Below are 57671 nucleotides of genomic sequence, written 5' to 3'. Positions count from 1 at the left end.
CTGGCCGGGCACCTGGCCGAGCTCGGGATCGCGCGCGGTGACCGGGTGGCGATCTACCTCGGCAACGGCGTCGAGGCCGTCGAAAGCTACTTCGCGATCACCCGCGCGAGCGCGATCGGCGTGCCGCTGAACCCGCGGTCGGCCGACGCCGAACTCGGCCACTTCCTCGCCGACAGCGGCGCCACGGTGGTGATCACCGATCCCGAGCGGCTCGGCCAGGTCCGCCGGGTGCTCGCGGACCGGCCCGCCCGGGCGCTGCTCGTGACCGGTGACGGGCCGGTGCCGGCGGGCACCCGCTCGTTCTCCCTGCTGTCCACAACGGACTCTTCACTGTCCGCACGTGACGACCTGGGCCTGGACGAGCCGGCGTGGATCCTTTACACGTCGGGGACGACGGGGTCGCCGAAGGGTGTCGTGTCGACCCAGCGGAGTTGTTTGTGGTCGGTGGCGGCGAGTTATGTGCCTGCGTTGGGGTTGGGCCCGGATGACCGGGTGTTGTGGCCGTTGCCGTTGTTCCATTCCTTGTCGCACGTGGTGTGTGTGCTGGGTGCGGTGTCGGTGGGGGCTTCGGTGTGGGTGCTGCCGGGGTTCTCGGCCGAGGACGTCGTGCGGGTGGCCGCGGAGTTCGAGCCGTCGGTGCTCGCGGGCGTGCCGACGGTGTACCAGGGCCTGGTGGCCTCCGGCGACCGCGGTGTGCTGCCCGCGGTGCGAGTCGGCTTGGTCGGTGGTGCGGTGCTTCCGGCGGGATTGCGCCGGTCCTTCGAGGGTGTGTTCGGCGTGCCGCTGGTGGATGCCTACGGGAGCACCGAATCCTGCGGGGCGATCGCGGTGAACTGGCGGGGCGCCGGGCCGGTGGGCTCGTGCGGGTTGCCGGTGCCGGGCCTGGCCGTGCGGCTGGTCGGGGACGCGGGGGCGGACGTGGCGGCCGGTGCGGAGGGCGAGGTGTGGCTCCGGGGCCCGAACGTGATGCAGGGGTACTGGAACCAGCCGGCGGCGACGGCCGAGGTGCTGGTGGACGGGTGGTTGCGGACGGGTGACCTGGCCCGGGCCGACGAGTCGGGTTTCCTGACGGTGACCGGCCGGGTGAAGGAACTGATCGTCCGGGGCGGGGAAAACGTGCACCCGGGCGAGATCGAAGAAGTCGTACGCGGCATCTCGGGAGTGGCCGACGTCGCGGCGGCGGGGCGGGCGCACGAGGTGCTGGGCGAGGTGCCGGTCGTCTACGTGGTGCCCGGGGCGGACGATTTCGATCCGGGCGAGGTCCTGCGGGCCTGCCGGGACCGGCTGGCGTTCTTCAAGGTGCCGGTGGCGGTCTACCAGATCGACGCGGTGCCGAGGACCGCCTCGGGGAAGGTCAAGCGGCACGCGTTGCCCGACCTGCCCGCCCGCCTCCGGGCGATCGGCGACGGCCACCACGAGAACCTCTACCGCACCGGCTGGGTCCCGGCCGGACCGGTGTCCCGCCCCGAGGACGAGACGTGGGCCATCGCGGGCCTCGACGCCCCCGGGCTCGAAGCGACCGGCGTCCGGGTGCGGACCTACGCCGACGCCGCGGGCTTCGACCAGGCGGTGGACCGTGGTGAACCGGCCCCGGACGTCGTGCTCGTGGCGGCCGCTCCCCGCTCCCTCGACGACCTCGCGAGCGACGCGCCGGATGACCTGATCGCCCGGCTGCGGCGGTGGCTCGCCGACGAACGGCTGACCGGGACCCGCGTGGTCGTCGTCGACCCCGGCGACCCGGCGCCCGTATTCGCGCCGCTGGCGGAAGCGATGCGCGAGCACCCCGGCCGGCTCTCCTTCTTGCTCGCGGACCCGGGGGAACGCAACGACGAATGGGCCGCGGCGGTCCGCGATGCCGTCGCCACCGGCGAACCCCGCACGGCCGTGCGCGCCGGCGCCGCGCTGGTGCCCCGGCTGGCCCGGGTGTCGACCTCCGGCGCCGAGGTGACCGGCGAGGTCGACACCACCGGCACGGTCCTCGTCACCGGCGTCACCGACCCCGCCGCCGCGGCCATCGCGCGGCACCTGGCCGCCACCCGCGACGCGCGCGATGTCCTGCTGCTGGACCCGGGTGCCCTCGAAGACGAGTCGGCGGTGCGGCTCGCGGCCGAGCTGACCGACGCCGGGGTGAACGCGACCCTGGTGGCCACCGATCCCGCCGACCGGCCGGCGCTGGAGGCTCTACTGGCCGGGCTGGAGCGGCCTGTCACGGCCGTGGTGCACGTCCAGGCCGCCGCGCCGTTCGGCCGCGCCGTGGCGGACGCGGCCCGCAACCTCCACGAGCTGACGCTCGGGACCGGGGTGTCGGCCTTCGTGCTGGTGTCCCCGGTGGCGGGGCTGCTGACCGAGGGCGCGCCTTCGGGCGTCGCCTCCTGGTTCGAGGCGGTGGCGCACCACCGCCGGGCCGGCGGGCAGCCCGCCGTGGCGTTGTCCTGGGACACCGGCGAACCGGCCCCGGAGACCGGCGGCGCGACCGCCCTCTCGGCCGACGAAGGACTCGCGGTCTTCGAGGGCGCGCTCGCGGCCGGACAGACCTCGCTCGTCGCCCTGCGCCTGAACCTCACCGCCTGGCAGGCCGAGGCGGAGCAGCGCGCGGTGCCGAGCCTCCTTCGCGACCTGCGCGGCCTGGCCGGTGCACCCGAGCCGTCCGCCGAGGTGACGGAGGAGTGGCGACGCCGGCTGGCCGCTACGCCCGCCGGCGACCAGGCCGCCCTGCTCGCGGAGCTGGTGCGCGCCGAGACCGCGCACGTGGCGGGCCTGCCCGGCGGCAGCGCGGTCGCGGCGGAGCGCGCCTTCCGCGAACTCGGCTTCACCTCGGTGAACGCGGTCGAACTGCGGAACCGGCTCGGCGCCGCGACGGGACTCGCGCTGCCGGCCACCCTGGCCTTCGACCACCCGAACCCGGACGCCGTCGCCCGGTACCTGAAACGGGAACTGCTGGGTGACACCGAAACGCCCGCGACGCCGGTGGCGGTCGCGACCGACGAGCCGATCGCGATCGTCGGGATGGCGTGCCGCTTCCCGGGCGGGGTGTCGTCACCGGAGCAGTTGTGGGACCTGGTCGCCGCGGGCGGGGACGCCATCGGCGCGTTCCCGGGTGATCGCGGCTGGGATCTGGACCGGTTGTTCGACCCGGATCCGGACCGGGCGGGCACGTCGTATGTCCGGGAAGGCGGGTTCCTCGAGGACGCGGCGGGGTTCGACGCGGGGTTCTTCGGGATTTCCCCGCGTGAGGCCCTGGCCATGGATCCGCAGCAGCGGTTGCTGCTGGAAGCGTCCTGGGAGACTTTCGAGAACGCGGGCATCGACCCGGCCACCCTGCGCGGCGGCGACGTCGGCGTGTTCGCCGGCGTGATGCACCACGACTACGCGGCCGGACCCGAGGAGGTCCCCCCGGACCTGGTGGGCTACCTCGGCACCGGGACCGCGGGTAGCGTCGCCTCGGGCCGGGTGGCGTATTCGCTGGGTTTCGTGGGTCCGGCGTTGACGGTGGACACGGCGTGTTCGTCGTCTCTGGTCGCGATTCACCTGGCGGCGCAGGCGTTGCGCCGGGGTGAGTGCTCGCTGGCGTTGGCCGGTGGGGTGACGGTGATGGCGACGCCGGTGTCCTTTGTGGAATTCAGCCGTCAGCGGGGGTTGGCCGCCGATGGCCGGTGCAAGCCGTTCGCCGGTGGTGCCGACGGAACCGGCTGGGGTGAGGGTGTCGGGCTCGTGCTTCTGGAACGGCTGTCGGTCGCTCGGGCGGCGGGCCATCACGTGCTGGGTGTGGTGGCGGGTTCGGCGGTCAACCAGGACGGTGCGTCCAACGGTTTGACGGCCCCGAACGGTCCTTCGCAGCAGCGGGTGATCCGGGCTGCGCTGGCGAGTGCGGGACTGTCCACTTCGGACGTCGACGCGGTGGAAGCCCATGGCACAGGAACGTCTCTGGGTGATCCGATCGAAGCGCAAGCCCTGCTGGCCACCTACGGGCAGGACCGCGAAGAGCCGTTGTGGCTGGGTTCGGTGAAGTCGAACATCGGCCACACCCAGGGCGCGGCCGGTGTCGCCGGCGTGATCAAGATGGTCGAGGCTATGCAACGCGGGGTGCTGCCGCAGAGCTTGCACGTCGACGAGCCGACGCCGGAGGTGGACTGGTCCGCCGGTGAGGTCCGGCTGCTCACCGAACAGAGGGAGTGGCCCGGGGTCGACCGGCCGCGCCGGGCGGGGGTGTCGTCGTTCGGGATCAGCGGGACCAACGCGCACGTCATCCTCGAACAGGCACCGGAACCGGAACCGGCGGAACCCGCGGACGAGCCGGACGGCGTGGTGCCCCTGATCGTCTCCGGCCGTGGCCCCGCCGCCCTGCGCGGCCAAGCGGCCCGCCTCGCGTCCTTTGTGGAGGGATCCGTCACGCCGCTGCCGGAGGTGGGTGCGGCCTTGGTGACGAGCCGGGCCCTGCTGCCCGACCGCGCCGTGGTGCTGGCCGACGACCACGCCGAAGCGGTGACCGGGTTGCGGGCGCTGGCCGACGGAACTGCGGCCGCCGGCGTCGTCTCGGGCCGCGCCGACGTCGAAGGCAAGCGCGTGTTCGTCTTCCCGGGCCAGGGCGCGCAGTGGGCCGGCATGGGACGCGACCTGCTGACGGCTTCGCCGGTCTTCGCCGAAGTCGTGGCGGAGTGCGAAAAGGCGTTGTCCCCGTGGGTGGACTGGTCGGTGACCGAGGTCCTCCGCGGGGCGCCGGACGCGCCGGACCTCGACCGGGTCGACGTGGTGCAGCCGGCCTCGTTCACCGTGATGGTGGCCTTGGCCGAGGTGTGGCGCTCCTGGGGCCTGATGCCGGACGCCGTCGTCGGGCACTCCCAGGGCGAGATCGCGGCCGCCTGCGTGGCGGGCGCGCTTTCCCTGGCGGACGCGGCGAAAGTCGTCGCGTTGCGCAGCCAGGCCATCGCCGCGTCCCTGGCCGGCCGGGGCGGCATGCTGTCGCTCGCGCTGCCGGTGGAGCAGGCCGCCGAGCGGCTGGAACCGTGGGCCGGGCGAGTGGAGATCGCTGCGGTCAACGGGCCGGTGTCGGTGGTCGTCGCGGGCGATCCCGACGCCCTCGCGGCGATCCGGGCCGCCTGCGAGGACGACGGGGTGCGGGCCCGGCTGATCCCGGTGGACTACGCCTCCCACACGCGGCACGTCGAAGCGCTGCACGACCGGCTGCGGGAGACCCTGGCCGACGTCCGGCCCGGCCCGGCCGAGGTCCCGATGTGGTCGACGGTCACCCAGGAGTGGCTGGCCGGTCCCGAACTCGACGCCGGGTACTGGTACCGCAACCTCCGGCACCGGGTCGGCTTCGCGGCCGCCATCGAGGCCCTGCTCGACCGGGGGCACCGCGTGTTCACCGAAGTGAGCCCCCACCCGGTGCTGACCACCAGCATCCAGGACGTCCTCGACACCCGCGACGACAGCCCGGCGGTCGTGACGGGCACCCTGCGGCGTGACGACGGCGGGCTGCGCCGGCTGCTGTCGAGCGCGGCGGAGCTGTTCGTGCGCGGCGTGCGGATCGACTGGCGGGGCCGGTTCGCCGGCCGCGACGGGCGGCGGGTACCGCTGCCGACCTACGCGTTCCAGCGGGAACCCTTCTGGCTCCACCGCGCGCCCGCTTCGGGTGACGTCTCGGGCGCCGGGCTGGTGTCCGCGGAGCACCCGATGCTGGGGGCCGCGACGAGCCTGGCCGCCGGCGAAGGCGTGCTGTTCACCGGCCGGTTGTCCACGCGGACGCACCCGTGGCTGGCCGACCACGCCGTGTCGGGCGTGACCCTCGTGCCCGGGACCGTCTTCGTCGAGCTGGCGATCCGCGGCGGCGACGAGACCGGGTGCCCGGTAGTCGACGAGCTGGTCATCGAGACGCCGCTGGTGCTGTCCGGCCAGGACGCCGTCCGGATCCAGCTCCAGCTCGACCCGCCGGCGGAGGACGGCCGCCGCCGGTTCGGCGTCTACTCCGCACCCGCCGAAGCCGGCACCGGCCTTTCGTGGGTCCGGCACGCGAGCGGCACGGTGGCGCCGGACGCCGGGACGCCGTCGCCCGATCCCGCCGCCTGGCCGCCGCCCGGCGCGGTCGCGGTCGACGTCGGCGACTTCTACCCGCGGCAGTTCGCCCGGGGCTACGAGTACGGCCCGGTGTTCCGGGGCCTGCAGCGGGTGTGGACCCGCGGCCGCGAGGTGTTCGCCGAAGTCGCGCTGCCGGACGAAGGTGCTGTCGCCGGGTTCGGGCTGCACCCGGCCCTGCTCGACGCCGCGCTCCACGCGAGCACCTTCTGCCACGACCAGCCGGCCGAGCCCGGGCGGACGCCGCTCCCGTTCGCCTGGAACGGTGTCGCCCTGCACGCCTCCGGTGCTTCGGCCCTGCGGGTGCGGGCGGTGCCGGTGGGCACCGACGGCGTGTCGCTCGAGGTGACCGACCCGGCCGGCGCGCCGGTGGCGTCGATCGCCTCCCTGGTGCTGCGGCCGGTGGCCACCGACCGGCTGGCGCACCGCGACCCGCTGCCGGACTCGCTGTTCCGCGTCGAATGGACCGCGGCCCCCGGTGCGCCGGTCGCCGGGCCGGTGCCGATGACCGTGGCCGAAGTGCCGGCCGAGGCCGGTCTCCGGGCGGCGCTCGAGCACACGCTGGCGACGGTGCAGCGGTGGCTGGCGGACGAGCGGGCCGGCGACGACCGGCTCGTGGTCCTGACGCGGCACGCGGTGGCGGCCGACGACCCGGGTGTCTTCGTCGACCCCGCGGCCGCCGCGGTGTGGGGTCTGGTGCGGTCGGCCCAGTCGGAGCACCCGGGCCGGATCGTGCTGGTGGACGCGGACGACCCCGCTTCGGCGCGGGAGCTGGTCGCCGCCGTGGTGGCCTCGGGTGAGCCGCAGGCGGCCGTCCGAGGCGGCACCGTGCTGCTGCCGCGGCTGGTCCGGGCGCCCGCCGCGGAGCCGGCCGGCTCCGCCCCGTGGCGGCTGGAGAGCAGCGGATCGGGCACCTTGGAGGGGGTGCGGCCGGTGCCGTGCCCCGAGGCGCTGCGGCCCCTGGAAGACGGCGAGGTGCGCGTCGAAGTGCGCGCGGCGGGCGTCAACTTCCGGGACGTCCTGGTTTCGCTGGGCATGGTGCCCGGCCAGGAAGGGATCGGCGGCGAGTTCGCCGGGGTCGTCACCGAGATCGGCCCCGGGGTTTCCGGGCTGCGCGAAGGCGCCCGCGTGATGGGCGTGCTCGGCGGGGCGTTCGGCGGCTTCGGTCCCCTCGTGGTCGTCGACGCGCGCTTGGTCGCCGAGGTGCCGGCCGGCTGGTCGTTCGAGGTGGCCGCTTCGGTGCCGGTGGCCTTCCTGACCGCCCTGTTCGGGCTGCACGACCTGGGTGCCGTCGGGCCCGGCGACCGCGTGCTGGTGCACGCGGCCGCGGGCGGCGTCGGGCTGGCGGCCGTGCGGCTGGCCCGCTGCTTCGGCGCGGAGGTGTTCGGGACCGCGAGCCCGGCCAAGTGGGACGCCCTGCGCGCCGAAGGCCTGGACGACGACCACCTGGCCAGTTCACGGTCGCTGGAGTTCGCTGGCCGGTTCGCCGGGGTCGACGTGGTGCTGAACTCGCTGTCGGGGGAGTTCGTCGACGCCTCGCTCGATCTGCTGGCGCCCGGTGGCCGGTTCCTGGAGCTGGGCAAGACCGACATCCGCGACGCCGAAGCCGTCGCCGGCGCCCGTCCGGGGGTGCACTACGAGGCCTACGACCTGGGCCGCACGGCGGGGCCGGACCGGATCCGGGAGATGCTGCGCGAGCTGGTGGCGCTGTTCGAAACCGGCCAGCTGGCCCCGTTGCCGGTGACGCGGTGGGACATCCGGCGGGCGCCGGAGGCGTTCCGGTTCATGAGCCAGGCCCGGCACGTCGGCAAGGTCGTGCTGCGCCTGCCGCGGCGCCTGGACCCGGAGGGCACGGTGCTGATCACCGGGGGCACCGGCACCCTGGGCGGGCTGCTGGCCCGGCACCTGGCCGCCGAGCACGGCGTGCGGCACCTGCTGCTGCTCAGCCGCGGCGGGCCCGACGCCCCGGGCGCGGCGGACCTGGTGCGTGAGCTGGGCGACGGCGTCCGGGTGGTCGCCTGCGACGTGGCCGACCGGGACGCGCTCGCCGCGGCCCTCGCCGCGATCCCGGCCGAGCACCCGCTGACCGCCGTCGTCCACACCGCCGGCGCCCTCGACGACGGCGTGCTGACCGCCCTGACCCCCGACCGGCTGGACACCGTGCTGCGCCCGAAGGCCGACGCCGCGGTGCACCTGCACGAGCTGACCCGCGACCTCGACCTGGCCGCGTTCGTGCTGTTCTCCTCCGGCGCGGGCGTGCTCGGCAACCCCGGCCAGGGCAACTACGCCGCGGCCAACGCTTTCCTCGACGCCGCCGCGCAGCGGTGGAACGCCACCGGAAGCCCCACGACGTCGCTCGCCTGGGGCTACTGGGCCCAGGTCAGCGGCCTCACCGGCCACCTGGGCCGCACGGACCTGCGGCGGCACCGGCGAAGCGGGGTCACCGGCCTGTCGTCGGCCGAAGGTCTCGCCCTGTTCGACGCCGCCCTCCGGTCGCCCGATGCGGCGCTGGTGCCGGTGAAGCTCGACCTGGCGAGCCTGCGCGGGAACGACGACCCCGCCGCGGTGTCCCCGCTGCTGCGCGGCCTGGTGCGGCCCGGACGGCGCGTCGCGGCCACCGGCGTCACCGCCGGTGACGGGTGGGCGGACCGGTTGCGGGGCCTGGCGGAGCCGGAGCAGAAGCGCGTGCTCGTCGACCTCGTGCGGGGGGAAGCCGCCGCCGTGCTCGGCCACGCGACACCGGAGGCGATCGGCACCACCCAGGCGTTCAAGGAAGCCGGCTTCGACTCGCTGACCGCGGTGGAACTGCGCAACCGCGTCAGCACGGCCACGGGCCTGCGGCTGCCGGCCACCGTCGTCTTCGACCACCCCACCCCGGACGCCCTCGCCCGCCGGGTCCGGACCGAACTGCTCGGTACCGCGGAACCGGTGGCCGCTCCGGTGACCGCCGCGGCCGGGCCGGACGACCCGATCGCCGTCGTCGGGATGGCGTGCCGGTTCCCCGGCGGGGTGACGTCCCCGGCCGGGCTGTGGGACCTGGTCGCCGCCGGGCGCGACGCGATCGGGCCGTTCCCGGAGGACCGCGGCTGGGACCTCACCGGCCTGTTCGACCCCGATCCGGACCGGGCGGGCAAGTCCTACGTCCGGGCCGGCGGGTTCCTCGACGACGCGGCGGGTTTCGACGCGGGCTTCTTCGGGATCAGCCCGCGCGAAGCGCTGGCGATGGACCCGCAGCAGCGCCTGGTCCTGGAGACGTCCTGGGAGACCCTGGAGAACGCGGGGATCGACCCGGCTTCCCTGCACGGGCAGAACATCGGCGTGTTCACCGGGGTGATCAACCACGACTACGCCGTGCGGATCCACCTGGCCCCCGGCGACCTCGAGGGCTACCGGCTGACCGGGACCTCGGCCAGTGTCGCGTCGGGCCGGGTGGCGTATTCACTCGGGTTCGAGGGCCCGGCGCTGACGGTGGACACGGCGTGTTCGTCGTCCCTGGTGGCGATCCACCTCGCGGCCCAATCGCTGCGCCGCGGCGAGTGCACGATGGCCCTCGCGGGCGGCGCGTCGATGATGGCCCTGCCCGGGCCGTTCGTGGAGTTCAGCCGCCAGCGCGGGCTGGCCGGCGACGGCCGGTGCAAGCCGTTCGCCGGTGGTGCCGACGGGACCGGCTGGGGCGAAGGCGTCGGGCTCGTGCTGCTGGAGCCGTTGTCGGTGGCCCGGGAGCGAGGGCACCGCGTGCTGGCCGTGGTGGCGGGCTCGGCGGTGAACCAGGACGGCGCTTCGAACGGGTTGACGGCGCCGAACGGTCCGTCGCAGCAGCGGGTGATCCGGGCCGCGCTGGCGAGCGCCGGACTGTCCACTTCGGACGTCGATGCGGTCGAGGCCCACGGCACCGGCACCGTGCTCGGCGACCCGATCGAAGCGCAGGCGCTGCTCGCGACCTACGGCCAGGACCGCGAAGAACCGTTGTGGCTCGGCTCGGTCAAGTCGAACATCGGGCACACCCAGGGCGCGGCCGGGATCGCCGGGGTGATCAAGATGATCGAGGCCATGCGCCGCGGTGTGCTGCCGCGCACGCTGCACGTGGACGAGCCGACGCCGGAGGTGGACTGGTCGGCCGGGGCGGTGCGGCTGCTCACCGAACAGCGGGCGTGGCCGGCGGTCGGCCGGCCGCGGCGGGCCGGGGTGTCGTCGTTCGGCATCAGCGGCACCAACGCCCACGTCATCCTGGAACAGGCACCCGAACCCACGCCGGTCGCCGCCGACGCACCGGAGCCGTTCGCCGGGGGGATCGTGCCGCTGGTGCTGTCCGCCCGCGGTCCGGCCGGCCTGCACGCACAGGCCGCGCAGCTGGCGTCCTTTGTGGACGGTGCCGACGCGCCGCTGCCGGCGGTGGGGGCGGCCTTGGTGACGAGCCGGGCGCTGCTGCCCGACCGCGCGGTGGTGCTGGCCGCCGACCGCGCCGAAGCCCTGGCGGGGCTGCACGACCTGACCGGTGCGGTTTCCGGTGTCGCGGACGTCGAGGGCAAGCGGGTGTTCGTGTTTCCCGGTCAGGGTGCGCAGTGGGTCGGGATGGGTCGTGAGTTGCTGGCGGTTTCGCCGGTGTTCGCCGGGGTGGTGGCGGAGTGCGAGGCGGCGTTGTCGCCGTGGGTGGATTGGTCGGTGACGGAGGTTTTGCGGGACGGTCTCGATCTGGATCGGGTGGATGTGGTGCAGCCCGCTTCTTTCGCGGTGATGGTGGGTTTGGCTGCGGTGTGGCGGTCGTTCGGGGTGACGCCGGATGCCGTTCTCGGCCATTCCCAAGGTGAAATTGCGGCTGCGTGTGTGGCTGGTGCGTTGTCGCTGGCTGATGCGGCGATGGTGGTGGCGTTGCGGAGTCAGGCCATTGCGGAGTCGCTGGCCGGGCGCGGCGGAATGCTGTCGCTGAGCTTGCCGGTGGACCAGGCCGGTGCCCGGGTGCGGGCGTGGGACGGCCGCGTCGAAGTGGCGGCCGTCAACGGGCCGGCCTCGGTGGTGGTGGCCGGCGATCCCGGCGCACTGGCCGAGGTGCAGGCCGCGTGCGAGCAGGACGGGGTGCGGGCCCGGATGATCCCGGTGGACTACGCCTCCCACACCCGTCACGTCGAAGCACTGCGCGAGCAGCTGCCGCGGACCCTGGCCGCGATCCGGCCGGGGCCCGCGCAGGTGTCGATGTGGTCGACGGTCACCCAGGAGTGGCTCGAAGGCCCGGAGCTGGACGCGGAGTACTGGTACCGCAACCTGCGCCACCGGGTCGGGTTCGGCCCGGCCGTCGAGGCACTGGTGGCGCAGGGGCACCGGGCGTTCGTCGAAGTGAGCCCGCATCCGGTGCTCACCACCGCGGTGCAGGAAATCCTGGACGGCCACGACTTCGCCACGGTGGTCACCGGCACCCTGCGCCGCGACGACGGTGGACTGCGGCGCCTCCTGACCAGCCTGGCCGAGGTGCACGTCCGGGGGATTCCGGTCACCTGGACCACGAGCCGGCCGGCGGACCACGTGGACCTGCCCACCTACGCCTTCCGGCACCAGCGCTACTGGCTCGACGTCCCCGACCCCGTCGGTGACGTCTCCACCGCGGGGCTGAGTTCCCCGGCCCACCCGCTCCTGGGCGCGGCCCTGCCGCTGGCCGACGGCGACGGCGTGGTGCTCAGCGGGCGGATCTCCACCCGGTCGCACCCGTGGCTGGCCGGGCACGCCGTCTCCGGCGTGGTGCTGCTCCCCGGGACGGCGTTCCTCGAACTGGCCGTCCGCGCCGGCGACGAGGTCGGCTGCCCGGTCGTCGAGGAACTCGTCGTCGAGACGCCGCTGGTCCTGCCGGCCGAAGGTGCGCTGCGGCTGCAGGTCGTGGTCGACGACGCCGATCCGGCCGGGCGCCGGGCGGTCCGCGTCCACAGCCGCGACGACGCCGACGACCGCGGCGGGTGGACGCGGCACGCCGCGGGCACGCTGACCGCCGTCGCGCCCGCCGCGGCCTTCGACCTGACGCAGTGGCCGCCGCCGGATGCCGAGCGAGCCGACCTCACCGGCTTCTACGACACCCTGGCCGGCACCGGCCTGGACTACGGCGAGGTCTTCCGGGGCCTGCGGCAGGTCTGGACGCGGGGCGACGAGGTCTTCGCCGAGGTCGCGCTGCCCGGCGGAACCGACGGCGCGGCCGGGTTCGGGCTGCACCCGGCCCTGCTCGACGCCGCCCTGCACAGCACCGGCTTCGCCGCCTCCGCCGGCCCGGCGGACGGGCCGATCCTCCTGCCGTTCTCGTGGACCGGCGTGACGCTGCACGCCGCGGGTGCCTCGGCGCTGCGGGTGCACGCCACGCGAACCGCCGCCGACCGCGTTTCGCTGCTGGTGGCCGACCGCGCCGGAACCCCGGTCGCCACGGTCTCTTCGCTGACGCTGCGCCCGGCCGGGCCGATCGAGTCCGGTGCCGCCCGGGCCGCGGGTGCCCTGTTCCGGACCGGCTGGGTCCCGGCGGCGCTCCCCGCCGTCACCGACCCGCCGTCGTGGACGGTCCTGGACGTGCCGGCCGCGACATCCGGCCTCCGCGCCGCGGTGGGCCACGTCCTGACCGAGGTGCAGAAGTGGCTCGAGGCCCCGGAAACCGGCACCCGGCTCGTGGTGGTGACCGAAGGCGCCGTCGCGGCCCGCGACGGCGAGCTCGTCCGCGACCCGGTGCCGGCCGGGGTGTGGGGGCTGGTGCGCTCGGTGCAGTCGGAGCACCCGGGCCGGCTCGTGCTGGTCGACGTGGACTCCCCGGACGCCCGGGCGGCGCTGCCGGCGGTGGTCGCGTCCGGGGAGCCGCAGGCGGCGATCCGCGGCGGCACCGTGCTCCTGCCGCGCCTGGCCCGCGTCCCCGCGGACGCGGAACCGGTGCTGCCGCCCGATCCGGCGTGGCGGCTGGAAAGCACGAGCGACGGCACGCTGGAGAGCGTGCGGCCGGTGCCCTGCCCCGACGTGCTGCGGCCCCTGGAAGACGGCGAAATCCGGGTCGAGGTGCGGGCGGCGGGCGTCAACTTCCGCGATGTGCTGGTGTCCCTGGGCATGGTGCCCGGCCAGGAGGGCCTCGGCGGCGAGTTCGCCGGGGTCGTGACGGAAACCGGCCCCGGGGTTTCCGGGCTGCGCGCGGGAACCCGCGTGATGGGCCTCCTCGACGGCGCGTCCGGGGGGTTCGGGCCCGTGGTGGTGACCGACGAGCGGCTGGTCACCGCGGTGCCGGCGGGCTGGTCGTTCGAGGTGGCCGCGTCGGTGCCGATCGCGTTCCTGACCGCCCTGTACGGCCTGCGGGACCTGGGCGGCGTCGGCGCCGGGGACCGGGTGCTGGTGCACGCCGCGACCGGTGGGGTGGGGCTGGCCGCGGTGCGGCTGGCCCGGTGCCTCGGGGCGGAGGTGTTCGGGACCGCGAGCCCGGCCAAGTGGGACGTCCTGCGCGCCGAAGGCTTGGCCGGGTCGCACATCGCCAGTTCCCGGTCGGCGGAGTTCGCCGCCCGGTTCGGCGAGGTCGACGTCGTGCTCAACTCCCTGACCGGCGACCTCGCCGACGCCTCGCTCGGCCTGCTGGCGCCCGGTGGCCGGTTCCTGGAGCTGGGCAAGACCGACATCCGCGACGCCGAGGCCGTCGCGGCGGCCCACCCCGGAATCCGGTACCAGGCCTACGACCTGGGCCGGTCGGCGGGGCCGGACCGGATCCGGGAGATGCTGCGCGAGCTGGTGGCGCTGTTCGAAACCGGGCAGCTGGCCCCGTTGCCGATCACCGTGCGGGACATCCGCCGGGCACCGGAGGCGCTGCGGTTCATGAGCCAGGCCCGGCACGTGGGCAAGGTCGTCCTGCGCCTGCCGCGGCGGTTGGATCCGGAGGGCACGGTGCTGATCACCGGGGGCACCGGCACCCTCGGCGGCCTGCTGGCCTGGCACCTGGCCACCCGGCACCGGGTGCGGCACCTCGTCCTGCTCAGCCGCGGCGGCCCCGGGACCGCGCCGGCGCGGCACCTGGTGGGACAGCTGACCGAACTGGGCGCGCAGGTGCGCGTGGTGGCGTGCGACGCGGCCGACCGGGACGCGGTGGCCGCGGTCCTCGCCGGGATCCCGGCCGAGCACCCGCTGACCGCCGTGGTCCACGCCGCCGGCGCGCTCGACGACGGCGTGGTGTCCGCGCTGACCCCGCGGCGGCTCGACACCGTGTTCCGGCCCAAGGCCGACGCGGCGCTGGTCCTGCACGAGCTGACCCGCGACCTCGACCTGGCCGCGTTCGTGCTGTTCTCCTCCGGCGCCGGGGTGCTGGGCAACCCGGGACAGGGCAACTACGCCGCGGCCAACGCCTTCCTCGACGCGGCGGCACAGCGGTGGAACGCCACCGGCGGCCCGGTGACGGCGCTCGCCTGGGGCTACTGGGCCCGGACCAGTGCCCTGACCCGGCACCTCGGCGACACCGACCGCGACCGGATCGGCCGGGCCGGCGTGCGGCCGCTGTCCACCGACGCCGGCATGGCGTTGTTCGACGCCGCCCTGGCGAGCTCCGAGGCGGCCCTGGTCCCGATGGACCTCGACCCGGCGGCGGTGCGCGCGGCGGACGAGCCGGTGCCGGCGATCCTGCGCGGGCTCGTCCGCCCGGTGCGCCCGGCCGCCGAGGCCGCCGCGGCCGCGGCGTCGGCGCCGGGGGAGTCCTGGGCCCAGCGCCTGGCCGGCGCCACCGCGACCGAACAGGAGAGCGCCCTCGCCGACCTGGTGCTCGGCGGCGTCGCCGCCGTGCTGGGGCACGCGAACGCGGCCGAGCTGGACGCGGAGTCGGCGTTCAAGGAACTCGGGTTCGACTCGCTGACCGCGGTCGAACTGCGCAACCGGCTGAGCCGGGCGACCGGGCTGCGCCTGCCCGCGACGGTGGTCTTCGACTACCCGAAGCCCGCGGTGCTGGCCCGGCACCTGCGGGACGAGCTGTTCCCCGGCGGCCGCGACGAACCAGCCGACGAACCGGCCGGCGAGCCGCGCGAGGACGAGCTCCGCCGGGTGCTGGCCGCGACCCCGCTGAGCCGGTTCCGGGACGCCGGGGTGCTGGACGCGCTGCTCCGGCTGGCCGGCCCGGACGGCTTGGACGGCTCGGACGGCGCCGAAGCGGCGGGGCCGGCGGACGACGAGCTCGACGCGATGGACGCGGACGACCTCGTGCACCAGGCGCGGCGCACCGCCGGGCTGTGAGCCGGCCGGCCCGGACCAGACGCGAGTACGGAGAAGCGAAATGCCCACGTCCCACGAAGAACTCGTCGAAGCCCTGCGTACCTCCCTCAAGGAGAACGAACGGCTCCGCAAGCGCGCCACCGGGCAGCCGGGGCCGGACGAGCCGATCGCCGTCGTCGGCACGGCCTGCCGGTTCCCCGGCGGGGTCGGGTCGGCGGCCCAGCTGTGGGACCTCGTCGCCGGCGGGACCGACGCCATCGGCCCGTTCCCGGACGACCGCGGCTGGGACGTGGAGCGGCTGTTCGACCCGGATCCCGGGAAGGCGGGGAAGTCCTACGTCCGCGAAGGCGGCTTCCTCGGCGACGCCGCGGACTTCGACCCGGCGTTCTTCGGCATCAGTCCCCGCGAGGCCCTCGCGATGGACCCGCAGCAGCGGGTGCTGCTGGAGGTGGCCTGGGAAACCTTCGAGGACGCCGGTCTCGATCCCGCCGCCTTCGCGGGCCACGCGGTGGGCTGCTACGCCGGCGTCATCAACCAGGAGTACGCCGTCAGCACCCGAGCCGGGGTGGAGGAGCTCGACGGCTACCGGCTGACCGGCAACGCGGGCAGCGTGGCGTCGGGCCGGGTGGCGTATTCGCTCGGGTTCGAGGGGCCGGCGTTGACGGTGGACACGGCTTGTTCGTCGTCGCTGGTGGCGATTCACCTGGCCGCCCAGGCGTTGCGGCGAGGTGAGTGTTCCCTCGCGTTGGCCGGGGGCGTGACGGTGATGGCGACGCCGAGCCTGTTCGTGGACTTCTCGCGGCAGCGGGGCCTGGCGCCGGACGCCCGGTGCAAGGCGTTCGGGCGGGGCGCGGACGGCACCAGCTTCAGCGAAGGCGCCGGGCTGGTGTTGCTGGAGCGGTTGTCCGTGGCCCGGGAACGAGGCCATCGCGTCCTGGCGGTCGTGCGGGGTTCCGCGGTCAACCAGGACGGTGCGTCCAACGGCTTGACGGCGCCGAACGGTCCGTCGCAGCAGCGGGTGATCCGGGCGGCTTTGGCGAGTGCGGGACTGTCCACTTCGGACGTCGACGCGGTGGAAGCCCATGGCACGGGTACTTCTTTGGGTGATCCGATCGAGGCGCAGGCCCTGCTGGCGACCTACGGGCAGGACCGGGTCGAGCCGTTGTGGCTGGGTTCGGTGAAGTCGAACATCGGCCACACCCAAGGGGCCGCCGGGGTGGCCGGGGTGATCAAGATGGTCGAGGCCATGCGCCGGGGCGTGCTGCCGCGGACGTTGCACGCCGACGAGCCGACCCCGGCGGTGGACTGGTCGGCGGGCGAGGTCCGGCTGCTCACGGAACAGCGGGAATGGCCGGACCTCGACCGGCCGCGGCGGGCCGGGGTGTCGTCGTTCGGCATCAGCGGCACGAACGCCCACCTGATCCTCGAACAGGCGCCCGCGACCGACGTCGCCGAGGACGCCGGGCCCGCGCTGTTCCCCGGCGGCGTGGTGCCGTGGGTGCTCTCGGCGCGCACCGCGCCCGCGCTGGCCGCGCACGCCGGGCGCGTCGCCGCGGCCGCCGGCTCCGACGGCACCGGCACGGCCGCGACGCTGGCCGCCCGGACGGCGATGCCCCACCGGGCGGTCGTGCTGGCGGCCGACGCCGGCTCCGGGACCGCCGGGCTGCGGGCCGTGGCCGCCGGCGAAGCGGCACCTGCCGTCGTGCGCGGGACGGTCGTGCCGGGCCGGACCGCGCTCGTCTTCGCCGGCCAGGGTGCGCAGTGGGCGGGCGTGGGCCGGTCGTGGCCGGAGACGTCGCTGTTCGCCCGGACCCTGGCGGCCGTGGTGGCCGAACTGGACTGCCCGGGCCTCGCGGACGTGCTGCGCGGCGACGCCGCCGCCCTCGACGAGACCGGCTACACCCAGCCGGCCCTGTTCGCCGTGGAAGTGGCGCTGTGGGAGCTGCTGTCCGCGGCGGGGGTCCGGCCGGACTACGTCCTGGGGCACTCGATCGGCGAGATCACCGCCGCCCACGTGGCCGGGGTCCTCGATCTGCCGTCGGCCGCGAAGCTGGTCTCCGCCCGGGCGAAGCTGATGCAGGCGCTCCCGCCGGGCGGCGGGATGGCGGCCGTGGCCGCACCGGACGGCCGGGACGCGGCCGGCCGGCTGGCGCCGCTGCTGGCGGGCACCGGCGTGGTCGTGTCGGCCGTCAACAGCCCGGGTTCGGCGGTGCTGTCCGGGGAGAGCGCCGCCGTCGACGCGCTGGCCGCCGACCTGCGCGCCCGGGGGTGGCGGGTGAACCGGCTGCGGGTCAGCCACGCGTTCCACTCCCCGCTGATGGAGCCGATGCTGGCGGACTTCGAACGCGTCGCGGCCGGGCTGACCCACCGCAGGCCGCGGCTCCCGCTCGTGTCCACGGTGACCGGGCGGCCGATCGCGCCGGACGCCGGCTACTGGGTGCGGCAGGTGCGCGAGTGCGTCCGGTTCGACCAGGGCGTGCGGTTCGCGCTGGACCAGGGCGTGCGGAACTTCCTCGAAGTGGGCCCGCACAGCGCGCTGGCCATGGCGATCACCGAGACGGCGCAGGCGGCCGACGTGCCGGTGGCGGTCGCCGGCACCATGCGCCGGGACGACGACCGCCCGGAACGGGTGCTCGCCGGCCTCGCCGCCGCGTTCACCACCGGGCTGGCGGTGGACTGGCCCGCGGTGCTGGGCCACCCGGGCACCCGGGTGCCGCTGCCGGCCTACCCCTTCGAGCACGAGCGGTTCTGGTTCAGCACCCCGACGGCCGCGGACGCGGCCGCGCTGGGGCAGCGGCCCTCCGCCCACCCCGTCCTCGGCGCGGTGGTCGACCTGACCCCGGACGCCGGGGTGGTCCTGACCGGCCGCGTCGGGACCGGGCTGCAGCCGTGGTGGTCCGGGCACGCCGTGTTCGGCACGGTCGTGGTGCCGGGCACGGCGATCGCGGAGTGGGTCTGGCACGCCGGTGCCCAGGTGGACTGCCCCGAGATCGCGGAGTTGCTGCTGGAGGCCCCGCTGGTGCTGGCCGGCCGGGCGGCCCGTCGGGTGCAGGTGCGCGTCGCCGCCCCTGCCGAGGACGGGAACCGGGCCGTGACCGTGCACTCGCGCGCCGACGGGCCCGGCGAAGAGTGGGTGTGCCACGCGACCGCGGTGGCCGCCCCGGCGACCGCGGACGACCCGGGTGAGGCGCTGACGGACTGGCTTCCCGAAGGCGCGCACCCCCTCGACCTGACGGGGGCCTACGACGCGCTCGAGGAGGCGGGATTCGGCTACGGGCCCGGGTTCCGCGGGCTGCGCCGCGCTTGGCGGCTCGGCGACGACCGCTACGCCGAAGTCGAACTCCCCGAAGCCGGCGCCGGTCTCCTGATCGAACCGGCGGTGCTGGATGCCGCCATGCACGTGGGTGCCGTCGAAGCGGCGGCGGGTACCGCGATGCCGTTCGAATGGCGGGGCGCCCGGGTGTACGCGACCGGGGCCACCTCGGTGCGGGTCCGGTGGCGCCCGCTCGGCCCGCACGCGTTCCGGCTGGACGTCGCCGACGCCGCCGGCGCACCGGTGGCCGCGATCGACAGCGTCACCACCCGGCCGGTCACCACCGGCGACGTCCGGCACCGGTCCGGCGGCCTCCTCTTCGTGGACTGGACACCGGCCCCCGCGCCCTCCGGGCAGGACGACCGGCCCGCCGCCGACGTGCACTGGGTGACCGGCGACGACCCGGAAACGGTGGTCGCCGAGACGGTCGGGACGCTCCAGCGGTGGCTGGCCGCCGACGGCGAAAACCCCCTGGTGGTCGCCACGGCCCACGCCGTCGCGGCGGCGCCGGGCGACGTCGTCGACCTGGCCCGGGCGCCGGTGTGGGGCCTGGTGCGGACCGCGCAGAACGAGCACCCCGGCCGGTTCGTCCTGGTCGACGTCGACAACGATCCCGCGTCGCGGGCCGCCGTGCCCGAGGTGGCCGCGTCGGGTGCGGGCCAGGTCGCGATCCGGGCCGGCCGGGCCCTGGTGCCCCGGCTGGTGCGGCGCGACCCCGGCGAGCCGCTGACGCCGCCGCCGGGCCCGTGGCGGCTGGCGGCCCGCGGCACCGGCAGCGTGTCGGACCTGGTCCTGCAGCCCTGGCCCGACGGTGCCCGGCCGCTGGAACCCGGCGAGGTCCGGATCGCGGTCCGGGCGGCCGGGGTGAACTTCCGGGACGTGGTCACCGCGCTGGGCATGGTCGCCGACCAGCGCCCCCTCGGGGGTGAAGGCGCCGGTGTCGTGCTCGAAGTGGGGCCGGGCGTGACCGGCCTCGCGGCCGGGGACCGGGTGCTCGGCCTGCTGCCGGCCGCGGGACCGGTCGTGGTGGCCGACCGGCGGTCGGTGGCGCCCGTTCCCGCCGGCTGGTCGTTCGCCCAGGCGGCCACGGTCCCCATCGTGTTCCTGACCGCGTGGTACGGCCTGCGCGAGCTGGCCGGCCTGCGGGCCGGGGAGACGGTGCTGGTGCACGCGGGCGCCGGCGGCGTCGGGATGGCGGCGATCCAGCTCGCCCGGCTCTGGGGCGCGAAGGTGCTGGCCACGGCGAGCCCGGCGAAGTGGCCGGTGCTGGCCGCGCTCGGGATCGACGCCGACCGCATCGCGTCCTCGCGGACCACCGAGTTCGCCGGCCGGTTCGCCGGCGCCGGGGTCGACGTCGTGCTCAATTCCCTGGCCGGCGCCCCCACCGACGCCTCCCTGCGACTGGTGAAGCCGGGCGGCCGGTTCCTCGAAATGGGCAAGACCGACGTCCGGGACCCGGCCGACCACCCCGGGCTGCGCTACCGGGCGTTCGACCTGATGGACGCCGGCCTCGACACCATCGCGCACATGCTGGCCGAGCTGGGCGAGCTGTTCGCCCGCGGCGACCTGCGGCCGCTGCCGGTGACCGCGTGGGACATCCGGCGGGCGGCGGGTGCGTACCGGTACATGAGCCAGGCGAAGCACACCGGGAAGGTCGTCCTGACCCTCCCGGAGGACGTCGGCGGCGACGGGACGGTCCTCGTCACCGGCGGGACGGGCTCGCTCGGCGCCCTCGTCGCCCGCCACCTGGTCACCCGGCACGGGGTGCGCCGGCTGCTGCTGCTCAGCCGCCGCGGCCCCGAAGCGGACGGAGCGCCGGAGCTGCGGCGGGAACTCGCCGCGCTCGGCGCCGACGTGACCGTTTCGGCGTGCGACGTCACCGACCTCGACGCGCTGCGCGGGGCCGTCCGGGGGCACTCGCTGAAGGCCGTCGTGCACACCGCGGGGGTGCTCGCGGACGCGCCGATCGACGCGGTCCGGCCGGATCAGGTGCGGGCCGTGCTGGCGCCGAAGGTCCTGGGCGCCTGGAACCTGCACGTGCTCACCCGCGAGGCCGATCTGGCGGCCTTCGTGCTCTTCTCGTCCCTCGCCGGGGTTGTCGGCAGTCCTGGTCAGGGTGGCTACGCCGCCGCGAACGCCTACCTCGACGGGCTCGCCGAGTACCGCAGGCGCCACGGCCTGCCGGCGGTTTCGCTGGCGTGGGGCCTCTGGGACCGCGACGGCGGGATGAGCGGAGGGCTGGGCCGGGCGGACCGCGCCCGGATCGCCCGCGGGGGAGCGGTCGCGATGAGCGACGAAGACGCCCTCGCCCGGCTCGACACCGCGCTCACGGCCACGGCCGCCTCGGTGGTGCCCGCGGCGGTGGACACCGCGGCGCTGCGGGCCGGGCCGGTGCCCGAGATCCTGAGCGGGCTGGTCCGCCGGCCGCCGCCGCGCAGCGCGGCCGGGGCGGCCGAGGTGACGGGCGGGCTGGTCCGGCGGCTCACCGGGCTCGGCGCCGCCGAACAGCAGCGCGTGGTGCTCGACGTGGTGCGCCGCGAGGCGTCGGCCGTGCTCGGGCACGCCGGCGCGGACGCCGTCGATCCCGAGCAGCCGTTCAAGGACCTCGGATTCGACTCGCTGACGGCCGTGGAACTGCGCAACCGCCTGGCCAACGCCACCGGCGCGCGCCTGGCCGCCACGCTGGTGTTCGACCACCCGACCCCGGTGGAACTGGCCCGGGAACTCGTCGCCGCCGTCGCGCCCGCGGCCGTGACCCCGGCCCGGACGGCACTGTCCGAACTGGACCGGGTCGAGCTGGCCGTACCCGCGTTGCTCGACGACGGCGACGCCGGCGAGGTGCTGGCCCGGCTGCGAGAGCTCGTGCGCCTGCTGGAGGTCCCGCCGCCGGACGAACCGGCGGCCATCGACCCGGACGCCGCGACCGACGACGAACTGTTCGACCTGCTGGACCAGCTGGGCGAGACCCGGGGAAGGCGAGACGCGTGACCACCAGCGAAGACAGGCTCCGCGCCTACCTCAAGCAGGCGACCAACGACCTGCTGGCGAGCCGGCGGCGGGTCCGCGAACTGGAGGACCGGCAGGCCGAGCCGATCGCGATCGTCGGCATGGCGTGCCGCTTCCCGGGTGGCGTGACGTCACCAGAACAGCTGTGGGACCTGGTGTCCGGCGGCGGCGACGCCGTTTCGGCGTTCCCCGATGACCGCGGCTGGGATCTGGACCGGTTGTTCGACCCGGATCCGGACCGGGCGGGCACGTCGTATGTCCGGGAAGGCGGTTTTCTGGCGGACGCGGCGGGGTTCGACGCGGGGTTCTTCGGGATTTCCCCGCGTGAGGCCCTGGCGATGGATCCGCAGCAGCGGTTGCTGCTGGAAGCGTCCTGGGAGACCCTCGAGAACGCGGGCATCGACCCGCTTTCCCTGCGGGGCACCGATGTGGGCGTGTTCGCCGGCCTGTTCAGCCAGGAGTACGGCTCGCGCGTGCGTGGTGCGCGGGACGACGTCGAGGGCTATCTGGGTTCCGGTTCGGCGGGAAGTGTGGCGTCGGGCCGGGTGGCGTATTCGCTGGGTTTCGTGGGTCCGGCGTTGACGGTGGACACGGCGTGTTCGTCGTCGCTGGTGGCGATTCACCTGGCGGCGCAGGCGTTGCGCCGGGGTGAGTGCTCGCTGGCGTTGGCCGGGGGTGTGACGGTGATGGCGACGCCGGTGTCCTTTGTGGAGTTCAGTCGTCAGCGTGGGTTGGCTGCCGATGGCCGGTGCAAGCCGTTCGCCGGTGGTGCCGACGGGACGGGCTGGGGCGAAGGTGTCGGGCTTGTGTTGCTGGAGCGGTTGTCGGTCGCTCGGGCGGCGGGGCATCGGGTGCTGGGTGTGGTGGCGGGTTCTGCGGTGAACCAGGATGGTGCGTCGAATGGGTTGACGGCGCCGAATGGTCCTTCGCAGCAGCGGGTGATCCGGGCGGCTTTGGCGAGCGCGGGTCTGTCCACTTCGGACGTTGATGTGGTGGAAGCCCATGGCACGGGCACTTCTTTGGGTGATCCGATCGAGGCGCAGGCGCTGCTGGCGACCTACGGGCAGGACCGGGTCGAGCCGTTGTGGCTCGGCTCGGTGAAGTCGAACATCGGCCACACTCAGGGCGCGGCCGGGGTGGCCGGGGTGATCAAGATGATCGAGGCCATGCAACGCGGGGTGCTGCCGCGGACGTTGCACGTCGACGAGCCGACGCCGAAGGTGGATTGGTCGGCCGGTGAAGTACGGCTGTTGACCGAAGCACGCGAGTGGCCGACGGTCGACCGGCCGCGCCGGGCCGGTGTCTCGTCGTTCGGCATCAGCGGGACCAACGCGCACGTGATCCTCGAACAGGCGCCGGAGCAGGAGCCGGTGGCCGAATCTTCGGACGTGCCGGGTGGTGTCGTGCCCCTGGTGCTCTCCGGGCGCGGTGAGGCGGGAATGCGCGCCCAGGCGGCCACCCTGCTGTCCTTTGTGGAGAGACACGAGGTTCCGCTCGCCGAGGTGGGCCGCGCGCTCGTGACGAGCCGGGCGTCGCTGCCCGATCGGGGTGTAGTGCTGGCGGCCGACCGCGCCGAAGCGGTCGCCGGGTTGCGGGCCCTGGCCGCGGGCACACCCGGCGTCGTCACGGGCGCGGCCGTCCCGGGCGGCCTCGCGGTGGTGTTCTCGGGGCAGGGCAGCCAGCGGGCGGGCATGGGCCGCGAGCTGTACGACCACTTTCCGGTGTTCCGGGCGTCACTGGACGAGGTGTGCGCGGAGCTGGCCGTCGCCGACCTGCCTTCGGTGATGTTCGAGGACACCGACGGCGTGCTGGACGAGACGGGGTGGGCGCAACCGGCGTTGTTCGCCTTCGAGGTGGCGCTGTTCCGGCTGCTCGAATCCTGGGGCCTGGCCCCGGACGTGGTGGCCGGACACTCCCTCGGTGAGGTGACGGCGGCGTTCGTGGCCGGCGTCCTGGACCTGGCCGACGCGGCGCGGCTGGTGGCGGCGCGGGCGAACCTGATGCAGGCGCTGCCGCCCGGTGGCGCGATGGTGTCGATCGCCGGGGCGGCCGAGGACCGCGTGCGGGCGGCACTTCCGGACTCCGGCGTGTCGCTGGCGGCGGTGAACGGTCCGGAGTCGGTGGTGATCTCGGGCGAGCTGGCCGCCGTGACGGCGGTGGCGGACGAGCTGCGGGCGGCGGGGTGCCGGGTGCGGGAACTTCGGGTTTCGCACGCGTTCCACTCGCACCTGATGGACCCGATGCTCGATGACTTCCGCGAAGCCGTGAAGCAGCTTTCGCTGCGGGAGCCGGTGATCCCGCTGGTGTCGAACGTGACGGGCGAGGTGGCGCAGCCCGGCGAAGTGTCCGATCCGGAGTACTGGGTCGAGCACGTGCGGGCGACGGTGCGGTTCGGCGCCGGGGTCGCCGCGCTGGCCGGGACGGGCGCGTCGACGGTGCTGGAGCTCGGCCCGGGCGCGGTGCTGACCGGCATGGGCGCCGACGCGCTGCCCGCGGGCGCCCGGGTGGAGTTCGTGGCCACCGCGCGGAAGAACGTGCCCGAGGTGCGCGGGGTGCTGACCGCGCTGGCGGAGCTGCACGTGCGCGGCGCCCGCGTGGATTGGGCGGCCTGCCTCGGGGCCGGAGGCCGCCGCCTCGATCTGCCGACGTACGCCTTCCGGCACGAGCGGTTCTGGCTGGACGCGTCGCCGGACACCGGGGACGTCTCCGCGGCCGGCCTCGATTCGCCCGGGCACCCGCTGCTGGGCGCCGCGGTGCCGCTGGCCGATCCCGGCGGCGTCGTGCTGACCGGCCGGCTGTCGGCGCGGACGTACCCCTGGCTGGCCGAGCACACGGTGTCCGGCGTGGCCGTGGTGCCGGAGTCGGTGTTCGTCGAGCTGGCCGTCCGGGCCGGCGACGAGACCGGCTGCCCGGCCATCGGCGACCTCGCCCTGGACCGGCCGCTGGCCCTGGCCGGGCCGGAAGCGGTCCGGCTGCAGGTGTCGGTGGCCGAGCCCGACGAGACGGGCGCCCGCCGGATCACCATCCACGCCCGCCCCGAATCCGACGGCCACGGGTGGACCCGTTACGCGTCGGGGACCCTCACCCGGGCCGCGGCTCAGCCGTCCGTCACCGAGCGGCCGCCCGGAGCCCGGGATCTCGACGTCTCCGGGTGGAACGACGGCCGCGGCTACGGGCCCGCCTTCCGCGGGCTGACCGCCGCCTGGTCCCACGGGCGGGAGGTCCACGCCGAGGTCACCTCGCCGCTGGCCGCCGACACCGGGTTCGGCCTCCACCCGGTCCTGCTCGACGCCGCCCGCCAAGCGATCGCGATCACCGCGGAGACCCCGGAGGACCCGCACCTGGCCGCCACCTGGACCGGCGTCACCCTCCACGCAACGGGCGCGACCACCCTGCTCGTCCACGTCGCCCCGATCGGCCCGGCCACGTTCCGCCTGACGGCCACCGACCCGGCCGGCGCCCCCGTCCTCACTGTCGAGAGCCTCACCCTGCGACCGTTCGGCCCCGACGAGCCGGCCGCCCCACGAGCCGCGGAATCGCTGTACCGGATCGACTGGTTCCCCGCCGACATCGCACCGGACGGCGAAGCCGCCCTGACGGTGGTGGCGAGCACCAACCTGGCGGGCCGGTTGGCGGCCGCCGGAGTCGCCGCGACCGCGCGGCCCGGCTTGTCCGCCGAGCCCGCGCCGGAGGGACTGGTGCTGGCGGAGATCGACGCAGCCGACGCCCCCACTGCGACGGCAGAAGCCGTTCGGCTGTGCCAGGAGTGGCTCGCCGAGCCACGCCCGCCCACGGCCCGCCTGGTCATCCTCACCCGCGACGCAGCGGACACCGGTGACGCCGCCGGCGCGCCTGACGGCGACGCTGCTTTCGGCCCCGGCGGCGGTCTCGGTCCCAGCGGCGGCGGCCCAGCCCCCGGCTTCGGCGGCATCCGCGAGCCCGACCTTGGCTCCGGCGGCAGCCTCGGCCCCAGCGGTCTCGGTGCTGCCGCCGGTGCGGCTGTCCGGGCGGTGGTGCGCTGCGCCCAGTGGGAGCACCCCGGCCGGTTCCTCCTCGCCACCCTCGACGCCGACGACCGCTCGCTCCGCGCGCTGCCCGCCGCCCTGCGTTCCGGGGAACCGGAGCTGGCCGTCCGGGGCGGGGCGCCGCTCGTGCCCCGGCTGGTCCGCGTCAGCGCCGGAAGCACCGGCGCCGGAAGCGGCAGCGCCCAACCCCTCGACCCAACCGGCACGGTGCTGATCACCGACGGCACCGGCGCCCTCGGCCGCGTCGTCGCGCGGCACCTGGTGGCCGAGCACGGCGCACAGCACCTCCTGCTGCTCAGCCGGAGCGACCCGGACGCCGAGAGCGCGGCCGAGCTTCGAGCGCTGGACGCCGACGTGCGCATCTCCCCGTGCGACGCCCGGGACCGCGAGGTGCTCGGCCGGCTCCTGGCCGAGCACCCGCTCACCGCCGTCTTCCACCTCGCGGCCACCCCGGACGACGGCCCGCTCACCGAACTCACGCCCGAGGGGCTCGCCGCCGTCCTGGAGTCCGAAGTGGACGCGGCGGTGAACCTGCACGAACTGACCGGGGACCTCGCGGCGTTCGTCGTCTTCTCCTCGGCCGCCGGTCTCGTCGGCGAGCCGGGCCATAGCGCGGCCGGTGCCGCCGGTGCCTGTCTCGAGACCCTCGTCCGGCAGCGGCGCGCGCAAGGTCGGCCGGCGCTGTCGCTGGCGTGGGCGCAGCACGGCAACGGCATCCGGCCGCTGTCCGAGGCGAAAGCGATGCACCTGCTCGACGCCGCCCTGGACCACGGTGATCCGGTGCTGATGCCGGCCGAGCTGGACTTTGCCGAGCTGCGGGGCCGGCCGGTGCCGGCGTTGCTGCGGGCGCTGGTGCGGCCGGGACGGCGGGCGGCCCAGGCGAGCGCGGCGACCCGTGGCGCACTCGCCGGACGGCTCCGCGGCCTGCCCCCGGCGGACCGGTACCGGAAGCTGCTGGAGCTGGTGCGCCAAGAGGCTGCGGCCGTCCTCGGCCACGCGCCCGGCGACGCGGTCCCGGCCGAACGGGCGTTCAACGAGCTGGGCTTCGACTCGCTGACCGCCGTGCAGCTGCGGAACCGGCTGACGGCCGGCACCGGGGTGCCGCTGCCGACCACCCTGCTCTTCGACCACCCCAACCCGGCCACCCTGGCGCGCCTCCTGCAAACGGAGCTGTTCGAGGCCGCCGACGACGTGCCGCCGGCCGTGGCGGAACTCGACCGCCTCGCGGAAAGCCTGTCGGAAATCCCGCGGGGCAGCGCGCTCGAAAGCGGGATCACCGCGCGGCTGCAAGCCATGCTGTCGCGCTGGAAGGAACGGACCGACCCCGTCGCCGGGCCCGAAGTGCCGGCGGCGTCGACGGCCGCGCTCTTCGACTTCATCGACAACCAGCTCGGCCGCGGCAAGACAGGGGAGCCGTAGGGGGTTGGCCAAGGGGGCCGCCGGCGACACGGCCGGGCGAGACTGGGATCGGCCCGATGACTCCCCGGTGACCGCTGTCCGGCCGCGGTCGGCCTGCGCCGGGCTCGTTACGGAAAAGGGTTGCACCGACATGACGGATGAAGAGAAGCTCGTCGACTACCTCAAGTGGGTCACCGCGGATCTGCAGCGGGCCCGCCACCGCGCCGACGAGCTGGAAGCCGCGGCGACCGAGCCCGTGGCGATCGTCGGGACGGCCTGCCGCTTCCCCGGCGGGGTGCGCGGGCCGGAAGACCTGTGGCGGCTGGTCGCCGACGGCGTCGACGCCATCTCGCCGTTCCCCGGCGACCGCGGCTGGGATGTCCGGAACCTGTTCGACCCGGATCGCGGCGCCTTCGGCAAGACCTACGTGCGCGAAGGCGGTTTCGTCCACGACGCCGCGGACTTCGACGCCGGGTTCTTCGGGATCAGCCCCCGCGAGGCCGTGACGATGGATCCGCAGCAGCGGCTGCTGCTGGAGACGTCGTGGGAAGCCATCGAGCGAGCCGGCATCGACCCGACTTCCCTGCGCGGCGGCCAAGTCGGGGTGTTCGCCGGGATGGCCTACCACGACTACGCGATGCGCCTGAACCGCGTCGCCGACGAATACGAGGGCTACCTCGGGGCCGGCAGCTCCGGCAGCGTGGCCTCCGGCCGGATCGCGTACGCCCTGGGGCTGGAAGGCCCGGCGTTGACCGTGGACACGGCGTGTTCGTCGTCGCTGGTGGCGATCCACCTGGCGGTGCAGGCGCTGCGCCGCGGTGAGTGCACGATGGCGCTGGCCGGCGGCGTGACGATCCTGTCGGCGTCCGGGACGTTCGTCGAGTTCAGCCGGCAGGGCGCGCTGTCGCCGGACGGCCGCTGCAAGTCCTTCGCCGCCTCGGCCGACGGCGCCGGCTGGGGCGAAGGTGTCGGGCTCGTGGTGCTGGAACGGTTGTCGGTCGCGCGCGCGGCCGGGCACCGGGTGCTGGCGGTGATCCGGGGTTCGGCGGTGAACCAGGACGGGGCGTCCAACGGGTTGACGGCGCCGAACGGGCCGTCGCAGCAGCGGGTGATCCGGGCGGCGCTGGCGAGCGCCGGACTGTCCGGTGTGGACGTCGACACCGTCGAGGCGCACGGCACCGGGACCGCGCTGGGCGACCCGATCGAGGCGCAGGCGCTGCTGGCGACCTACGGGCAGGGCCGCTCGCCCGAACGTCCACTGTGGCTCGGCTCGATCAAGTCGAACATCGGGCACACCCAAGGGGCCGCCGGGGTCGCCGGGGTGATCAAGATGGTCGAGGCCATGCGCCGGGGCGTGCTGCCGCGGACGTTGCACGTGGACGAGCCGACGCCGGAGGTGGACTGGTCCGCCGGTGAAGTGCGGCTGCTGACCGAGGCACGCGAGTGGCCGGCGGTGGACCGGCCGCGGCGGGCGGCCGTTTCGTCGTTCGGCATCAGCGGCACGAACGCCCACCTGATCCTCGAACAGGCACCCGATCCGGAACCGGCGGCGGAGGACGAACCGGCGCCGTTCGCCGACGGCGTGGTGCCGCTGGTGGTGTCCGGCCGGGGCGTACCGGCGTTGCGGGCGCAGGCCGCACACCTGCTGTCCGTTGTGGACGACGACGTTTCGCTGCCCGACGTGGGTGCGGCCCTGGTGAACTCCCGGGCGGCACTGCCCGACCGCGGTGTCGTCCTGGCCGCCGATCCCGCCGCGGCGGTCGCGGGATTGCGTGCGCTGGCCGAGGGGAAGACGGCGCCGGGCGTCGTCTCCGGCGTGGCGGACGTCGAGGGCAAGCGGGTGTTCGTGTTTCCCGGTCAGGGCGCGCAGTGGGTCGGGATGGGTCGTGAGTTGCTGGCGGTTTCGCCGGTGTTCGCCGGGGTGGTGGCGGAGTGCGAGGAGGCGTTGTCGCCGTGGGTGGATTGGTCGGTGACGGAGGTTTTGCGGGACGGTCTCGATCTGGATCGGGTCGACGTGGTGCAGCCCGCGTCTTTCACGGTGATGGTGGGTTTGGCCGCGGTGTGGCGGTCGTTCGGGATAACCCCGGATGCCGTTCTCGGCCATTCCCAAGGGGAGATCGCGGCGGCGTATGTGGCTGGTGCGTTGTCATTGGCTGATGCGGCGATGGTGGTGGCGTTGCGGAGTCAGGCCATCGCGGAGTCGCTGGCCGGGCGCGGCGGAATGCTCTCGATGTCGGTCAGCGCCGAGACCGCGGCCGAGCGGCTGCGCGACCGGGCCGGGCGCGTGGAACTCGCGGCGGTCAACGGCCCCGCCTCGGTGGTCGTCGCCGGAGACGTCGACGCCCTGGCCGAACTCCTCGTCACCTGCGAGAACGACGGCGTGCGGGCCCGGATGATCCCGGTGGACTACGCCTCCCACACCCGTCACGTCGAAGCGCTGCACGACCGGCTGCGGGAGACCCTGGCCGGCATCCGGCCCACCGCGACCGGAATCCCGATGTGGTCGACGGTCACCCAGGAGTGGCTCGAAGGCCCGGAGCTGGACGCCGGCTACTGGTACCGCAACCTGCGTCACCAGGTCGGGTTCGGTCCCGCGGTCGAGGCACTGGTGGCGCAGGGGCACCGCGTGTTCGTCGAGGTGAGCCCGCATCCGGTGCTGACCACCGCCGTCCAGGAAGTCCTGGACGGCCACGACTTCGCCACGGTGGTCACCGGGACACTGCGCCGTGACGACGGTGGGCTGCGGCGGTTGCTGACCAGCCTGGCCGAGGTGCACGTCCGGGGGATTCCGGTCACCTGGACCACGAGCCGCCCGGCGAACCACGTGGACCTGCCCACCTACGCCTTCCAGCGAGACCGCTACTGGCTCGAAGAACTCGACGACCCCGCCGATGGCCCGGGCCCGGCCGGCCACGGGTTCGACGGCGACCTCTGGACCGCGATGGAACGCGGAGACTTCGCCGCGCTCGACACCCTGCTCCAGCTCGAATCCCCCGAACAGCAGTCGTCGCTGCGGGCCGTGGCCCCGGTGCTGTCCTCCTGGTACCGGCAACGCCGCCTTGAGTTCACAGTGGACGGCTGGTGCTACCGCGTCGGGTGGAAGCCGCTCGCCGAACCCGAACCACGCGAACTCACCGGCACCTGGATCCTCGTGGTGCCCGAAGACGCGCTCGACGACCAGGCGGTCGCGGCGGTGGCGGACGGGCTGACCGCCCGAGGCGCGTGGGTCACCCGGCTGACGCTCGATCCGGCCGACGCCGAACGCGCGGCCGTCGCCGGGCAGGTCCACGAGATCGTCACGGAAATCGGCGACGTGCAGGCCGTGGTGTCGTTCCTCGGGCTCGCCCGCGGCGTGGACACCGCGTCGCCGGTGTTGCCGTCCGCCGTCGCCACCACCGTGACGCTGGTGCAGGCGCTCGGAGACGCCGAAGTGGCCGCCCCGCTGTGGGCCTTCACCCGGGGAGCGGTGGCGGCCGGCGACGACGAACCGCCGGGCGACTCCGCCCAGGCGATGCTGTGGGGCCTGGGCCGGGTGGCGGCCCTGGAACACCCGGACCGCTGGGCCGGTCTGGTCGACCTGCCCGCCGTCGTGGACGAGACGGCGCTCCGGCACGTCCTGGGCGTGCTCGCCGGGGCCGGCGACGAGGACCAGCTGGCGGTCCGGCCCGCCGGGCTGTTCGGGCGGCGGCTGGTGCCCGCACCGCTCGCCGACGTTCCCCCGGCACGCCCCTGGCAGCCGCGCGGCACCGTGCTGGTGACCGGCGGGGTCAGCGGCGTCGGCGCCCAGGTGGCGCGGTGGCTGGCCGGGGCCGGCGCCGAGCACCTGGTCCTGGCGGCCCGGCGCGGGGCCCGCACCCCCGGCGCCGCGGAGCTGTCCGCCGAACTCGAGGCGCGGGGCGCGCGGGTCACCGTCGCGGACTGCGACGTCAGCGACCGCGAAAGCCTGCGGCAGCTGCTCGACGGAGTGTCGGCCGAGCTGACCGCGGTGGTGCACGCGGCGGGCGTCGCCACCACCGGCCCGGTCGGGGACACCACCCGGGCGGAGTTCGCCGAGGTGCTGGCCGGCAAGGCCGCGGGGGCGGCCCATCTGGACGAGCTGCTCGCCGGCCGGCCGCTGGACGCGTTCGTGCTGTTCTCCTCCATCGCCTCGGTGTGGGGCAGCGGCGGCCAGGGCGCCTACGCCGCCGCCAACGCCTACCTCGACGCGCTCGCCGCGCAGCGGCGGGCCCGCGGCCTGGCCGCGACCGCCATCGCCTGGGGCGCGTGGGGCGGCGGCGGGATGTCGTCGGACTCGCCCGACGTCGAGGACCAGCTGCGCCGGACCGGCCTGCGCACCATGGACGTCGAACCGGCCCTGCTCGCGCTCCTGCGGGCGGTCGAGCGGGCCGGGAGCGACCTCGTGGTCACCGACGTGGACTGGGAGCGCTTCGCCCCGGGGTTCACCGCCCGCCGGCCCAGCCCCCTGCTCGGCGAGCTGGCCCAGGTGCGCGCGACCCTGCGCGAAGCCGACGACCGGGCGGGCGGCGGCGACGGCGAAGCCCGGTCCGAGGTGCTCCGGCAGCTCACCGGACTGTCCGAAGAGGACCGGACGCGGGCCCTGACCGACCTGGTGCGCACCGAAGCCGTGGCCGTGCTCGGACTGTCCTCAGTGGACGGAATCGGGGCCGGCCAGGCGTTCCGCGACGTCGGGTTCGACTCGCTGACGGCGGTCGACCTGCGCAACCGCCTGGGCGCCGCCACCGGGCTGCGGCTGCCCGCGGCGCTGGTGTTCGACCACCCGACCCCGGCCGCGGTGGCGGACTTCCTCGGCGGGCGCCTCGCCGTCCCCGGCGAGGGACCGGCGCCGTCGATCCTGGCCGAGCTGGAGCGGCTGGAGACCGCCTACCCGGCCCCGGACGCGGACCGGGCGGTGCGCACCCGGGTCGTCGCCCGGATGCGGGCGCTGACCGCCGTGTGGGAGAACGCGGACACCGGCGGCGACGCGGACCTGGACTTCGATCTGGCGACCGACGACCAGATCTTCGAGCTGATCGACACCGAATTCGGCACCGCGTGACGACGCCGGGCCGTCACGAGCGAGCCACTTCCGAGGAGCCTTCCTGCCATGGCCGATGACGACAAGCTGCGCGACTACCTCAAGCGGGTCGTCGCCGACGCCCGCCGGACCCAGAAACGCCTGCGGGACCTCGAATCGGAACCCATCGCCATCGTGGGGACGGGCTGCCGCTACCCCGGCGGCATCGCCTCGGCCGAGGACCTGTGGCGGGTGGTCGCCGACGGCGTGGACACCGTCGGCCCGTTCCCGGACGACCGGGGCTGGGACCTCGACGCGCTGGGCGACCCCGACCCGGACCGCGAGGGCTCGTCGTACGTGCGGGAAAGCGCGTTCCTGCACGACATGGCGGACTTCGACGCGGCGTTCTTCGGGATCAGCCCGCGCGAAGCGGTGGCCATGGACCCCCAGCAGCGGCTGCTGCTGGAAACGTCGTGGGAGACCTTCGAGAACGCCGGCATCGACCCCGTTTCGCTGCGGGGCAGCGCGGTCGGCGTCTACGCGGGCCTGTTCTACCACGAGTACGCGGAATTCCTCGGGAAGGTGCCGGGCGCCGGCCAGGGCTACATGGGAACCGGCACCGCCGGCAGCGTGGCGTCGGGCCGGGTGGCGTATTCGCTCGGGTTCGAAGGCCCGGCGTTGACGGTGGACACGGCGTGTTCGTCGTCGCTGGTGGCGATCCACCTGGCCGTGCAGTCGCTGCGGCGGGGCGAGTGTTCGCTGGCCCTGGCCGGCGGGGTGGCCGTGATGGTGCTGCCGGGGGCGTTCGTCGACTTCAGCCGGCAGCGCGGGCTGGCGCCCGACGGCCGGTGCAAGGCGTTCGCGGCCGCCGCGGACGGCACCAGCTTCAGCGAAGGCGTGGGGCTGGTCCTGCTGGAGCGGCTGTCGGACGCCCGGGCGGCGGGACACCGGGTCCTGGCGGTGATCCGGGGTTCGGCGGTGAACCAGGACGGGGCGTCCAACGGCTTGACGGCGCCGAACGGGCCGTCGCAGCAGCGGGTGATCCGGGCGGCGCTGGCGAGCGCCGGTCTGTCCACTTCGGACGTCGACGCGGTCGAGGCCCACGGCACCGGCACCATGCTGGGCGACCCGATCGAGGCCGACGCGCTCCTGGCGACCTACGGGCAGGGCCGGCCGCCGGAACGGCCGCTGTGGCTGGGTTCGGTGAAGTCCAACATCGGCCACACCCAGACCGCCGCGGGGGTGGCCGGGGTGATCAAGATGGTCGAGGCCATGCGCCGCGGCACGCTGCCGCGGACGCTGCACGTGGACGAGCCGACGCCGAAGGTGGACTGGGCCAGTGGTGCGGTCCGGCTGCTGACCGGGGAACAGGCGTGGCCGGAGACCGGCCGGCCCCGCCGAGCCGGGGTGTCCTCGTTCGGGCTGAGCGGCACCAACTCCCACCTGATCCTCGAACAGGCCCCCGAAACCGAGCCGGCGGAGACCACCGACGACACCGACGACACCGAGGACACCGGCGGGGTCGTCAGCCGCGCCGGAGCCGTGCCGCTGGTCGTTTCGGGCCGGGGAACGGCGGGCCTGCGCGGGCAGGCGGCGCGGCTGGCGTCGTTCCTGGAGCAGGGCGAAGACAGCCTGGTGGACGCCGGGCTGTCCCTCGTGACGACCCGGGCGGCCCTGGCGGACCGGGGAGTGGTCCTCGCGGCCGATCGCGCCGAGGCGGTCGCGGGCCTGCGGGCGCTGGCCGACGGCGCTCCCGGCGTGGGCGTCACCGCGGGCCCGGCCGACGTGGACGGCAAGCTGGTGTTCGTGTTCCCCGGCCAGGGTGCGCAGTGGGCGGGGATGGGGCTGGACCTGCTCGACACCTCCCCGGCCTTCGCCGCCCGGTTCGCCGACTGCGACCGGGCGCTGACCCCGCTGCTGGGCTGGTCGGTGACCGACGTGCTGCGGGGTGCGCCGGGCGCGCCGGACCTGGCGCGGCTGGAGGTCGTGCAGCCGGTGCTGTTCGCGGTGTCCGTGGCCCTGGCCGAGGTGTGGCGGTCGTGCGGGGTGACCCCCGACGCGGTCGTCGGCCACTCCCAGGGCGAGATCGCCGCGGCCTGCGTGGCGGGGGTGCTGTCCCTGGCGGACGCGGCCCGCGTCGCGGTGCTGCGCAGCCGGGTGATGGCGCGGCGGATGAGCGGCTCGGGCGGCATCATGGCGGTTTCCCTGCCCGCGGACCAGGCCGAAGAGCTGCTGCGGCCGTGGGCCGGGCGGGCCGAGGTGGCCGCGGTCAACGGACCGGCGTCGGTGATCCTGGGCGGCGACCTCGACGCGCTGGCCGAACTGCGGGAGCGGTGCGACGCCGACGGCGTCCGGGCCCGGCTCATCCCGGCCGGCGTGGCCTCCCACACCGCGCACGTCGAGCCCATCCGCGAGGAGCTGCTGGCGGCGCTGGCGGGGGTGCGCGGCGTCGCCGGGCAGGTCCCGATGTGGTCCACCGTCACCCAGGACTGGGTGGACGGGACGGACCTGGACGCCGGGTACTGGTACCGGAACGTCCGCCACCAGGTCGGTTTCGCTCCGGCCATCGAGGCGCTGCTGGAGCGGGGTCACCGGGCGTTCGTCGAGGTCAGCCCGCACCCGGTGCTGACCACCAGCGTCCAGGACACCCTGGCGGTGCACGAAACCGTCCCGACCGTGGTGACGGGGACGCTGCGCCGCGACGACGGCGGGCTCGCGCGCGTGCTGACCGGCGCGGCGGAGCTGTTCGTGCGCGGCGTGGGCGTGGACTGGGCCGGGTGCTTCGCCGGCAGCGGCGGCCGGCGGGTGCCGCTGCCGTCGTACGCCTTCCAGCGCGAGCGGTTCTGGCTGGAGGTCCCGTCCGGTTCGGGAGACGTGTCGGGCGCGGGCCTGGTGTCCCCGGGGCACCCGCTGCTGGGCGCCGGGACGACCCTGGCCGGCGGGGACGGCGTGCTGTTCACCGGCCGGCTGTCCCTGCGGTCGCACCCGTGGCTGGCCGCGCACGCCGTCTCCGGCGTGGTGCTGGTCCCCGGGACGGTGTTCGTGGACCTGGCCGTCCGCGCCGGCGACGAGGCCGGGTGCCCGGTCGTCGAGGAGCTGATCGTCGAAGCGCCGCTGGTGCTCACCGCGACCGGCGCGGTCGCGCTGCAGGTCGTGGTCGGCGACCCGGACGCGGCGGGCCGCCGTCCGGTGTCGGTGTACAGCCGTGACGACGCCCGGGACGGGGCGTGGATCCGGCACGCCGCCGGGACGCTGACCGCCACCGAACCGGCCCCCGGGTTCGACCTGGCCGAATGGCCGCCGCCGGACGCGGAACCGGTGGACCTCACCGGGTTCTACGACTCGCTCGCCGAGGCCGGCTACGAGTACGGGCCGGCGTTCCGGGGGCTGCGGAAGGTGTGGAAGCGCGGCGAAGACGTCTACGCCGAGGTCACGCTGCCGCCGGAGGGCGCCGGTGCGGCCGGGTTCGGCATCCACCCCGCGCTGCTCGACGCCGCGTTGCACAGCATGAACTTCACCGCCCTGGCCGAGGCGGTCGACGGCCGGACCCTGCTGCCCTTCGCCTGGAACGACGTCACCCTCTACGCCTCGGGCTCGTCGGCCCTGCGGGTGCGGGCGGCCCACCTCGGCGCGGACCGCGTGTCCCTCGCGGTGGCCGACCACACCGGGGCGCCGGTCGCGGCCATCGGGTCGCTGACCCTGCGCCCGGTCACCGCCGCCCCGGTGACCGCCACGGCGAACTCCCTGTTCCGCGTCAGCTGGACCGAGCTGCCGCTGCCGGCGTCCGGCGAGGTCGCCTGGGACGTCTGCGAAGTCCCCGCCGGGGCGGGGGACGCGGCCGCGGCCCGGGCGGCCACCGGCCGGGTGCTGCAGGCGGTGCAGGACTGGCTCGCCGCGGACAAGCCGGACGCGCGCCTGGTGGTCCTCACGCGCAACGCGGTCGCGGTGCACGACTCCGGCGAGGTCGGTGATCCGGCGGCCGCCGCGGTGTGGGGCCTGGTCCGGTCCGCCCAGTCCGAGCACCCGGACCGGCTCGTGCTGGCCGACCTCGACGACGCCGAGGAGTCGCGGGCCGCGCTGCCCGCGGTCGTCGCCTCCGGCGAGCCGCAGGTGGCGATCCGCGCGGGTGTCGCCTCGGTCCCGCGCCTGGCGCGCGCCACCGCCGCCGACCGGCCGGCCCCGCCGTGGGATCCGGCGGGCACCGTCCTCATCACCGGCGGCACCGGGACCCTGGGCGCGGTGCTGGCCCGGCACCTGGTGACCGTGCACGGCGTGCGGCACCTGCTGCTGGTGAGCCGCCGCGGCCCGGCGGCGGACGGCGCACCGGAGCTGGAAGCCGAACTGACCGCGCTGGGCGCGCAGGTGCGCGTCGCCGCGTGCGACGTCGCGGACCGGGCCGCGCTGGCCGGGCTGCTGGCCGGCATCCCCGCCGAGCGACCGCTGACCGCGGTCGTCCACGCCGCGGCGGCCCTCGACGACGGGGTGGTGTCCGCGCTGACGCCGGACCGCCTCGACACCGTGTTCCGCCCCAAGGTCGACGCGGCCGCGCACCTCCACGAGCTGACCGCGGACCTGGACCTCGCCGCGTTCGTGCTCTTCTCCTCCGGCGCCGGGGTGCTCGGCAACCCGGGGCAGGCGAACTACGCCGCCGCGAACGCCTACCTCGACGCGCTGGCGCACCGGCGCCGGGCCGCCGGCCTGCCCGCGGTGTCGCTCGCGTGGGGGCTGTGGGCGGAGACCACCGGGCTGACCCGCGCCCTCGGCGAGGCCGAGCACGGCCGGCTCGCCGGCGGCGGCCTGCGCGCGCTGACCTCCGCCGAGGGGATGGCGCTGTTCGACGCCGGGCTGGCTTCGGACGAGGCCCTGCTGGTTCCCCTGCACCTCGACCTCGCGGCGGTCCGGGCGCGGCGGGACGCCGTACCGGCGATGCTGCGGGCGCTGGCCGGACGGCCGGGCCGGCGGTCGGTGCAGGACGTCGCGCCCGACGCCGGTTCGCTGCTGCAGCGGCTGGCCGGGCTGCCGGAGAAGGAGCGGAGCCAGGCGCTGGTGGACCTGGTCCGGGCCGAAGCCGCCGTGGTGCTCCGGCACGCGAACCCGGACGGGATCGAGCCCGACCGCGCGTTCAGCGAACTCGGCTACGACTCGCTGACCTCGGTCGAGCTGCGCAACCGCCTGACGGCGGCGAGCGGGGTCCGCCTCCCGGCGACCCTGCTGTTCGACCACCCGACGCCGCTGGCGGTGGCCGCCTACCTCGAGGACGAGCTGGCGGGCCGCCGCCCGGCCACCGCGCCGGTGGCGGCCGTGGCCGCCGACGAACCCATCGCCATCGTCGGGATGGCGTGCCGCTTCCCGGGCGCGGTGTCGTCACCGGAGCAGCTGTGGGACCTGGTTTCCGGGGAGACCGACGCGATCGGGGCGTTCCCCGACGACCGCGGCTGGGACGTGGACCGGCTGTTCGACCCCGACGTCGAGCACCGCGGCACGAGCTACGTCCGCGAAGGCGGGTTCCTCGAGGACGCGGCGGGGTTCGACGCGGGGTTCTTCGGGATCAGCCCGCGCGAGGCACTGGCCATGGACCCGCAGCAGCGGGTGCTGCTGGAAACGTCGTGGGAGGCGTTCGAACGCGCGGGCATCGACCCCGTTTCCCTGCGGGGCAGCGACGTCGGCGTGTTCGCCGGAGTGATGTACCAGGGTTACCTGCCGGAAGCCGGCCTGGTGCCGGAGGAGATCGAGGGCTACCTCGGGACCGGCAACTCCGGGAGCGTGGTGTCCGGGCGGGTGGCGTATTCGCTGGGGTTCGTGGGCCCGGCGCTGACGGTGGACACGGCGTGTTCGTCGTCGCTGGTGGCGATTCACCTGGCGGCGCAGGCGTTGCGCCGGGGTGAGTGTTCCTTGGCGTTGGCCGGGGGCGTGACGGTGATGGCGACGCCGAATCTGTTCGTGGACTTCTCGCGGCAGCGGGGTCTGGCGCAGGACGCCCGGTGCAAGGCCTTCGCCGGACGCGCGGACGGCACCAGTTTCAGCGAGGGCGTCGGACTGGTATTGCTGGAGCGGCTGTCGGAGGCCCGCTCGGCGGGCCATCGCGTGCTGGGTGTGGTGGCGGGTTCGGCGGTGAACCAGGATGGTGCGTCCAACGGTTTGACGGCGCCGAACGGTCCGTCGCAGCAGCGGGTGATCCGGACGGCGCTGGCGAGTGCGGGACTGTCCACTTCGGACGTCGACGCGGTGGAAGCCCATGGCACAGGAACGTCTCTGGGCGACCCGATCGAAGCGCAAGCCCTGCTGGCCACCTACGGGCAGGACCGCGAAGAGCCGTTGTGGCTGGGTTCGGTGAAGTCGAACATCGGCCACACTCAGGGCGCGGCTGGTGTCGCCGGGGTGATCAAGATGGTCGAGGCCATGCAACGCGGGGTGCTGCCGCGGACGTTGCACGTGGACGCGCCGACACCGGCGGTGGATTGGTCGGCGGGTGAGGTCCGGCTGCTCACGGAACAGCGGGAGTGGCCCACAGTCGACCGGCCGCGCCGGGCGGGGGTGTCGTCGTTCGGGATCAGCGGCACGAACGCGCACGTCATCCTCGAACAGGCGCCGGAACCGGCGCCGGTGGCCGCATCGCCGGAGGTGCCCGGCGAAGTGGTGCCCCTGGCCGTCTCGGGTCGCGGTGTCGCGGCGATGCGCGCGCAGGCCGCCCGGCTGGCGTCCTTTGTGGACGGCGGTGGCGGTTCGCTCGCCGCGGTGGGCCGGGCGCTGCTGACCACCCGGGCCCTGCTGCCGGACCGCGGAGTGGTGGTGGCCGCCGACCGCGCCGAGGCCGTGGCCGGGTTGCGGGCCCTGGCCGACGGGGCACCCGGGACGATCTCGGGAACGGCGAAGGCCGGCGGGATCGCCGTCGTCTTCCCGGGGCAGGGCAGCCAGCGGGCGGGCATGGGCCGGGAGCTGGCCGACCGGTTCCCCGTGTTCCGGGCGGCCGTGGACGAAGTGTGCGCGGAACTGGGCCGGTGGATGGACGCGGCCGCCCTGCGCGAAGTGCTGTCCGACGGCTCCGGCGAGGTGCTGGCGGAGACCGGCTGGGCGCAGCCGGGCCTGTTCGTGTTCGAGGTGGCGTTGTTCCGGCTGCTCGAATCCTGGGGCCTGGCCCCGGACGTCGTGGCCGGCCATTCCCTCGGTGAGGTGACGGCGGCCTTCGTGGCCGGTGTCCTGGACCTGCCCGGGGCGGCGCGGCTGGTGGCGGCGCGGGCGAGCCTGATGCAGGCGCTGCCGCCGGGCGGCGCGATGGCCTCGGTCACCGGGCTGCCCGAAGACCGGGTGCGGGAAGTGCTTGCGGGCTCCGGGGTGGCCCTGGCGGCGGTCAACGGTCCCGAGGCGGTGGTCGTCTCCGGTACCGGGGACGCGGTTGCGGCCGTCTCGGACCTGCTGGCCGGGCGGGGCTGCCGGGTGCGGCGCCTCCGCGTGTCGCACGCGTTCCATTCGGACCTGGTGGAACCGATGCTCGACGACTTCCGCGAAGTGGTGAAACGGATTCCGTTGCGGGAGCCGGTGATCCCGCTGGTGTCGAACGTGACGGGGCAAGCCGTGGAGCCGGGCCGGGTGTCGGACCCCGAGTACTGGGTGGAGCACGTCCGGGCGACCGTGCGCTTCGGGGACGCGCTCGCGTCCCTGGCCGGGCTGGGCGTGTCCACGGTGCTGGAGGTCGGCCCGGGTGCGGTGCTGACCGGTATGGGCGTGGACGCGCTGCCCGCGGACGCCGGGATGGAGTTCGTCGCGACCGCCCGGAAGAACGTGCCCGAGGTCCGCGGGGTGCTGACCGCGCTGGCGGAGCTGCACGTGCGCGGGGCCGGCGTGGACATGACCGCCCACCTCGGCACGGGCGGTGGCGAGCGGCCGGACCTGCCGACCTACGCCTTCCGGCACGAGCGCTTCTGGCTGGACGTCCCGTCCCGGTCGGGGGACGTGTCGGCGGCCGGGCTCGAATCGCCGGCGCATCCGCTGCTCGGGGCGGCGGTGCGGCTGGCCGGCAGCGGGGAGGTGGTGCTGACCGGACGGCTGTCGACGCGGACGCACCCCTGGCTGGCCGATCACGCCGTCGCGGGCACGGTGCTGGTGCCGGGCACGCTGTTCGTCGAGCTGGCCGTCCGGGCCGGCGACGAGGCCGGCTGCCCGGTGATCGGGGAACTCGTCCTCGAGCACCCGCTGCTGCTGCCCGAACGGGACGCGGTCCGGATCCAGGTCCGCGTCGCCGAACCCGATGACAGCGGCAGCCGCCGGATCACCGTCCACGCCGGAACGGCGGACGGCGACGACGGGTGGACCCGGCACGCGTCCGGCGTCCTCGAGCCCGCCCGGCCGGCCGCCCCGGCCGAGCCGTCGACGTGGCCACCGCCCGGAGCCCGGCCGTTGGACACGGCCGGGTTCTACGACCGGCTGGCCGAGGGCGGCTACCACTACGGCCCGGCCTTCCAGGGCCTGACCGCCGCCTGGAGCGCGGCCGACGGCGTGTACGCGGAGATCACGCTCCCGGCGGGCGCCGACGGCGGGTTCGGCATCCACCCGGCCCTGCTCGACGCGGCCCTGCACACCAACGCCTTCAGCCCGTCGCCGCCGGACACCCCGCACCTGCCGTTCGCCTGGTCCGGCGTCACCCTGCACGCCGGCGGCGCCACCACGCTGCGGGTCCACCTCGTCCCGGCCGGACCGGCGACGCTGGCCCTGCGCGCCACCGACCCCACCGGCCGCCCGGTCCTCACCGTCGACGCCCTCACCCTGCGCCCCCTCGATCCCGGCGCGCTGCGGCGGGGGATCGGCGACCTGGTGTACCGGATCGCCTGGACGCCGGTCAGCCCGCCGGAGCCGGCCGCCGACCCCGGCCAGTGGACGGTCCTCGACCTCACCGAGCACCCGGCCGACCCGGGACGAGCGCGGACGGTCACCGCCACGGCCCTCGAACAGCTGCAGGACTGGCTCGACGAGCCGCAGGCGGACGCCGCCCGGTTCGTGGTGCTCACCCGCGGCGCGGTCGCGGTGGGCGACAGCGCCGAGCTGACCGACCCGGCCGCCGCCGCGGTGTGGGGGCTGGTCCGCTCCGCCCAGTCGGAGGAACCGGGCCGGATCGTGCTGGTCGACCTCGACGACGAGCCGGCTTCGCGCACCGCGGTCGCGGCCGTGGTGGCTTCGGGCGAACCGCAGGCCGCGGTGCGCGCCGGAGCGGTGACGGTACCCCGGCTGGTCCGGCGGCCCACCGGCGACGAGACCCCGGCCCGTCCGCTGGACCCGGCGGGCACGGTCCTCGTCACCGGAGGTACCGGCGCGCTCGGTGCCCTCGTCGCCCGGCACCTGGCCGCGGAGCACGGCGTCCGGCACCTCCTGCTGGCCGGCCGGCGCGGTCCGGAGGCCGATGGGGTCACCGAGCTGGTGGCGGAGCTGGCCGCGCTCGGCGCCGAGGTCACCGTGGCCGCGTGCGACGTCGCCGACCGCGACGCGCTCGAAGACCTGCTCGCCCGGATTCCGGCCGAGCACCCGCTGACCGCGGTGGTGCACGCCGCCGGCGTCCTCGACGACGGCGTCGTCCCGGCCCTGAGCGCGGCGCGGATCGAGACGGTCTTCCGCCCGAAAGCCGACGCGGCCTGGCACCTCCACGAGCTGACCCGGGAGCTCGACCTCGCGGCGTTCGTCCTCTTCTCCTCCGCTGCGGGCACGGTCGGCAGCCCCGGCCAGGCCGGCTACGCCGCCGCGAACGCGTTCCTCGACGGGCTGGCGCACCTGCGGCGGGCCCGGGGGCTGCCCGCCGTTTCGCTGGCCTGGGGCGCGTGGGAGCAGGCCGCGGGCATGGCGGACCGCCTCCGCGACGCGGACCGGGACCGCCTGGCCCGCCGGGGTTTCCGCGCGCTGTCCGAAGAGGACGGCCTGGCGCTGTTCGACGCCGGGCTGCGTTCGCCCGACGCCGTGCTGGTCCCGATGAACCTGGCCCGGCCGACGGGCGAGGCGGTGCCGCCGCTGCTGCAGGCGCTGGTCCGGCCGGTGCGGCGGGGCGCGGAAGGCGCCGCCGTCGACGCCGGGTCGTTCCTCCGCCGGCTGACCGGCCGGTCCGCGGGCGAACGGCAGGCGATCGTGCTCGACCTGGTGCTGGCCACGGCGTCGGCGGTGCTCGGCCACGCCGGGACGGGCGCCCTCGATCCCGGCCAGGACCTGTGGGAACGGGGATTCGACTCGCTGACCGCCGTGGAACTGCGCAACCGGCTCGGCGCGGCCACCGGCGTGCGGCTCTCCGCCGCCGTCGTGTTCGACCACCCGACGCCGGCGGCGCTCGCCGGCAACCTCGCCGCGGAACTGCAGCCGCCGGACACCGCGCCCGCGTCCGAGCCGCAGGTCCTGCTCGCGGAGATCGACAAGCTCGAGGCGAGCATCTCGGCGATACCGGACGCGGCCGCGCGGGCGCGCATCACCGAGCGCCTGCGCGCCCTGACCGCGACGACCGCCTGAAGGGGGAGCGATGTTCGACACCGACGTCTACCTGGACCGCCTGGGCTACACCGGCCCGCGGACGGCCACCCCGGAAACGCTGCGGCAGCTGCACAGACGGCACCTGATGACGATTCCCTACGACAACACGAAGTTCGGTCCGGCGGACGGTGACCTGCCCGCCAACATCGCGGCCGTGGACCTCGACGCGACCTTCGACAAGATCGTGCGCGACGGCCACGGCGGCATCTGCTTCGAGCTGAACCCGCTGTTCCGCCGCTTGCTCGGCGACCTGGGTTTCGAGACCCGGCTCGTCTCGGCCGGGGTGCGCCAGGAGGACGGCACCTTTTCGCCCGACCTGTCGCACCTGTTCACCGGCGTCGCGGTCGGGGAGGACCTGTGGCTGGCCGACGTCGGGTTCTCCGGGCCGTCCTATCTGGATCCCCTGCGCCTCGAAGCGCAGGTGCAGCACCAGTACGGCTGCCGGTACAAGGTGGTCGAGCAGCAGGGGTGGCAGACGCTGTACCGCCGCAGCCGCACCGGGCCGTGGCGGGCGGTCTACCGCTTCTCGCCGTCGGGGCGCCGGGTCGAGGACTGGCACGGCTTCGCCGAGCGCATGCGCGAGTACACCGACGGCACCGTGCTCGCCACCGCTGTCATCCGGGCCCGCTCGTCCGGCGACGGGCACCTGCTGCTGGTCGGCAAACGCCTGCTCTCGGTGGAAGACGGCCACGAGAAGACGACCGCGCTGGTCGAACCGGAAGACTACGCGAAGGCCGTGGCGACCATCCTCGACGGTGCCCGGTGACGGCCGCGCCCGGGGAACCCGGCGCCCTGCCACCCGCGCTGCACGCCAAGGTGGCCGCCGCCAAAGCGGCGTGGGAGATCGCGGTCTGCGCCCGGCACGCCGTCGTGCCGGAGCACTACTGGCCGCACGAGCTGGATCGGGCCGCGCTGCGCGCCGCGCGGGCGCTGACCGAGCTGGCCGCCCGGTACCTCGAGCGCGCGGTCGTGTCCGCCCGCGCCGACGGGCTCGGCTGGGCGGCGATCGGCGAGACGCTCGGGGTCGCCGACGCGGAGGCGGCGTTCGCGGCCGTGCCCGGCGAGCTCGGGGCCGAGGACACCGGCTGGTGGGCGGAAGCCCTGCGCGAATGGTTGACCAGCCCCGGACGGAACGTCCTCGACTCCGCCGCGCGCCGGCCGCCCCCGGACGGGGGCGCCCTGTGGGGCCGGGACCCGGCGGCTGTGGGTGCGGAAGCCGATCTCGGCCTGCTCCCGTGAGGGAGCTCTCGACGGAAGGAGAAGCTGTGGGTGACGGAGAACTCGGAGACATCCAGCAGGCCATTGCCGGGGGCGAGTCGCGCGCGGCGGCGGCCCTGCCGCTGCCCGGGAGCTACCGTGGGGTGACTGTGCATGCCGACGAGGTCGACATGTTCGAGGGCCTCGAGAGCCGGGACAAGGATCCGCGTAAGTCGTTGCACGTTGATGACGTGCCCGTGCCGGAGCTGGGTCCGGGTGAGGCGCTGGTGGCGGTGATGGCCAGTGCCATCAACTACAACACCGTGTGGACCTCGATTTTCGAGCCGATCCCGACGTTCAAGTTCCTCAAGAAGTACGGGAAGCTCTCCCCGCTGGCCAAGCGGCACGATCTGCCGTATCACGTGGTGGGCTCGGATCTGTCGGGGGTGGTGCTGCGGACCGGGGTGGGGGTGCACAACTGGAAGCCGGGCGATGAGGTGGTCGCGCATTGCCTGAGTGTGGAGCTGGAGAGCCCGGACGGGCACAACGACACGATGCTCGACACCGAGCAGCGGATCTGGGGGTTCGAGACGAACTTCGGGGGGCTGGCGGAGCTTGCGCTGGTCAAGGCGAATCAGCTGATGCCGAAGCCGGATCACCTGACCTGGGAGGAGGCGGCCTCGCCGGGGCTGGTCAACTCCACCGCCTACCGGCAGCTGGTCTCGCGTAACGGCGCGGACATGAAGCAGGGTGATGTCGTGCTGATCTGGGGCGCTTCGGGTGGTCTGGGGTCGTATGCGACGCAGTACGCGCTCAACGGCGGTGCCATCCCGGTGTGTGTGGTGTCCAGCCCGGAGAAGGCGGCGATCTGCCGGAAGCTGGGGGCGGAGCTGATCATCGACCGCAGCGCGGAGGGGTACCGGTTCTGGAAGGACGAGCACGAGCAGGATCCGCGGGAGTGGCAGCGGTTCGGGGCGCGGATCCGGGAGCTGACGGGTGGGGAGGATCCGGACATCGTGTTCGAGCATCCGGGGCGGGAGACGTTCGGTGCGTCGGTGTATGCCGCGCGTAAGGGCGGGACGATTGTGACGTGTGCGTCGACGTCGGGGTACATGCATCAGTACGACAACCGGTATTTGTGGATGAACTTGAAGCGGATCGTCGGTTCGCATTTCGCGAACTACCGTGAGTCGTGGGAGGCGAACCGGCTGATCGCGAAGGGGTTGATCCATCCGACGTTGTCGAAGACCTACGCTCTGGAGGAGACCGGTCAGGCTGCGTTGGATGTGCACCGCAACGCCCATCAGGGGAAGGTCGGTGTGCTCGCGCTCGCGCCGCAGGAGGGTCTGGGGGTTCGTGACGAGGAGAAGCGCGCGAAGCACCTCGAAAGCATCAACGCCTTCCGCTGATGGGGGAGACTTTCGCTAGCTCAGGGCTCGGGTTCGTCGGTGACGGCCGCTTCGCTGATCCGGCGGCCGATCTCCTGCAGCTGCCGTTGCTGCGCCTTGCTCAGCGGGTCGAACACCAGCCGGCGCACCTCGGCGACGTGGCCGGGCGCGGCGTCGACCAGCTTGTCCCAGCCCGCGTCGGTGAGCGTCGCCAGCGTGTAGCGGCCGTCTTCGGGATCGGGCCGCCGGGTCACCCAGCCGACCTTCTCCATCCGCTTCACCACGTGCGACAGCCGGGACAGCGAACCGTCGGCGAGCACGGCCAGGGTGCTCATGCGCAGGGTCCGGTCCGGGGCCTCGGACAGCCCGGCCAGCACCTGGTACTCGAAGAAGCTGACACCGGAGTCGCGCTGCAGCTGGGCGTGCAGGGCCGACGGCACCCGGATCAGCAGACTGGCCAGCGCAATCCAGATCTCTCGCTCCCGTTCGTCGAGCCAGCGAGCGTCGTTGTCTTCCATAGCCTCATTCCGCAGAGCCGTACCCCGGACGAATCTAGCGCAGCGCGCTTGAAGGTTCAACTCAACTCACTTGACGCTTCAAGTCATGCGCTGCTAGCTTACGGCCAGTTGCCCCACCTCGGAATCGGAGATGCCGAAGATCATGAATGTCGCACTCTGGATCATCGCGGGCCTGCTGGCGCTCGCGTTCCTGGCCGCAGGCGCGATGAAGCTGTTGCAGCCCAAGGAGAAGCTCGCCGCCTCCGGCATGGCCTGGGCGGGCGACTACTCCAGCGGCTCGGTCAAGGGCGTCGGTGCGATCGAGGTCCTCGGCGCACTCGGCCTGATTCTCCCGGCACTCCTGGTCATCGCCCCGATCCTGACCCCGATCGCGGCCCTCGGCCTGGCGCTCGTGATGGTCGGCGCGATCGTCGTGCACATCCGCCGCAAGGAGAACCAGGCGCTCGCGGCCCCGGTGGTCCTGCTCATCCTGTGCGCGATCGTCGCCTGGGGCCGGTTCGGCCCGTACGCGATCAGCTGAAGCAGCCGTCCTGGCGCCGTCATGAGGGGTCGGCGCCAGGACGCTCGGCATCTTCGTGCGGCAAAGCTGCCCCGAATACTCTCGTCCCGCGCCGCCGCCCGAGACCGCCGACCCGCCAGGTGTAGAACGTGGTGGGGTGCGGCGACGTCGGCGGGGGAGCGGGGCGCGGTGGAGCGGACGACGTGTTGCGTCGTGGGAGGTGGCCCGGCGGGCATGGTGCTGGGGCTGCTGCTCGCGAGGGCCGGTGTCGAGGTTACGGTGCTGGAGAAGCACGAGGACTTCCTGCACGACTTCCGCGGTGACACGGTGCACCCGGCGACCCTGCAGCTGCTCGACGAGCTGGGCTTGGGGGACCGGTTCGCGCGGTTGCCCCAGACCCGGATCACCGACGTGGTCCTGCCCGACGGGACCGGCGGGGTGCGGAGGATCGGGGATTTCGGTGCGCTGCGCCGATGGGGAGTGCGGCACCCGTACGTGGCGATCGTTCCCCAGTGGAACCTGCTGGACCTGCTCGCCGACGCGGCGCGGGCGGAGCCGGGTTTCCGCCTCGAGATGGGGACTGCGGCGACCGCTCTGATCCACGAGGGCGGCCGGGTCACCGGGGTCCGTTACCGCGCCGTCGGCCCCGGCGGCGACGAGGTCGAAGGCGAGCTCCGGGCCGACCTCACGGTGGCCTGCAACGGCCGGCATTCGGTGCTGCCGGCGGCGGCCGGGTTGACGACGACGGAGTTCGACGTGCCGTTCGACACCTGGTGGTTCCGCCTCTCGCGTCGCGACGGCGAGCAGGTCGGCGAGCTGACCCGGCGGCCGGGCCGGGGCCGCTTCGCGATCGTCATCCCTCGTGAGGGTTACTTCCAGATCGGCTACGTCGCCCGCAAGGGCACCGACAGCGGGCTGCGCGCCCGCGGCATCGACGCGTTCCGGCGTGACGTGGCCGAACTCCTGCCGGAGTACGCCGACCGGGTCGCGGAGCTGGTTTCGATGGACGACGTCAAGCTGCTCGACGTCCGGCTCGGCCGGCTGCGCCGCTGGCACGTCGAGGGTTTGCTGTGCATCGGGGACGCCGCGCACGCCATGTCACCGGTCGGCGGCGTGGGCATCAACCTCGCGGTCCAGGACGCCGTCGCGACCGCAACCGTGCTGACAGAGCGCCTGCGGCGGGGTGCGGTGCGCGGCAACGACCTCGCCCGGATCCGGCGCCGCCGGTTGCCGTCGCTGCTGCTGGTACAGGCCTTGCAGCGCATCATGCACGCAGACCTGGCCGCCCCCCTCAAGTCCGGCCGGCCGGCAGGCCCACCGGGCTGGATCATGAGGGCGGCCCAGTGGGCACCGTTCCTCCGGACGGCGGCGGTGTACCTCATCGGCGTGGGCCTGCGACCGGAGCGAGCCCCGGCCTCCGCCCGCCGCGGCGTCACGGCGGAAGATCGGTTTGCTGCCTGACCGGACGAACCGGAGCCGGTCCCCGTGCACAAGAGGGCCGTCAGGGTCGGATGAGCGGGGTGGGCAGGTTCGGCTTGCCGGTCCGCTCGGCGGCGCCGGCTTCCCCGCCGCGGCCGATGGACTGGTCGTCGACCCAGGAGGCGAGGATGCGCAGGGCGTCGTGCGAGGGGGTGCCGGGTTCGGCGGTCAGCACGATGACGAACTGGTCGGGTGCCGTGTCGCAGATCAGCGTGTCCCAGTCGAGGGTGAGGTCCCCGACGAGCGGGTGGCGGAACCGCTTGGTGCCCTGTCCCTTGCTCTCCACGTGCTGGCCGTGCCACCAGGCCCGGAAGTCGGCGTCCCGGGTGGACAGCTCGTGGACCAGCTCGGTGAGCCGGGGGTGGTCGGGGTGGCGGGCGGCGTCCATGTGCAGGTTGGTGACGGCCTTGCGGGCGACGTCGACCCAGTCGGGGTAGAGCGTGCGCATGGCGGGGTCGGTGAAGATCAGCCGCACGTAGTTGCGCTCGTCTTCCGGGATCCGGGCGAAGTCGGTGATCAGGGCGGCGGCGAGGCCGTTCCAGGCGAGGATGTCCATCCCCTCGCCGAGGACGAGAGCGGGCGCTTCGGGCAGCTGGTCGAGCAGCCGGCGCAGCTGGGGGCTGATCGTGCGGACCGGCCGGGCGCGTGGTTTGCCCGAGGGCTTCCCGGCGAGTTCGAACAGGTAGGCCTGCTGGTCGTCGTCGAGGCGCAGGGCCCGGGCCAGCTGGTCCAGGACGGGCCCGGACGCCGGGATCCGGCCCTGCTCCAGCCGCCGGTAGTAGTCGGTGCTGATCGCGGCGAGCTGGGCGACCTCCTCCCGGCGCAGGCCCGGGACCCGGCGCGAAACCGGGCCCGCGGGCAGCCCGACGTCCTGCGGGGTCAGCTCGCCGCGCCGTGCGCGCAGGAACTCCCCGAGCGGCTTCAGCCGATCGTTTTCGCTGCTCATGGCCCCAGTGTGCGCCATCGCTACGGCTTCGTCCCGCGGCGCCACCCCGGGCTGCAACGCCGCACTCCCCTCCAGCGGTTGACTCAGCGGTCGACCAGGGACATGTGGTGGTCGTTGTACCGGTCGCCCCGCACCTCGATGCGGGCGGTGAGGGTGTCGAGGTCCGCCCGCTCGTCGGCCGAAAGGGGGACCCGGGTGGCGCCGGCGTTCTCCTCGACCCGTTCGATGCGGCGGGTGCCCGGGATGGGCACGATCCACGGGTGCCGGGCCAGCAGCCAGGCCAGGGCGAGCTGCCCGGGGGTGACGCCCTTGGCGCCGGCGAGTGCGGTGACGTGGTCGACCAGGGCCTGGTTGGCGGTGCGGTTGTCCTGGGTGAACCGGGGGATGCCCGCGCGGACGTCGCCGTCGGCGAACTGCGTGCCGGCGGTGACGGTCCCGGTGAGGAAGCCCTTGCCGAGCGGGCTGAAGGGCACGAAACCGATCCCGAGCTCGCCGCAGGTGGGCAGGACTTCGGGCTCGGGATCGCGGGTCCACAGCGAGTACTCGCTCTGCACAGCGGTCACGGGGTGGACGGCGTGCGCGCGGCGGATGGTGGCCGCTGCCGCTTCGGACAGCCCGAAGTGGCGCACCTTGCCGCCCTGGACCAGCTTGCCGACGGCCCCGGCGACGTCCTCGATCGGGACGCCGGGGTCGACCCGGTGCTGGTAGAACAGGTCGATCGTGTCGGTCCGCAGGCGGCGCAGCGAAGCGTCGGCGACGGCCTTGACGTGCTTGGGGCGGCTGTCGAGCCCGCCGTCCGCGATGCGGAAGCCGAACTTCGTGGCGATCACGACGTCGTCGCGCAGCGGGGCGAGCGCTTCGCCGACGAGTTCTTCGTTGACGTAGGGCCCGTAGACCTCGGCGGTGTCGAAGAACGTGACACCCCGTTCCGCCGCGCCTCGCAGCACGGCGATCATCGCGTCGCGGTCGCCGGGGTTGGGGCCGTAGCTCTGGGACATGCCCATGGCGCCGAGGCCGACGGCCGAGACCCGCAGGCCCTGTCCGAGGATCCGGTGGTGCATCGCGGCTACCCCTCGTTCCCGAAGACCCGCTTGGCCACGGCCATCGCGGACATGGCCTTGGGCCAGCCGGCGTAGAAGGCCAGGTGGGTGATCGCCTCGATCAGCTCGCTCTCGGAGGCCCCGTTTTCGCGGGCCAGGCCGAGGTGGAACACGAGCTGTTCGGTGCTGCCGCTGGTGAGCAGGCTGGCCACGGTGACGAGGCTGCGCTCCTTGGGGGACAGCTCCGTGCGTTCCCAGACTTCGCCGAACAGCACGTCGTCGGTGAGGTGGACGAGGGCCGGGGCGAAGTCGCCGAACGCCTTCTCGGCACCGGACGGTTCGTTTTCGGCAGTCAAGGCTGAGTTCCTTTCGGTTCTTTAGAGGACGGTGAAGAACTTCACCATTTCGGTGATCGCCTGATCGACGTATTCCGGCGTGTCGTACAGGGCGATGTGGGTGGCGCCGTCGACGACGAGCAGCTTTTTCGGGCCGGGGGCGAGTTCGTAGGCCTGGTCGCTCCACAGCTTGGTGTCCGCCTTGCTCCCGGCGATCAGCAGCACCGGCTGGGTCAGGAAGTCGGGGATCCGGTCGAACACCGAAAAGGCGAGCATCCGGTCCAGGCCGGTCAGCAGGAACCGGCCCTTCGAGCGGGGGTGTGCGCCGCGCGGGGTCCGGTAGTAGTCGTACCCCTCGCGCAGCATGTCCGGGGTGTTCTCGTCGATGTCCTCGAACTTTTCCGGGACGAAGGGGGCGTAGGCGGGCTCGGCTCCGTTCGCTTCCGCGGTGCGCTGCCTGCCCACCGTTTCCAGGGTGGCGACGTGTTCGCTCGCCGGGACGACGTGGCCCATGAAGGCCCGGGAGCTTTCGCCCATCGGGGCGGCGCTGACCGTCGCGACCGCCTTGAACCGGTGCTCCGTCTGCGCCACGCTGAGCGCGTAGCCGCCGCCGGCGCAGATGCCGTAGACACCCAGGCGTTCGACGTCGACAAACGGGAGCGTGGTCAGGAAGTCCGCCGCGCAGCGGGCGTCCTCCACCCGGGTCGACGGGTCCTCCAGGAGGCGGGGTTCGCCGCCGCTCGCCCCCTGGTAGGAGGAGTCGTAGACCACGACGACGTAGCCGTGCTCGGCCAGCCTCGCCGCGTAACGGCCGATGGTCTGCTCCTTCACGCCGCCGGCCGGGTGGATGCCGACGAGCGCCGGGTACTTCCCGGTTTCGTCGAAGTCGTCCGGGAGGTGGAGGTGGGCCGCGATGTCCACCGCCTTGTTCCGGAAGGAAACGGTTCTCACCATGGGAAGCTCTTTCAGCTCAGGGTTTTCGTCAGTTCTCGGGCCAGGGGAACGGCCGAGTCCGGGTTCTGTCCGGTGTAGAGCGTCCGATCGACCTCGACGTGCGGCCGGAACGGCTCGCCCTCGCGGTAGTCCGCGCCGAGGTCGTGGACCAGGCGGTCCTGCAGCAGCCATTTCGCGCGGTCGGCCAGGCCGTTGAGCTTCTCCTCGGCGTTGCTCAGGCCGGTGAGGCGGTAGCCGGCGAAGGGTGAGTTGCCGTCTCCGTCCACAGTGGCCAGCAGCGCGGCGGGGCCGTGGCAGACCAGGGCCAGCGGTTTGCCCGAGGCGAGCCAGCCGGACAACAGACGTCCGGCTGCGGCGTTGCCGGGCAGGTCCTCCATCGGGCCCCAGCCGCCGGGGACGAACACGGCGTCGTAGTCCTCGATGCGCACGTCCTCTATCCGCATCGGCCGGGCCAGTTCGGTGGCATCTCGCAGCCGGGCCTGCATCCGCTCGGCGCCTTCCGGGCCATCGTTGAACTCGGGGGAGAGGCTCGCGGCGTCGGCCGTCGGCGGAACGCCACCGGGCGTGGCCGCCGCGATCTCGTAACCCGTCTGGGTGAACACTTCGTACGGGCCGAGGGCTTCTTCGGCCCAGAAGCCGGCCGGCTGACGGGTGCCGTCGGCGAGCGTCCAGTAGGTCGCCGCGGTGATCAGGTACAGGATCTTCGTCATCGCGCGCCGGCCCCGTTCAGGGCCTCGTGCAGGACGTGGCTGTCGGCGGCCTGCTGCAGCCGGGCGAGCTTGCCGTCCCGGACCGTCCACAGGTGGATGAACCGGGCGTCGGCGGTCTTCCCGTCCTTGGTCACCCCGTGGTAGTGGCCGAAGACGAACACGTGGCCGTCACCGTCGGCGTAGTACTGCTCCGCCTGGGCGCCGAACGACTCGAAGCGGGGGAGAAGTGAGCCGAAGAAGTCGTTCACCATGCTGTCGAACCCGTGGTAGACCCCGCCGGACGGAAAGCCGGGCGTGATGTCCCACTCCAGGTCCGTCGCCATGATCTCTTCCAGCACGGCCGGGTCGGCGTGCGATTCGTACAATCGGCGAGCCAGGGCAATATCGGGTGATTCGGGCATTCTTTCATCCTTTGTGGACCGGATCGCGGTGTTCGGTCGCCAGCCTCGCAGCGAGCCGCGCGGAATGCCCGTCCGCTGAGGGGGAGGATTTTCTCCCCTCCACGATCGGCGCTGCGGCGGGAATTCTCGCGTGGTGCGACAAGCTCCCCGTCGGCGAGGATTCGGAGCTGCTGCCGTCCCTGGTCACGCTCCCGGCCTCCGGCGTCGCCCGGGCGCGGCCGAAACATCCAAACCGGACTTGACCGGACGCCGCCGGGCCGGCCCCGATCGCCGGCCGGGCCGCGGGAGCGAGGCTCCCGGTCGACTCGGGGTGGCGCTACGCTGACCGCGTGCCGCAGCCGGGCGGCTTCCGAGTGCGAATGGGTGCGCGAGTGGGCGAAGGCAGCACCGCCGGGCCGGGAGCGCGGGCGGAGAGCCGCCGGGCCGCGCTCCGTGACTGCGGCCTGTCCGCGGGTGCGGATCCGGGGATGGACCGGTTCGCCCGGTTGGTGACCAGGCTGCTGGACGTCCCGGCCGCGGCGGTCGTGCTGGTGGCGGAGGACCGCCAGCTGCTCCCGGGGTTGTCCGGGCTCGACGTCCCGCGGGTGACGTCCCTGGGGGAGTCGTTGTGCTGGCAGACCGTGCCGGCGGCGGAGCCGATGGCGGTCGCCGACGTCGAGACCGACGCGCGGTGGTCGGCGCACCCGGCGGTCGGTGCGTTCGGCGTGGGCGCCTACGCCGGGATCGCGCTGACCGATTCCGACGGGAACGTGCTCGGCGCGCTGTGCGCCCTCGACGGCGTTCCGCGCGAGTGGCCGGCCGACGCGCTGCGCGATCTGGCCGATCTCGCCGCGGCGTGCGGCGCCGAACTGAGGCTGCGGATCGCGACCCGCCGGTCCGGCCGCACGCGCGCCCTGGTCGAAGACGCCGACCGGCGGATCGCCGAGCAGGCGCGGGGCGAGCTGGCCCGGTCGCGGCTGCTGCTGCGCGCGGCGGAAGACCTGGCCGACGCCACCACCCTCGCCGACGTCCGGCGGCAGCTGCGCAACCTCGTCGCCAGCGACCTCGAACCCGCCTACGTCGGGCTGACCGTGGTCGAGGGACGCCGGGTGCGGCGGCTCGTGGACACCCTGAACCGCGAACCGGTCGAGGAGTTCGAGACCTACGACCTCGACGACGGGTGGCCCTCGGCCCGGGCCGCCCGCGATTCCGAGATCATCGTGATCAACGGGGCCTACGACCTGGTCGACGGTGGCTACAGCGAGGACACGGTCACCGCCTTCACCGCGCACGGGCTCAACACCGCGATCTGCGTCCCGCTCCCCGGAACGCGGCTCCCCCTGGGCTCGCTGATCCTCGGCTGGAGCGCCCCGCGCCGGATCGACGTGACCGAGAAGGCGCTCCTGACCGCGGTGGCCGGCTACGTCGCCCACGCCGTCGAGCGAGCCCTCTACGTCGACGAGCGCGTCGGCGTCGCACACGAACTGCAACGGGCCATGCTCACCGAGCTGCCCCCGGTGACCGGGCTGGAGCTGGCCGGGCACTACCGGCCCGCCGCCGCGGGCCAGCTCGTCGGCGGCGACTGGTACGACGCCTACCCGCTGCCGGGCCACGAACGGGTCCTCGCGGTGACGATCGGCGACATCACCGGGCACAACACCGCCGCCGCGGCCCTGATGGGACAGACGCGCAGCATGCTGCGCCAAGCCGACGTCGACCTGCTCGGGACCGACCCGGCCAGCGCGGTCTCCGCGCTGGAACGCGCCAACGACGCGCTCGGCATCGGCGCGTCGGGCACCCTCGTCCACGCCCACCTGCGTCCGCTCGACGGCGGGCGCTGGGAGTTCGCGTGGACCAACGCCGGGCACCTGCCGCCGCTGGTCCGCCGGCCCGGCGGCGAGATCCGCCAGCTCGACGAAAACGACGTGATGCTGCACTACGCGCTGACGCAGCGACCGCGGACCACCCGCCGGATCACCCTGGACCCGGGCAGCGCGGTACTGCTCTACACCGACGGCCTGGTCGATCGCGCCGGAGGCGACATCGATGCCGACATCGCCGCGGTCGCGGAGCTGTTCGCCGGGTACGACGGCGGGCCGCTGGACGGCCTGCTGCAGGTCGTCGCCGACCGGATCGGCGGACCCGGCCCCGAGGACGACATCGCCCTGCTCGCCGTCCGGGTGCCCGGCCGCTGAGGTCAGCGCGGGTGGCCGGTCATGCCGGCCATGACCGATCCCATGATCCTGACCCGGCCGCGGCGCGGCAGGGGGAGCAGAGCGGCTTTGAGGACCCGGGTGAGCAGGCCCGGCAAGGCCGTCGGCCGGCGGCCCAGGGCGCTGAGCGTGCCGCGCGCCACGGTCTCCGGCGTCAGGGCCGTGCCCATGCGCATCCCGGCGCGGCCGGCGAATCCGCTGTGCGTCGGGCCGGGTGCGGCGGCGAGGACGTCCACGCCGTGGGGCCGGAGTTCGACGTGCAGCGCCTCGGCGAGGGTCTGGACGTAGGCCTTGGTGGCGGCGTAGTGCGCGGCGTGGGGCATGCCCTGGAAACCGACGAGGGAGCTCATCAGGACGAGTCCGCCCCGGCCGCGCCCGGCCAGCCGCCGCCCGAACCCGAGGCTGGTGGTGAGCACGGTTTCGCAGTTGAGGCGCAGCATCTCCCGTTCGACGGCGGGATCGGCGTCGAGGAACGCCCCGGAGGTCCCGAACCCGGCGGCGGCGACGTAGAGCCCGAGGTCGGTGCCGGCCGTCGCGGCCAGGAGTTCTTCGGCACCGCGGTCGCCGGCGAGATCGAGCGCGAGCACGCGGACGCTGATGCCGTGCCGCGTCGTCAGCTCGTGGGCGAGGTCTTGCAGCACCGGCTTCCGGCGCGCGGCGAGCACGAGGTCGAACCCGGCGCGGGCCAGTTCGGTGGCGATGGCCCGGCCGATGCCGGAGGTGGCACCGGTGACCAGCGCGGCCGGGCCGTACCGCTCGCGGAGCCGGTCGTCGCGGTTCACGAGGGCCGGGCGGGGTCGAGGTCGCGCAGCTCAGGTGTTAGTTGCATCACGCGACTGACTCTAGCTCGGTTAGTCGCGTGAAGCGACCTACAATTTCCTGGTGTTGGGACGCGACTACGCCGGCCAGGTTTGTTCGATCTCCCGGACCTTGGAGGTGGTGGGGGAGCGCTGGACCCTGCTCGTCCTGCGCGACGTCGTACTGGGTCGTCACCGCTTCGACGAACTCGTCGACAGCCTGGGAGTCACCCGCACGGTGCTGAGCCGGCGGTTGAGCCACCTCGTCGACGAAGGCGTCCTCGAGCGCACCGCCTACCAGCAGCGGCCGGAGCGGTACGCCTACCACCTCACCGACAAGGGCCGCGCGCTGACGCCGGTGATCGCTCATCTGATGTGGTGGGGTGACACCTACTACCCGGAACCGGCCGGCCCGCCACGCCTGCTGGTACACCGCTCATGCGGCGGCCCGGTCACCGGCCGGTTCGCCTGCGAAGCCTGCGGCGACCAGCTGCGCGCGGGCGACATCGCGACCGAACCCGGGCCCGGCCTGCCCCGGACCTGACCCCCGAGGACGTCGTCGCCCAGCGCCAAGGCCGTATCGGCAGACGCGCAGGTGCAGAGCGCCGGGCTCGGGGTATTCGCCGAGCCACCGGCTGACCCTCAAATCCTGCGGTAGCGGCTTTCGAGCAACGCGAACACGCCGAACACGGCGATGCCGGCGGCGAGGGCCAGCAGCAGCGCCTGTCCGTAGGGCTGGAGGGCGAGCGTCTTGAGCGCGGGGTCCAGGCCGCCGGCTTTGGCGGGGTCGTAGTCGACGGCGGCGACGATGAACATCGCGCCCACCGTGCCGTAGGTGACCGCCATCGCCGACCAGCCCACCTGGCCCAGTCGCTCCGTCGATCGCCGGACCGTCCGCGACGTCCCGCCGAGGTCGAGGTCGTGGACGAACTTCTTCCGGATCCCGCGGTAGCCGAGGAAGGCCGCGACCGCGATGACGACGCCTCCGGCCGTGATCACCGCGGCGGCGCCCCAGGGCTCGGCCAGCACCGTGGCCACCACCGAGCCCGCTTTGCCGGAGCCGCCGGTCGCGATCTTCCCGGCGCTGTAGGCGACGAGGCCGTACAGGACGACCTCGACGCCGCTGGCGGTCCGCCGCACCCACCGCCGGCGTGGTGCGGCGTGCCGGTGGCCGGTGATCGCCTCGGCGAGCTGCCAGAGGGCGAGCAGCCCGGTGCCGGCGGCGATCAGCCACAGCAGCCACGCCCCACCGCCCGTCGCGACGATCTGCAGGGCGCCGGCCTTGTCGGCCTTCTCGTTGTCGCCGAGGGCCACCTGCGCCGCCAGCCACGCGACGAGCAGGTGGACGAAGGCGTAGCAGGTCAGACCGATCCGGGCGATCAGGGCGAAACCTCTGAAGTCGGGCACCGGGTGATCCTCGTTCATCCCGGTCCGGTTGACCAGGAATCCGCGCACATTTCGTCGACGCCCCGGACGCCGGTGGCGTGATGGGCCACCAGCCGCTCAGCTGAGGGAAATCATCGGCGGTTACCGGGCCGGGGGACTGCTCCGCTGCTGGCTCGGGTGACCAGCATCAGCGCCGTCGTGCCGGCGTCCTGCACGTCTTCCCCGGCGATCAGCCGTTGCAGCATGGACGCCGCCAACGCGCCGTAGTCCGCGACCGGCCGGCGCACGGCGGTCAAGGCGGGCCGCACCAGGCGGCACAGCACCGAGTCGTCCCAGGCCACGAAGGACACGTCGCCGGGGACCGACAGGCCGAGTTCCTGGACGGCACCCAGCGCGGCGACGGCCATGACGTCGTTGTCGAAGATCAGCGCGGTGGGGGGTTCGCCGGACACGAGAACGCGGCGTGCGGCGCTCGCGCCGCTTTCGTCCGTGTAGTCGGTGTGGACGGTGCGCGCTTCGGTGAGGTCGAGCCGCCGCGCCGCCGCGACGAAAGCCTCGGTCCTGACCCGGGTGTGGAGGAACTCCGGCGGGCCGGCCACGTGCACCACCCGGCGGTGGCCCAGGGCCGCCAGGTAGTCGAGGACCTCCCCGACCGCCGCCCCGTCGTCGGTCCACGCGGAGGGCAGGTCGCTGCGGTCGAGCGGACCACCGAGCACCACCGCCGGCATCCCGATGGCGGTGACGGCGTCCAGCCGTTCGTCGTCGACCCGCAGATCGACCAGCAGCACCCCGTCGACGCGGCGCTCGGCGTGCCAGCGCCGGTGGATGCCCAGCTCGGTGTCGTGGTCCGGGGCGACCTGGAGCAGCAAGGAGGTCGGCCCGGAGCCGAGCTCGTTCTGGATACCCGCGATCAGCCGCATGAAGAACGGTTCGACACCGAGCACGTCGGCCGGCCGGTCGATGACCATGCCGATCGCGCCGGCCTTGCCGTCCGACAGCGCCCGGGCCGCACTGCTGGGTCCCCAGCCCAGCTGCTCGGCGATGGCGAGGATCCGCGTCCTGGTCGCGTGGGAAACCCCCGGCCGGCCGTTCAGCGCATAGGAGACAGCACCCTTCGACACGCCGGCTTCCTTCGCGATGTCGGTGATCGTCGGGCGCTTCATCGCACCTCCGCGCTGAACCGGTTCGGTTTCACCGTAACGAGTGTGCGCTCCGCCGGGAGCGCCGAGGGCGGGGGCCCCGGGGGCGGGCGGGCCCGGTGCGGTAGGAGGAGAGCGTCAGTTACCGGAGCACCCCCCCCCTCTCGACGGAGTTGGCG

22 protein-coding genes (1 of these 22 running past the window's edge) are annotated in these 57671 nt (G+C 74.4%); 12 read left to right on the top strand and 10 right to left on the bottom strand.

The features are described 5' to 3' along the window. From ABZW17_RS33830 to ccrA, 8 genes are all read left to right on the top strand, one after another. Positions 1 to 15279, top strand: the 3' portion of a protein-coding gene (locus ABZW17_RS33830; protein WP_354823269.1) for an SDR family NAD(P)-dependent oxidoreductase. The gene continues 108 nt to the left of window position 1, outside the view; 15279 of the gene's 15387 nt are visible here — the last part of the coding sequence; the start codon falls outside the window, past its left edge; its stop codon occupies positions 15277 to 15279. Between the two features lie 40 nt (positions 15280 to 15319). Then, positions 15320 to 21559 (top strand): SDR family NAD(P)-dependent oxidoreductase, encoded by a 6240-nt coding sequence (locus ABZW17_RS33825; protein WP_354823267.1) that lies wholly within the window; start codon positions 15320 to 15322, stop codon positions 21557 to 21559. Continuing rightward, positions 21556 to 27021, top strand: a complete 5466-nt coding sequence (locus ABZW17_RS33820; protein ID WP_354823265.1) for a type I polyketide synthase — start codon at positions 21556 to 21558, stop codon at positions 27019 to 27021. The genes ABZW17_RS33825 and ABZW17_RS33820 overlap by 4 nt, the downstream gene beginning before the upstream one ends. A gap of 130 nt (positions 27022 to 27151) precedes the next feature. Then, positions 27152 to 32056, top strand: coding sequence for a type I polyketide synthase (locus ABZW17_RS33815; protein ID WP_354823263.1), 4905 nt, complete (start codon positions 27152 to 27154; stop codon positions 32054 to 32056). Between the two features lie 48 nt (positions 32057 to 32104). Beyond that, complete coding sequence (locus tag ABZW17_RS33810) at positions 32105 to 42490, top strand: type I polyketide synthase (protein WP_354823261.1); 10386 nt, start codon at positions 32105 to 32107, stop codon at positions 42488 to 42490. Positions 42491 to 42500: 10 nt separating this feature from the next. After that, complete coding sequence (locus tag ABZW17_RS33805; RefSeq protein ID WP_354823259.1) at positions 42501 to 43277, top strand: arylamine N-acetyltransferase; 777 nt, start codon at positions 42501 to 42503, stop codon at positions 43275 to 43277. Continuing rightward, positions 43274 to 43750: a hypothetical protein gene (locus ABZW17_RS33800; protein ID WP_354823257.1), complete on the top strand. Its 477-nt coding sequence runs from the start codon at positions 43274 to 43276 to the stop codon at positions 43748 to 43750. Before ABZW17_RS33805 ends, ABZW17_RS33800 begins: the two co-directional genes overlap by 4 nt. Before the next feature lie 50 nt (positions 43751 to 43800). Then, the gene (gene ccrA, locus ABZW17_RS33795) at positions 43801 to 45117 is read left to right on the top strand and encodes a crotonyl-CoA carboxylase/reductase (protein ID WP_354823337.1); all 1317 of its coding nucleotides are present in this window, start codon (positions 43801 to 43803) and stop codon (positions 45115 to 45117) included. A 20-nt stretch (positions 45118 to 45137) separates the two neighbouring features. Here the strand turns inward: ccrA and ABZW17_RS33790 are convergent, their stop codons facing one another. Further along, positions 45138 to 45614: a MarR family transcriptional regulator gene (locus ABZW17_RS33790; protein WP_354823255.1), complete on the bottom strand. Its 477-nt coding sequence runs from the start codon at positions 45612 to 45614 to the stop codon at positions 45138 to 45140. A gap of 142 nt (positions 45615 to 45756) precedes the next feature. On the opposite strand from ABZW17_RS33790, the gene ABZW17_RS33785 reads away from it, so the two are divergent. Continuing rightward, on the top strand, positions 45757 to 46134 hold the full coding sequence (locus tag ABZW17_RS33785) for a DoxX family protein (RefSeq protein ID WP_354823253.1): 378 nt from the start codon (positions 45757 to 45759) through the stop codon (positions 46132 to 46134). A gap of 168 nt (positions 46135 to 46302) precedes the next feature. Continuing rightward, positions 46303 to 47574, top strand: coding sequence for an FAD-dependent oxidoreductase (locus tag ABZW17_RS33780; RefSeq protein ID WP_354823251.1), 1272 nt, complete (start codon positions 46303 to 46305; stop codon positions 47572 to 47574). A 40-nt stretch (positions 47575 to 47614) separates the two neighbouring features. Here ABZW17_RS33780 and ABZW17_RS33775 read toward each other — a convergent pair whose 3' ends face one another. From ABZW17_RS33775 to ABZW17_RS33750, 6 genes are all read right to left on the bottom strand, one after another. Next, the gene (locus ABZW17_RS33775) at positions 47615 to 48538 is read right to left on the bottom strand and encodes a helix-turn-helix transcriptional regulator (RefSeq protein WP_354823249.1); all 924 of its coding nucleotides are present in this window, start codon (positions 48536 to 48538) and stop codon (positions 47615 to 47617) included. Positions 48539 to 48621: 83 nt separating this feature from the next. Beyond that, positions 48622 to 49599, bottom strand: a complete 978-nt coding sequence (locus ABZW17_RS33770) for an aldo/keto reductase (RefSeq protein WP_354823247.1) — start codon at positions 49597 to 49599, stop codon at positions 48622 to 48624. A 5-nt stretch (positions 49600 to 49604) separates the two neighbouring features. Beyond that, positions 49605 to 49934, bottom strand: a complete 330-nt coding sequence (locus tag ABZW17_RS33765) for a carboxymuconolactone decarboxylase family protein (protein ID WP_354823245.1) — start codon at positions 49932 to 49934, stop codon at positions 49605 to 49607. A 21-nt stretch (positions 49935 to 49955) separates the two neighbouring features. Next, the gene (locus ABZW17_RS33760) at positions 49956 to 50867 is read right to left on the bottom strand and encodes an alpha/beta hydrolase (protein WP_354823243.1); all 912 of its coding nucleotides are present in this window, start codon (positions 50865 to 50867) and stop codon (positions 49956 to 49958) included. Between the two features lie 11 nt (positions 50868 to 50878). Beyond that, the gene (locus tag ABZW17_RS33755; RefSeq protein WP_354823241.1) at positions 50879 to 51577 is read right to left on the bottom strand and encodes a type 1 glutamine amidotransferase domain-containing protein; all 699 of its coding nucleotides are present in this window, start codon (positions 51575 to 51577) and stop codon (positions 50879 to 50881) included. Next, the gene (locus ABZW17_RS33750; protein WP_354823239.1) at positions 51574 to 51978 is read right to left on the bottom strand and encodes a nuclear transport factor 2 family protein; all 405 of its coding nucleotides are present in this window, start codon (positions 51976 to 51978) and stop codon (positions 51574 to 51576) included. Before ABZW17_RS33750 ends, ABZW17_RS33755 begins: the two co-directional genes overlap by 4 nt. 371 nt (positions 51979 to 52349) lie before the next feature. On the opposite strand from ABZW17_RS33750, the gene ABZW17_RS33745 reads away from it, so the two are divergent. Further along, the gene (locus tag ABZW17_RS33745; protein ID WP_354823237.1) at positions 52350 to 54152 is read left to right on the top strand and encodes a SpoIIE family protein phosphatase; all 1803 of its coding nucleotides are present in this window, start codon (positions 52350 to 52352) and stop codon (positions 54150 to 54152) included. Positions 54153 to 54154: 2 nt separating this feature from the next. On the opposite strand, the gene ABZW17_RS33740 is transcribed toward ABZW17_RS33745, so the two are convergent. After that, positions 54155 to 54952 (bottom strand): SDR family NAD(P)-dependent oxidoreductase, encoded by a 798-nt coding sequence (locus tag ABZW17_RS33740; protein ID WP_354823235.1) that lies wholly within the window; start codon positions 54950 to 54952, stop codon positions 54155 to 54157. 100 nt (positions 54953 to 55052) lie between these two features. On the opposite strand from ABZW17_RS33740, the gene ABZW17_RS33735 reads away from it, so the two are divergent. Continuing rightward, on the top strand, positions 55053 to 55511 hold the full coding sequence (locus tag ABZW17_RS33735) for a helix-turn-helix domain-containing protein (RefSeq protein WP_354823233.1): 459 nt from the start codon (positions 55053 to 55055) through the stop codon (positions 55509 to 55511). 98 nt (positions 55512 to 55609) lie between these two features. Here the strand turns inward: ABZW17_RS33735 and ABZW17_RS33730 are convergent, their stop codons facing one another. Both ABZW17_RS33730 and ABZW17_RS33725 read right to left on the bottom strand, forming a co-directional pair. Continuing rightward, positions 55610 to 56374, bottom strand: a complete 765-nt coding sequence (locus ABZW17_RS33730) for a DUF1206 domain-containing protein (protein WP_354823231.1) — start codon at positions 56372 to 56374, stop codon at positions 55610 to 55612. Positions 56375 to 56484: 110 nt separating this feature from the next. Next, positions 56485 to 57516 carry a LacI family DNA-binding transcriptional regulator gene (locus ABZW17_RS33725; RefSeq protein WP_354823229.1) on the bottom strand — a complete coding sequence of 344 codons (1032 nt, stop codon included), beginning with the start codon at positions 57514 to 57516 and terminating at the stop codon, positions 56485 to 56487. Between the last annotated feature and the right edge of the window lie 155 nt (positions 57517 to 57671).

Source organism: Amycolatopsis sp. NPDC004625, assembly GCF_040609695.1.
GTDB lineage: Bacteria > Actinomycetota > Actinomycetes > Mycobacteriales > Pseudonocardiaceae > Amycolatopsis.
The sequence above is the reverse complement of the archived record's forward strand: the minus strand, read 5'-3'. Positions and strand labels throughout refer to the sequence as shown.

Coding starts and splice junctions, on each gene's coding strand:
- ABZW17_RS33825 (WP_354823267.1), top strand. CDS start 15,320: ATGCCCACGTCCCACGAAGAACTCGTCGAAGCCCTGCGTACCTCCCTC.
- ABZW17_RS33815 (WP_354823263.1), top strand. CDS start 27,152: ATGACGGATGAAGAGAAGCTCGTCGACTACCTCAAGTGGGTCACCGCG.
- ABZW17_RS33810 (WP_354823261.1), top strand. CDS start 32,105: ATGGCCGATGACGACAAGCTGCGCGACTACCTCAAGCGGGTCGTCGCC.
- ABZW17_RS33805 (WP_354823259.1), top strand. CDS start 42,501: ATGTTCGACACCGACGTCTACCTGGACCGCCTGGGCTACACCGGCCCG.
- ABZW17_RS33790 (WP_354823255.1), bottom strand. CDS start 45,614: ATGGAAGACAACGACGCTCGCTGGCTCGACGAACGGGAGCGAGAGATC.
- ABZW17_RS33785 (WP_354823253.1), top strand. CDS start 45,757: ATGAATGTCGCACTCTGGATCATCGCGGGCCTGCTGGCGCTCGCGTTC.
- ABZW17_RS33775 (WP_354823249.1), bottom strand. CDS start 48,538: ATGAGCAGCGAAAACGATCGGCTGAAGCCGCTCGGGGAGTTCCTGCGC.
- ABZW17_RS33770 (WP_354823247.1), bottom strand. CDS start 49,599: ATGCACCACCGGATCCTCGGACAGGGCCTGCGGGTCTCGGCCGTCGGC.
- ABZW17_RS33760 (WP_354823243.1), bottom strand. CDS start 50,867: ATGGTGAGAACCGTTTCCTTCCGGAACAAGGCGGTGGACATCGCGGCC.
- ABZW17_RS33755 (WP_354823241.1), bottom strand. CDS start 51,577: ATGACGAAGATCCTGTACCTGATCACCGCGGCGACCTACTGGACGCTC.
- ABZW17_RS33750 (WP_354823239.1), bottom strand. CDS start 51,978: ATGCCCGAATCACCCGATATTGCCCTGGCTCGCCGATTGTACGAATCG.
- ABZW17_RS33725 (WP_354823229.1), bottom strand. CDS start 57,516: ATGAAGCGCCCGACGATCACCGACATCGCGAAGGAAGCCGGCGTGTCG.